The organism is Arthrobacter sp. ASL1 (assembly GCF_056680475.1).
Map to the genome: position 1 here is coordinate 1,079,402 of NZ_CM155284.1, position 55,638 is coordinate 1,135,039.

The following is a 55,638-nucleotide window of genomic DNA, read 5'->3' on the forward strand; positions in this document are numbered from 1 at the left end:
AACCATGGGATGTCCTGAACGTGGCTGCCATTCTCGCAAACTGCGACATAACGCATGGGCACGAGGGCACCTCCACAGTCGCACTCGTTTCTGAACTTGCCTTTTACGGTTCCGGTCAGTTTCGAGAGGCGGCTGCACCGCTCGCAAAAGCGCCACGCAGGGAACCGCCAATAGAGAAGACTCGGCGTATCGTTGCCCGCGCGACCAGCATGAGTTGGTGCTTGCTTTAGAACACCGCCGCCAAGCTGAGCCACAAGCCGATCACAAGTGATCTCGGATAGGGCTTTTCGTTCCCACCAAGAGGTATCCGGCGCGATTAGCGATTCGCCTCGTATATCGATAATGGCGCCAACTCCGAATGGCGAGACAGTTTCCGACAACCGGAGGTCATGCTTTATTTTCTGCACTGGTTACCTCTCGCAGGGGTTCCTGGACTTCAACAGCGACAACGGGCTCCACCGATCTCATGGAATCACCGACGAGCCAGCCAGAGCCAGACTCTCCGAAGCGCTTTAACAGGCTCGTCTCAGAAGAACCGGTTTTGCGCTCGTACCGAAGGGGCTCGCCAGCGGCCCGCGCCAGACCAGCAGCATGATCCCATTCACGGAAGAGTTCGCCCACTTGTTGATCTACGTCGGCACGTTCCTGCTCGTCCGCTCGGCCAACAAGTTCTAAAAGGCGTCCCACCAATAGATCCAAACGCTTCTTAAAAACCTCGTCCGAGAGGTCAAACCGCGCAGCCGATGCGTCGCCTTGGAGTTGTGGGAAGGAATGACGGACTAGTGAAACGAGGGCCCCGGCCAACGATCTGTCTCGGGATGAGAGCGACCAGGGAGTCACACTAGTTGGTTCGACGTTCCGATATAGCGTTTCGTGGTAGCCGCGAAAAGTCTCAAAATGAGATCGGTCTCTGGCCCTGTTCGATCGGAAGAGTGTTGTTACTATTCCGTTGACCGCACCCCTTCCAACACGACTCGTGGCCTGTATATACTCCGCCGTCGTCCTAGGCTGCCCGACCATGAGCATTAGCGCGAGACGCTGTACGTCTATACCGACCGAGAGCATGTTGGATGACAGAACAGTGTCCACAGCATTGTCCGATTTGTCGATACTCACATTGAGTAAGCGCAAATCGTTCGGCAGTTCTTCAGGCCCTCTCCTGCTCGTCAGTTCCAGAATCGACGATGCCCGTACCTTTCGAAGTTGCATTCCAGCTCTTTCGGCCCGCGTTTCAAGACGACCGTTTATATCGTCCAACAACAATGCGCCTGTTCGTCCCAATTCTCGGAGGCTATTGTGATAGAGAACTAGCGTCCAGTACGGGTCTAAGAGATCTGTGACTTTCTCCAGAGACAGGACCCCGGGGATTTCCAAGAGCGGCGCTGTAGCTGCCACTAGGGCAGTAGCCTGGGATACGCTCTGGGGCATCAAACCCACAAAGAGCCGGCCTTCACCATTTGAGACGGGCTGAGCGAAAAATGTGGTGTCGCCATCTAAACCAGCCGGTGGGTACAGGGCCACGTCCCTTCCGTATAAACCACGGACTTGTTCGTTGGACGCACGGATTGTTGCCGTGGAGGCGACAATCTTGGGCGGAGGCCCCTCCTTGCTCAGGAGAAGTTGAATGACCGCGTCAAATACGGCAACCGTCGTGCCGAGGGGACCCGCGAGGAGATGCAGCTCATCCTGGATGATTAAAGTCGGTTGCCTAAACGCGGTTCCAACACCCAGCAACCGGCTGGAGCGTTCGTTGAACTGGAGTCGGGCGAACTTGTCAACTGTAGCCAGAAGGAATGTCGGCGGGTCATCGTAAAGCGCTTCATCGACTACGGACATCGGCAGCTCTCGAGACGCAAACTCGCACTCGCTGTTTACGCAGGAAAAAACTACGTCATTGCCAGTCAGCCGCGGACCGTAGGCCTGGCGTGTGAGGTCCTTCTCCTCAGGAACGAGCTCCGTCAAACACCAAGGACATTCTGTTATCTGGAATTCGTTAGCTTCCCTTGGGTTGCGTGCTTTATAAAGACGTTCAAGCGAATGTTTGGCATCTTCACGCGTGCCCGGCGTGGCATCGTTCCCAACCCACAGGCCGATTGAGAAACGCGCCATTCCGCGCGCGCGGGAGTCCTTCGTACGCAAGAGCTCCATAGCACAGATGAGCGAGGCTGCACGTTGGAACTGCTGGGATGTCAGCAATCGAAGGGTGTAACGCGTGATCACGGCGGTGCCACCGCCCGCTTGACCGTGTCGTAATCGCCGTAGAAAGATCACTATGGCAGCTAGCCCAAGATAGGCTTCGGTTTTGCCTCCGCCCGTAGGAAACCAGATAAGATCGACAATTTCACGTTCGGGGTCTCCTTCGTCAACTGAAGAACCTAGTGCAATCAGGAGAAAACCAAGCTGGAATGGACGCCATGATGGGACAGGATCGACATTTCCTCGATTCATCGCAGCTCGGCGCATCTGGAGCCGCATAGCCGACATACTCAAGGCGAACGCTATCCTAAGTTTCGCGCTCTCCTTGTCTGCAAGCAAACAAACTCCACGCCTCATACGCGTTGCTGCAATTTCGGCACGGTCTGCAATGCTGCGCGCATCATTGCCAAGCCCTTCAGCCATGAAAGCTTGTTCGTCCGTCCACCCCGAAAAAGTATCGACGAACTCTCCGAGCACCGATGTCACTCCATGAGGATCTTCCACAATCGTTCCGAGGAAGTTTAAGTCCAACGCTTGGGCCGCGGCCAGCGAGAACTCGGCCCCTCCAACCTGTTGGATTGCTGGCACCACAAAGTGCGGCACAGGATCCAAGTAAACGCGCGTGCATCCGGCAGCCTCATCGGCGTCCCAACCGGCTGACATGCCGTGGCCGACGGCGAATACTTTACGATCTCGGTAACGGAGCCTCAGCTCTCGGGACTCCGGATCGACCTCGATCGAGCTAGAGGCATCATATTCAAGGAATTGGCTGCCCTCCGGCGGGCGTGCTGATAGATCTACTTGAAAAAGCATCAACGGTATATCTTCTCGATCGTCGCCCGTCGAAGTGGCAAGAATGCGTACATGCACGGTAACAAGCCATGCCGCACCGTAGGGCCGCCATCTCGATCCGACTTCGACTGGAAGGACACCCAACTCGAATTGGTGCTGCTGTTCGTAGCGTCGGCGAAGAACGATGTCCGGGATATTATGCCCCGTGCGCTCCCACCGTCGAGGTCCGTCGTCTTCTATGGATGAATAGGTCGCTGCTGAAAAGTCACAAACAACCGATTCTTGTTCGACTACGAATGAAATAGCGGCGGAAGAAGGCCTCCATTCTTCCGCCAGAGCAGCCGTCACGTCGCCCTCTTCTACGTCGCCCTCCTCCACATCAGCCGAGACGAATTCTTTGGGATCTCCTTCGCCTGCCACAACACTTCCTACCGGCGCGGCTACATCGTTGCTCGGAAAGAGCATTCCCACGGCATATTGGAGAGACGGCCGATTGAACAAGACCTCAGAGACGCCTTGCTCCGGACCCATATATGACTTACGGATATGTGCGAGAGCTGCTGCCTGCGGGGGCGTGAGCGTCATCCTCGGACTCCTCTGCTGTGCTCCAGCCTCCGGAGCCGCTTCTTATCGGCTGACGTTGCAACAACGTGTAGCGACACGCGCGCACGAGTGACCGCGACGTAATAGGCAGCAATGGCACTGTCATCGAATTCGGTAGGCAATTCGCAGACGATAACGTGCTCAGCTTCGAGCCCCTTCGCGGTACGAGGGCTCAATACGCGGATACCGTCTACGAGTTCGTCAAGTTCACCGGACCTCGAGGTCAGTACGACCCAGATATCCCTTGCCGGGACTCCACTCTCCTTCAATGACTTAGCAAGGTCGATTGCAGGATTAAGAGTCGAGCCGTCCGGAACCCACTTCCACTGGATGCGTTCGCCATTGACTATGCCTGGATCGCCGACGTCGGCGTCCAAGTACTCTTGAACCATGTGCACGATCGCCCGTGTGTTGCGGACATTCAAACTCAGGTCGTATTCAATTGCTTCCCCCTGGACCAACTCGTAGACATCTGGATCAAATCTTCCGTCAACGTGGGCCTGATTATTGGGATCTAAGAACATGCGCCACCTTCCACCAGCGCGACCACCAACTATTAGCCGGTCAAGAAGATCCATGGCATCAGTGAACATTAAATCCTGTGCTTCATCGATCAGAATCACGTCGAATTTGCCTTCGGGGATAAGTTCATCGACAGGGATGATATCGACACGACGTCCTGCAAGTAGCGGCTCAAAAAAACCCCTCAGTCCGGGAGACCGAAAGGTTACTAGTACAGATCTTCCTGCCTCTGCCTCTTGCTTTGCAGCTTCAGCCAAAACGACCGACTTTCCAGTCCCTGCTCCTCCGAGAACGATGATCCGCTGGTTCTTGGCTAGACCGGCAAGAACCCGAGCCTGGTCTGCGGTCGCGACATTCTGTTCATCAATGACTGCGCCGCGTTGTGCATCGATAACCGGAAGACGGGAAAAGGCGCCGAATAGACGTGCTCTCACGTCCTCGATCCTTGCCCTTCGCAGATGACGCTGCGGCGTTTGGGCAGACTCGGCAATAACGTCGAGTGCCTCTACTAGCTTCACGCTCGACATAGAGTCTCTGGCAAGCCAATGCGTAGTTTTCCACTCCGGCGACGATGGCGGTATTTCGATATCCGGCGTTATCGTGATCGCTTCTGTCGCGAACCATCCCAGTCCGTCTTCATGCAATATGTTCCTGAGTGCGAACATGGCGGAACGAGCCTGTTCCATTGGGGACGTAGCGAGACGATGAGAATCGCCGTTGCGGTCGATCGTGTACCAATTTCCCTCGAATTTCTTGACACCCCCACCCTTAACTTCAATAACAATGGTCACGCCCTTCCAAAGCACAATGAAGTCCGCTTCAGCGATCTGCTTATACGGGTGCGATCGGAGCTTGATGGAGTGAAATGCAACTGCATCGGGATGGGGAAGCGTATGCAGCAAACGAGCAACACGACGTTCCGCTGAACTGACAGAGGTAGCCTCAATATCTTGGAGGTCAGGACTCAAGATCACGATTGTTGCTCCTGCCAAAGTTCCTCGTACTCGCGGTACCCGAGCAGGTTGTCAATGTCGGCACTGCCAAAATTATCGGCCATGTCAACAATGAGACATTCCTCCTTGCCGCCGTTGCGCGGCCCCCGAAGCCCCCGACCTGCCATTTGGATGTAGGCGTTAGGACTAAAGGTTGGCCGCGCGATGTACAGAGCTGTAACACCCGGAGCATCAAATCCTTGAGTCAACAAGTCGCAATTTGTCAGCACCTGGACCTCACCGCTTTTGAAAGAATCGATCAAGTCTCGACGCTCTTGCCTACCGGTTTGACCGCTTACGGAAGCCGCATCTATTCCCCGGAATCGGAGAGTGGCAGCTAGAACTTGTGCTGATAGCACGTTGGGAGTGAAGACTAAGACCGACTTTCCCCTCACTCTGTCTAGGCCGCGGATGCTTTCCACCAGGTTGTGCATCCGATTGTGGTCCGCAGCAACTTTGTCGAGGACGGTCCCACTGATGCGTTTAAGGCGCATGGCTTCGTCGGTCTCGGCAGCACTGAGACTGACCTTGCCCCCACCTAACACCTCATGCTTGACACGGGCCAAAACGCCGATTTTGACCAATTCTCCATATACGTCTTGATCCTCCCTAAAGGCTTGGAGTGAGTTATTTCCGAAGCGCGCCGCGAGCGCTTTTGTCGATTCTCGCGACGTGCCCTTGAACGGTGTTGCTGACAGCCCCACGAGCGGTCGCTCCCAAGCGCGCCCGCTGACTCCCAACCAGCTCAATATTCGTGTGTACCGTGACGAGATTCCGGCGACGTGGCCTTCGTCCACAAACACCGCTGAAGGCCTGCTGAGCCACTCATAGTCGGTTTGATCGGGTCGTTCGAGAATGGCCTCGAGTTTGGCATCGGTAGCAACGATGATGCTAAATGCCGTGTCCGGTTCATGTACTTCGTTTGTATCCCAAAGTCTCCCGATCGCCATCGGTTGGTCGACTTTCTGGTCAGTGCAAAGGCCTCGCCACACTGAATTAAAAGTTTGGACCGCTTGCTCACACAGTTCTTGCGATTGCGCTATCCAAAGCACCGGGCCGACAAGTCCACCGTCGATAAAAAGCTGCAGTATGGTCTGCGTTGCGACACGTGTCTTCCCCGCTCCTGTTGGAAGTACGACCATTGCTTTCGAGCGGCGGCCGTCGCGCTCCTCAGTCAAGACGTTCCGCAGTTTCAAGCTGATGTCTCGCTGATAGTCGTGGAGGGGGTTTAGTATCGTCGCGCCGGGAACTAGGAACTCAACATCCTGCCTCTCCGACCTCCGGCCAGCGAACTCCGGGCCGAACCCCATCTTCCGGAGCCATGAGATAGTCGCAGCTCCGCCCGCCCATTGGGTAGGGACGTCCGGGAAGCCCTCGCGGCGGAACAAGTCCGCAATCTCCCGAATAGAGTCTTTTCCGTATACAGAGAGGAATAGCTCGGCAACGGATGTTTTGGCGGATACAAGTCCCTGCGCTGCTAGACCGGACCACAGTCCTCTCGGCAGCTTCTCGCGCAAATCGTCTGGACCAAAGTACACCTCTAATCGTTCGACTTCATTTGCGGCCGCGAGAGCCTCCTCACGTAGCAGCTCAAGATGATGCTCAAGTCCAACCTTTAGGACACTCTCGATGTCAGCATGGTTTAGGCCGAGTTCAAAGGCCTCGCTGACAACGCGAAGTGTCGCATGTTCGTCGAGGCTCGTGAGCAAGGAGAGCGAGACACCGTCGCGAAAGGATTGTAATGACTGAGGCTCAACGCCCTCATCAGTAGTGACCCACTTCGCGATCGATTCTGCTCGTGTAATGGTCACACTTGAAAGGTCTTCGCCGACCTGCAGCGTGCGCAGACCCGTGAAGACATCGAGCAATCGCTGCGGTTCGTGAGGCCCATCGATGCGCATGGAGAACGTAAAGCTGTCCTCGAATTTAAGGCAACCCACCATCTTAATTAGGTAGTCAGCCTGTTCCTCGGTTGCAAGTAAGAACGGTCGCTGGTGCTGCGCGAGGTATTCGCGCTGTTCCTCGTCTGTCGCTACATAAACGGTCTTGGTAGGGCGCGCTTCGATTATTCGTCCCACCCTAGCCGGCACCTTCGGTGGCCTAATGTCTGGGTAGGCAACCGGAGCCGCGTTAAGGATAAAATCTACAAGCAATCCGTCGGAGAAGGAGGGCGGCAGCAGGTCTACCTCCAGCGCCTCCTGAAGAACTGATGCTGGCGCCTGGCTTAGCTCGTTAGGCAGTCGGAGAGTATCGACCACGGTGCGAGGCCCCTCGAAGAGCGGCAATAGATCCTTAAATTTCACGAGTGACGGCGCTACCAGCTCCCCCACCCGGCGAAACCCTCGGCTGCTACGCAAAATTCCTGCTTGGTCAACTGCCCAACGCAAGGGCGACTTCACCCTGTGGGTGATTCCAGTGGCTGCGTCTTCGCAATCCCACGGAGCATCCCCGAACTCCAAGAGGCCGCGTGTCCACATCTCACGCATCTGATGGCTTGCACCGCTGTCCTTCAGAAGTAGGAGCACCGAGAAGGGCCCCGGGGAATCGCCACCGCTCGGGTACAACGAGATTCTTTCGATCGGCCTTTCCCCGGGCGTAAGTCGCCCATTGAGCTCCGCCAGGACCCAGTCTCGGTAATCATCGGCCGCGAACTCGTCTTCGATGGAAAAAGCACGTTTTGGCGCATCAACGACGCCCAATTCGTGGGCCAATGCCGGGAGGCAACGTCTACGGTCCAGTTGGAATTGTCTATACGAATCCGGAGCGTCCTCATTGAGGTCAACCACTTGCTGAGGCCAGTGCCACCCGCCCTCACACGTCGGCACCAGAACGGCCGCATTCGAATTCGCACGAACGACTCCGATCGCTTCCTTCAAGGGAACGTCGAGGGCTGCCTCCCAAAACTTATCTTGGAGATCGGTGGCTGAGCCGGATGTGAGTACGCTGAGCCGGGCGGCAAGTACGGCAGCAGGATCGAGGTCGCGGAATCCTACGCTGCGCAGTAACCGTTCAATTTCGGGAATCGCCAAGAATTCCGGGGTAACAAACACACCGCCTTCTACTTCAAGGTCGTCTGCCTGCTCAAGAAATACGAGGTTCCGTTCACTCATGGATCGCACACCGTCAGTCGTCGGAATTACGCGGGCTTTGTCTGCCTCCTCCATATTCCTATTCGCCGAGACGACCTTAAAAGCGTTTCCGGCAGACTTGACGTCTGGGCCTTCCGCCCATTCTCTAAGCCAGGTAAGAACCCCTCGCTTGGGTATTGCTTCGAGAGCACGCTTTAGGTCTCGTGTGTCATCGAACCGAGTCGGTTCGTCACTGACTGCGAAAAGCTGTCGAAGGCGTGCCACACGCTGAGTCGATCCGTAGCACCGCCAGTGCGGCACGTCCCCTGACGTGTTAGGCGATTCGATCCAGGCCCGATGTGCAACGTCCGAGATCCTCCACTCAGTCGTCAGATCGAGCGGACGTAGTTCCGTCGGTTTGCAAAGCGAACCGGACCCGTCGGGGATTAGCCTTCCAGAGACGACTAGCGGTGGTACAAGGGCACAGAGTACTTCGTCTCCAAAGTAAGTGGCTTCGCGTCCGCGCGCCGGTAAGTAATCAAGATGCGCAGCAGGATCCTCCTTAGTGCTGAGGCGTGGTAATACTTCGACAAAAATCTCCGCGAGTGTGGCCAAAATTTCTCGGTTATAGCCGTTCCGTAGGATCGTTGTGCGATCATCGTTGACACTCCACGGTGCATTGAAGAACGCAGTGGCAGAAGTTTTGTCCTGCAAGGGGAAATAACTCCAGAATTGACCGACTCTAGTTCCGGAGTCTCCGCTATCGGCGTTTGCGCTCCGTGGTTTCAGAGGGACGGCCACGCTCACCTTGATTTCGCTCCTGGACACCGCCTCGCCGACCTCGCGCCGAGCCTCAGGACTCGGTCGATGCATTCGTTCGCCTACGAACCACTCTTCCCCGCTGCCGTCTGGCCGCTCGATCTTGTACCGACCGCCACCTAGATCTCGGGATAGATGACTCGTAGTGAAGCCATTCTGGCCAAGCACAGTTAATCTAACCTCGCGGACCGCGCTAACAAAAAGTAGAAACTCTGACGAAAAGTTTTCCATCTCGCGGTGCAGATGGTCCGCGTTGCTTAAGTTGGGCAGCCGGACGATCGTAGTCGCCCATTCGGAAAGCTCACGGGCAATTGGATCGCTCGAGATGACACTCGACGCGTTCAACAAAGTAGCCGTGCGGAGTATGGGCATTCGCGGTACCGCGGCGCCGATGTTTTGGATTCCGATTCTCGCCTGGGTCGAGTTGAACTCGAACGATACGGATCGACTCAAAACCTGAGGCGAGTCCGTCACGGCTAGTACAGATTTGAAGCCGAGACCGAACCGACCAATCTCATCCCCGCGCTTACCGCTTAGATGTGCATGCGTAATGGCAACTAGACCATTTTGAGTGAATGGACGACCGGAATTTGCGCAGTACAGGGTGCGGCTTCCAGTGTCCAAAACCATCTCGACTCGGCCGACATCCTCAGAGTCGCCGTCTGTAGTCCCGCCCATCGCATCGGCGGCATTCTGAACGAGTTCGAGCAGAGTTCGGTTTGCGTAGCCACCAGTCCTTATCGACTCTTCATGATTCGCGTGCTCAGTTATCAATGTGGGCTTCGCCTGATATGCGGCAATCGCGCTTTGGAATTGCATCTCTATCTCGTGAACGAGCGCGTCGTTTGGCGTCCATTCCGTTGTTTCTTGCGGCAAGTAACATCCCCCCCGGTAGTGACTTACTCCACAGTACCAAGCGGTTCCGACACAAACAGAGGGCAACACCGGATCTGAGCAACGACGGGCTCCTGATGCCGAACGATTTCGATCTTCACTACGGATTTATCTGCGGGTGGGACCTCTTCGACTGACATCATGACGAAGCAACAGCTGAGGATCAGCACGGGGGGCCAAGTCAAGCACGCGCCCGATAAGAACTGGCCTTGCTGCCCGACTCTGGCACCGACCCTATTCGCTCACAGAAAAGAGGACATCGAATCTGAGATAATTCTTCTCTCTCAAGCGACAATGCGATTCGCAGGAATAACCCTCCTCGTAAGCAAATTCCGTTGTTGCCGTGGCTGTCCCAAATGCGCCCCGCAACGCCTATCAATTCAAACGATTCACGCTCGTCGTCCGCTATTCTCACTGCATATCTCCCGACCCATGCGATCGACTCGGCGGTGTACTCGGAATGTATGGAAGTCGCTGACATCGTTGCCAGCAACGGCCGGAACGGCCATAGACGCCAATCAAGGAATGAAGTTGTCGTGCCAACGAGCGCGGAAAACGGATGGCCCGAGAAACTGCACCATCCCCACCCTGCCCTCCTATAGAGTCTGGGTAACGATCGGAATCCAAGGAGTGTGAATGACCGCCCCTACCCAACGGGCAGCGTCCAAGACGGCCACTCAGCAGCGGATCGTGGACGCCGCCTTCACCCTTTTCCGGCAGCACGGCTATGAAGCCACGACGATGTCGCAGATCGCTCGCCAGGCAGAAACCAGCCGCCCCAACCTGTATTTGCACTTCGCTTCGAAGACGCAAATTGTGCTGGACAGGATGAAGTCCATCGAGCCCAGCGCCACGGCAATGTATGACGAACTTGGCGGTCTGAGCACGTTTACCGCGGACAGCATGCTGGAGTGGTTGCGTTCGACGGGTAAGGACATGTGGTCCAGCCACAGCGCAGAATTTGATGCCATCAACCGTGCCACCGCGACCGATGACGAGGTGCTGGATGAGTGGCTCGGGCTGCACCGACGGATCAGCTCCCGTCTAGCAGAGCGTCTCAAGCCGGAACTGGACGGCGATGGTCGCGCGGAGTGGGAGACCTATTTGACCACGTTGCTGGTGGGGCTGGAACGCAATTTCTATTTCATCTACATCAGGGGCCACGCAGAGCGGGAAGAGTTCGCCCTGCGTGGCCTGGCCCGGCAATGGGCCGGTTTTCTAGGCGCCCAAGACTAAGCGCGGGCAGGTCCCGTTGGCCCGGGAAACGCAGATCATCATCGTTTCGCTGGCCTCCTGTTCGGACTGGCTGAGGATCGAGTCCCGGTGATCAACTTCGCCCGAAACCACCTGCGTCTCGCAGGTGCCGCAGGTGCCTTCCTCACACGACGAGATCGTTGGTAGGCCAGCCCGTGCAGCAGCTTCGAGGATGCTCTCGTCCGCGCCAACGGTGACCGTCGTACCACTGGCAGCGAATTCGACCTCGAATGATTGGTCGGGTTTATCGCGGTGGATGGCCTTGGGGGCGAATCGCTCCAGCCGCAAAGCGTCCTTGGGCCAGTGGCCTGTGCTCCTCTCGGCGTTGAGCATCATGGATTCCGGACCGCAGGCATACACCAGGCAGCCCTCCCGGGGCTCGGCGAGCAGTCGCTCGATGTCCAGGTGCCCGACCTCTTCCTTCGGGTAGAGGTGGACCCGATCGCCGTACTGTTGGAGTTCGTCGAGGAACGCCATGCTGGATCGTGATCGTCCCGCGTAGTGCAGCTGCCAGTTCGCACCCTCACGTACGGCCTGCCGGATCATCGCCAGCATCGGCGTGACGCCCACTCCCCCGGCAATCAAGACGTACTCCTGCGCCGCGGAGACGCGGAAGTTGTTGCGTGGCCAAGACACTGTAACTGCCGCACCGGGGTGCAGCGTGCGGTGGATGCCCGCCGACCCGCCACGGCTGTCCTCCTCGAGCAGCACTCCTATCCGGTACACCCGGTCATCGCCCGGGTCCGAGGAGAGCGAGTACTGGCGCACCAATTCCCGACCATCCTCCGTGGCCACATGGACGTCGATGTGCGCCCCGGCCTTCCACCGGGGAAGCTGCCCGGAATCCGAATGGGCCAGGGAAATGGCGGCCACCGTGTCGGAGGCCCGGCAGCGGGCGGTGACCTCCAGGTTGAGCGTGCGCACGGTGCGGGCGCTGTAACGCTGGACGTCGTCGACGTCCCAACTGACCTGCAGGGAGCGCCGGATGGGCAGCAGCGGCATCTCCAAGAAGTCGACCTGCTCGAGGTGGTCGGGACGCAGGGACGGCAGGCGTTCAAAGAGGACCTGCAGACCGGTGGGCCCCTGGACCCTCGCGAGTGGGTTGCCCAGGCAGGTATGGCGGCCCGCAGTGAAGGCCAGGTGATCGGTCGGATTCGGCCGGTGGATGTCGAACTCGAAGGGGTTGGCCACGTGCCCCGGATCCGTGTTCGCCGAGGCGAGCGCCACGAAGATCATGTCGCCCGCCGGGATATCGACTCCGGACAGTGTCACCGGGCGGGTGGTCTTGCGCGAGGTGAATGTGGATGAGGGCCGTCGCCGGACGGTCTCCTCGAACACATTGGCCCACAGTTCGGGTTCGGCCAGCGCTTCGTCGAGGGCCTGCGGGTTCTGCGCCAGGAAGACCACGGCGTTGGTCATGGCCTGGGCGGTGGTGTCGGTTCCAGCCGCGGAGAACTCGGCGACGTGCAGGGCGATCAGCTCGGTGGGCAGGCTGTAGCTGCCGTCCTCTTCCTTGGCCGAGGCCATGACCGAGATCAGATCATCGGCGTCGGACTGCCGACGCTGCTCGATGATCCCACGGAGGACCCGGTTGGATTCAACGAAGCGGTCCCACACCTGCGATTTCGTCGGCTCTTCCATGGGCGCGTGCGCCGAGGAGAGCACCTGGAAGAGATCGTCGCGCAGGCCGCGCAGCAATCCGTCGTACGAGTAGTCCAGATCCAGCAGTGCCATGAGCGTCTGGGTGGTCAGTTCGAGGGAGTACTCCTCCAGCAGGTTCGCCTGGCCCTTGTGCTCGAGCCGATCGATGATCCGGTGGGCACGTGCCTCAATTTCCGGCCGCAGGCGCTCCATGCGGTCCTTCATGAATCCGCGTTGGGCGACGGTCCGGGAGCGGGTGTGATGGGGAGGGTCCATCCCCACGATCATCTTGGCGACCAGCTCCGGCGGGTAGACGTCGTGGTGGCGTTCGGGCACGTCGGCGGCCGAATTCGCTGCCGACGAGTAGGTCTGCCAATCCGAGAGGACCTCCAGGCAGTCCTCCTTGGTGGTGGCCACCCACGCGTGCAATGGGGCGTACCAGAAAACAGGGGTCTCGTCCCGGAATTGAGCCAGGTGGGCAGCGGGATCGCGGTAGTAGTCATCACCCGTGACGTCGAAGCCGTGGGCCACGGGGCACCGTCCGACGGGACGGACGTCGTTATCGGTGGTGGTCATGATGGAACCTTTCGTACGACGGGTCAGCGGTTGGTAACGGCCGAGGCCGCAATGGTGGACAGCTTCTGGAAACGTGCCACGTTGTCTGCTTCGTCCATCACCCCGGACGAGAGGAAACTGAAGCTCACCTCGGACACGGGATCGACCCACAGCAACGACGATCCGGCGCCGTAGGAACCAAAGGTGCGTGGCGAGACAAACGGGCCGAAGAAACGTGCATGCGTGCCGGACCCGGCGAGGGCGAAGCCGAGGCCCATGTTGCCCGGAGGCAGGTCCCAGTTGCGGGCGCTGGCGACCATCCCGTACAGGTCGTTGATCTGTTCGCCGGTCTGGTTGGTGGTGGCGAAGTCCAGCACCGATTCGCCAAAGAGCTGCTCGCCGAAGGCCGTGCGGCCACGGTTGCGCAGGAATTCGGTGAAGGTAAAGACGTCGTCGATGGTCGAGACCGCGCCCACCCACGGCATTTCCGTATCGGGACGGTCGATGACGTCGTTCAGGACCTCGATGTCCTCCGGCTTGAGCCAGGAGTCATTGGCAACGATGACTTCCAGCGGCACACCACGTTCCTTCCACTGTTCGGGCATCCCGAAGCGCGTGGTGTTCATGCCGATCGGTGACAGCACCTTCTCCTGCATCAGGTCGCGGAAGGAGCTGGCACCGTAGGCCCGGCGGGCCATTTCGCCCAGGATGGCGTAGTTGATGGCGGCCGAGTAGTTGAGATTCTCCCCCGGTTCATTGACGACGTCCACGGAGCAGAGCGCTGAGATGACGTCCGCCAACACCCCGAAGCCCTCGGGCCCCAAACCGGGGTTGGGGGTGGCCGGCATGCCGGCACGGTGGGTGAGCAGGTGGGCGACGTTGATGCGTTCCTTGCGAGCCGCGCGGAACGGTTCGGTGCCGAAGAATTCCGGTATGAGGTCAACGACGCGGGTCGACAGCATTAGCTTGCCCTCGGACAGGGCCCGCATGACCAGGACGTTGGTGAAGCCCTTGGACATGGACAGGATGCGGTAGACGTCGTCGTCCTGCGTGGCGCGACCGGCGTGGCGGTCGGATTGCCCGTAGGAGCCCCGCAAAGCGATCTCGCCGCGGCGGGCCACGATCACGCTGGCACCGTAGTACTGGTCCTCGGCGATGTCCTGGCGGATGGTGTCATCGAGGACCTGGAGGAATCGTGGCTCCATTCCCGTGACGGTGTTGATGGTGGTGGAATCATTAATGGTGGGGGAATCGGTACTGGTCATGCGTGTTCACCTCGGGAAGCGGAAGGGCTGGGGATGGGTCTGAAACGTCGGCGGCCGGTCAGGACGTCATGACGGCTCCACCGGAGGGCGAGAAGACCTGTCCGGTGTAGTGCGCCGAGTCGGTGGAGGCGAGGAACGAGATGGTCTTCGCGATCTCCTCCGGTTCTGCGAGCCGCTTGAGGGGCTGCAGGGAGAGCAGTGCCTGGACGTGGTCGTCACCGGACGCCGTGAGCATCCCGGTGTTGATGCCGGCCGGGGCCAGGGCGTTGACGCGCACGTTGTGGGGCGCCAGTTCGGCAGCCAGCGCCTTCGTCATCCCGACCACCGCTGCCTTGGAGGCCGGGTAGTAGGCCGGCATCGGCAGCCCCATGAGTCCGGCGACCGAGGCGAAGTTGATGATCGAGCCGCCGGCGCGCTTGAGCAGCGGTGCCGCGGCGCGGATCATGTAGAAGGTGCCGCTCAGGTTGATAGCCAGCACCCGGTCGAAGTCCTCGTCGGTGACACCGGAGAGGAAATCGGGGTGGTACGCCTCGCCCTTCTTGGCGGCGGCAAGCATGTCGTTGTTGATGCCGTCGACCCAGGCCTGCTTCTCCCGGTTCGGCGTCGCCACCCCGGCGGCATTGACCAGGATGTCGAGCCGCCCCTGCTCCTGCCCGACCCGTTCGAACAGGGCCTGGATCGCCGCCGAGTCGGAGACATCCAGCGCCACGGGGGTGACCGAGTCGTGGCCCGACCAGGCGGCGTCGAGCGCCTCCGGCCGGAGGTCCACTGCATAGACGCGTGCGCCGGCATCGGCCAGGGCCCGCGCCCCCGCGGCCCCCATCCCCGATGCGGCTCCGGTAACGACGGCGACGTGATTGGCGAAATCCATATTTTCCCTCGACAGACATTGAGAACGCTAGTGAGCTGCGTTACAGCCATGGCCTCACTCTGTCATCGCACTAGACAGTTGTCTAGTGAGTTTTTTACGCTCTTTCTCAAAGGCGGCGATGCCAACTGCTCATGACCAACCACCCCTTGTCGCCCGGCCGGGCACCTGCCAAGCTATCTGCACCCACATCGTCGTGGGCCCTGCACTGCGGAAGGAACATGCCATGGAAGGTTACGCAGTCGAGGTCAGCGGGGACGATGTCACCCAGGCCATCCACGCCGCCCGTGAACGACTCTCGGCATCACACACGATGAACTCCGTTTTGGAGGACCAGGATGCGGACGAGCCGCAGATCCGCGAGAGCGTCGCTCGGGCCGTCGAACGTTTCGGCGGCTTCGCTCCCGAGTCCACCGGCAGGGTGATCGCCGGCTATGCCGCCGAGCTGACGGCAGTGGGTGCCATCAGCCGTGCTGCCACCGGCGAAGCACCGATGGAGGCCGCCGATCTGGATGCCCTCGGCGAGCTGCTCCACCGCATCTTCAACGGACTGTTCGACAAGTAGCCATGCCACCCGTGGCCAACGACCCCGATCAGGACACCCTTGCCGTCCGTTTCCTGCGCTACGAACGGATCCAGAAGGTCTGCACCTACATCGGCGGTGGAATTGGCGGCGTGCTGGTTGTTGTCGGGTTGAACGGCACCTCCATCGCCCATGCCCCGCAGTGGCTGCATGCGGTGCTGATCACCGCCGTCGTGCTCTCCGCAGTGTTCCTGGGCCGCGCCTACATCGGCTACCTCTCCGCGCAGTTCCACCTCGCCCGGGAGCAGAAGACCGGCGACCTACCCGACGACCGCGGCGTCGCCGACCTGGACGGGTGCGCCTATCCCACCGGCGCGTACCGCAGCTACTGCATCGCCATCGCCCTGTTGGCCGTCGCGGGGGTCGGCTTGCTCGCCGCGGTCTGGTGGCCCTAGCGCATCCGATGACCCGTCGAGGCTGCGCCGGGTGGTCGGGCCACATACGGTAGGACGGTGACGCCCACACCCTCGAATGCCGCCGCCGTAACCGGCCCCACCCGGACCAACCGCCGCGCCCGCCTGGCGGTGTCCCTGCTGTTCCTGACCAACGGCGCCCTCTTCGCCAACATCCTTCCCCGCTATCCGGGCATCAAAGAGGATCTCGGCCTGTCCAACGCGGCGTTTGGGGCCGCCGTCGCAGCATTTCCCCTGGGAGCGCTCATCGCCGGGCTGGCCGCCGCGTCGCTGATCCGTCGCTTCCATTCCTCCCGGGTCGCCGTCGCCGGCACGATCCTCACCGGCACCGGTGTCCTGCTGGCCGGCCTGGCCCCGAGCTGGGCGATGCTGGCCGGCGCGCTCTTCCTGGGTGGTGCCATGGATGCGATCACCGACGTCGCCCAGAACTCCCACGGCCTGCGCGTCCAGCGCGCCTACGGCCGCTCGATCCTGAACTCGTTCCACGCCGTCTGGAGCGTCGGCGCCATGATCGGTGGCCTGCTCGGCGGTGCGGCCGCCGGACTCGACATCCCGCGCGGCATCCACCTGGCGATCTCCCTGGCCGTGTTCAGCGCCGTCGCCCTCATCGCCCTGCCCCTGCTCCTGCCCGGCGCCGAACCGCGCCGGAGCACCACCATCGACCCCGATGACGCCACAGCAGACGAGGCCGTCCCATCGCCTGCGCGCCTCTCACGGCTGCGACTTGCCGGAATCCTCACGGCGCTGGTGCTCGTCGCGATCGGCGGCACGCTGGTGGAGGACGCCGGTAGCTCCTGGGCGGCAATCTATCTCCAGGGATCCCTTGGGGCCATCGCGCCGGTGGCCGCCCTGGGCTTCGTCGCCCTGGTCGGCTGCCAGTTCATCGGCCGCATGATCGGCGACCGGCTGGTGGACCGGTTCGGCCAGCGTACCGTCGCCCGGACCGGTGGCGTCCTGATCGCCCTCGCCTTTGGGCTGGCTCTCGCCTTCCCCAGCGTGCCGAGCACTATCATCGGCTTCGGGCTCGCGGGATTCGGCACCGCCACCCTCGTCCCCGCCGCGATGCACGCCGCCGACGAATTGCCCGGCCTCCGTCCCGGCACTGGCCTGACTGTCCTGGGCTGGCTGATGCGCCTGGGCTTCCTGTTCTCCCCGCCGATCGTCGGGGCCATTGCCGACCGCACGTCGCTGGCCACCGGACTGCTCGTCGTACCGTTGGCCGGATTGCTGGTCCTGGCCTGTTCGGGTGTGCTGCCAAAGCAGAGTGCGGTGGACAGGCCCTCGACGCGGAGTTGATCCACGCCGGGAACGAAAACCATCCACGGGGCCGATTCCACCGATGGCCCGGGTGTGACGGTCGGCTTGCCACCGGGCCACCGACGGATCACGTCGACCGGGTTTCACCCGCCCGATCGAGATAGGCGGCGGTGATGTCCCCCGACAAGGCATACCCGACGCTATCGGCAAGTGCCTGCACGGAGTCCCTGTCGTAGTCCAGCAGCTGGTCGGGCAATTCGGCCACGATCAGCTCCACCTGCAAAGCGATATCGCGCCGTTGTCCCTCATCACGGGCCGCAGTGGCGCAGTCGCGCAGCAGTTGCAAAAGTGCCTTGAGCACAAGAGGTTCTCCCCGCCCATAGCGCCGGATAGGTCCGCATACCAGGTCCAGGAAATAGCGCAGGTCACGGCCCGGCACCATGACTTGGGGCTCCCCGTCGGGTCCGAAGAAGATCCGGGAGCCGATGTCCTTTCCCTGGAGTCGGATGAGAAGATCCGTGCAGTGGTTGACGGAGTTCGAGGCCGTCACCGGGTCGTTGATGGCCGGGGAGGTCGCCTTGACGGCGATGTCCGTCAGCCGGCGCAGGCCCAAGGCCGCGTCTTGGTCGCTGGTCCTTTCGAAGCCGATGTCCAAGGTCCGGCAAACCAGGGCGTCCAGGTCCGCGGTGGCCGACTCGTCGCGGCTGCCGCCAAAGACCTCCGCCACCGGTGCGCCCCGTGCTATGTTGTCGCCCGGCTGGCAGAAGAGCTGCAGGACGACCCCTTCGTGATCTGCCAACTTCATCAGCCCGTAAATATCGACGCCACGCACGAAGCCACCACGCACGGCTTTTACGGTCCGTCCATCCGTTCGGCGCACCGATTCCGGGCCCTCCGGGGGTCGGATCTGGCCGTGGGGGTGGCTCTCCCGTTCAATGACGGCCACCGCTTCGCGATGAGTGGCGGCCATCATGCTTTCCACGCGGAGGGATTTGACGATGTGCCCCACGAACAACAACAGCGCGCATGCCGACGCGAAGCCCATGACCATCACGAGGAAAACCAGGGCAACCGGCATCGGCCGCGAGTCTGCGATGGCGCGCAACGCCATGAGGGCTGCGGCAAAGGTCGAGACGAGGAGCCCCAGTACTCCCTGGATCAACCTGTCCCGGGCGAATTCCCGCAACAACCGAGGTGAATACTGTTGCGAGGCCAACTGCAATGCGACGACGGTGAGCGAGGAGGTGATGGTCGCGGCCGTCATGATCGATGTCGCCACCACCTGCAGCATCGTGGACGCTCCGTCGTGGCTTCCCGGCCAGAGCCAGCCGACCCACGCGCTGTGCGGATCGGGCCGGTACTGCATCAGCAGCAGGGAGATCACGATCGTTCCGAGGACATAGACGACCGGCCAAAACCATGTTGTCGTCAAGGGCCCCTCGGATGGACGCCAGAACAGTTTCCTCATGCCGGCGCGCCGGACTCCACTCATGGCGTCAGTACCGCCTTCAGCACGCAGAACGCGTTGCCCTCCGGGTCCTGCAAGACCACCCAGCCCTCATCGCGGCTCTGTCCGATGTCCAGGTCCGTGGCGCCCAGTTCCCGGAGGCGCTGGATTTCATTCTCCTGGGTCGAAGCCATGGCGTTGAGGTCGAAGTGCAGCCGCCCCCGTTGCGGAGTGGGCTCAGCACGTGCGCTCAAAATGATCGTGGGCTGCGGCCCACCGAATCCGCCGGACGGTCCGATCTCCAGGGACCCGTCCTCCTCCTGGTCCAGGACGACGTAGTCCAGTGCAGCGCACCAGAACCGCGCCAGCTGCTCCGGGGACCGGCTTTCCAGGACAATTTCACTCAGTCGAAGTGCCATGCCCCATGGTAGGCACACCGCCTCCGGCCCGTCTGTGGCCGATCACCGGGACGTGGCGCGGGTCCCAAAATGTGGAGGCGCAGGTGAACCGTTGGTAAATTGAAGCGGAAGATTTCGTGTACCGCGCCGGACGGACGGTACCACCGGACCAGCCACGAACGGGGGATAGCGCCATCGGCCAACGCGGACACGCGCAGGAAGATCCTGCCCTGCAGGGTGACCTCGTGGTGCCCCGGACCGGGCGCCGTTGGTCCCTGCGCAACCTGTCCACGCTCGCCGGCGCACTGGTCCTCTGGCAAGGGCTCGTCCTGTTGCTGGTGGTCCCCGTCGTGCGGTTCCTGTTCCGCGGCGCGCTGGAAGCCCTCGGAACGCCGAACCTGACCGACCAGAGCTTCTCCCTGCTGCTGCAGCACCCGACGTCGTTCCTCTGGCTTCTGGCCATGGGGCTGGTGTCCACGGGGGTGCTGTGCCTGCAGTACACCTCGGTCATCGCCCTCGCCCACGCCCTGGACACCGGTTCGCCGCATCCGGGTCCCACGACGGGGCGCCGGGCCCTGCGTTCCACCGGCCGGGCCATGGGATGGCAGGCGCCGGTGACCGGTCTGTACCTGCTGCTGCTCCTGCCCATCAGCGGCCTGGGCGAGCTCTCTCCACTGACGCATCAGATCGGCATCGCCCCCTTCGTCACGGCCGAGTACCTGAAGAAGCCGCTGAGCATCGCCATCTACCTGGGCATGACCAGCGCACTGTTCTACCTGAACCTGCGGTTGATCGCGACGTTGCCGGCCGTGGTGATGCAACGTCTGAGCCCGCTGCGCGCCATGGCCGCCAGCTGGAAAACGACGAGCGGTCGTCGCCTGCACCTTCCGCTCCTGTTGGTCTCCCCCGCCGCCGCCGTGCTCCTGGCCTACCAGGTACCGGGCCGTGCCATGGCCGCGCTGGCCGAGCTGCCCGGCGTTCTCTTGCAGAGCGACTCGCGTCTGGTCGCCGTGGTGGGTCAGGGTTTCAGCCAGGCCCTGACCTTCGTGCTCCTGGTCGGCGCCACCGTCGCGATCATCCATGTCCTCCTGCCCCGCCAACCGCATCGCGGCGAAACCGTTCCCGGAGGGCCTCAGCGGCCGCATACTGCCGCCGGGACCGGCGCCCGCGACGGACGACGCCTGGCATTCCGTCTCGGGGCCGGCGCCACGGCACTGGTCATGGCGGTCATGGGTGCGCCATCGGTGGCGGCCGCCCCGGTGCAGACCGCCGACCCGCTGGTGATCGCCCATCGGGGCTATGTCTGGGGCGGGGTGGAGAACACGATCAGTGCCCTGGATGCGGCCGCCGCCCAACACCCCGATGTGGTCGAGGTCGACGTCCAGCAGACGAAGGACGGGCATTTCATCGCCAGCCACGACACGAACCTGCTGGTGCTCTCGGGCCACAACGTGAACACCTATGACCTGACGCTGGCGCAGGCCGAGAAGATCACCGTCAGCTCCCGCGGCTTCTCCGACACGATCCCCTCGATGGTGGACTACGTCCGCCATGCCAGGAAACTGGGCATCAAGCTCCTCATCGAGCCCAAGGTCCACGGCCACGAGACCCCCGACTTCATGGACCGGTTCATCGCCGAGCTCCAGAGTGTGGGCCCGCTGGAGGACAACATCTACCACTCCCTGGATGCCGACCTGGTGGAGGCGTTGAAGGCCCGGCGCCCCGATCTGTCCGTCGGGTACACGATCGCGATGACCGCCGGTGGTGCCCCCGACGTCAACTGCGATTTCCTGGTGGTCGAGCAGGCCTCATACTCCCCCCGCCTGCTGGAGGAGGCCCGCGCGCAGGGGAAGCCGGTCTACGTCTGGACTGTCAACCGCGAGGACCGCATCCGCAAATACATGTACGACGGCGTCGCGGGCGTCGTGACCGATCATCCGGACCTGGCCCGATCCGCGCGCGCCCAGGTGGAGAACAGCCACCTCGGTGCCCTGCGGTTGCGCGATGCATTGAGGCAGCTGGCCCACGTGGTGCCGCCGTCGGACGTGGATCCTGCCCGCTTGTCCTAGCGCGGCTCCCACCGAACACGCGGCTCGCCTACGCTGAACGGGTGGTCAACTACACCTTCAGGCAATTGCAGTACTTCGTCGCCGTCGCCGACAACGGCTCCTTCTCCGGCGCTGCCGCCGCCTGCCACATCTCCCAGGCCGCCATGTCCCAGGCCATGGGCGAGCTCGAACGCGTCGTCGGCTCCCAATTGCTGGTGCGCCACCGGGCGCGCGGGGTGGTGCTCACCGCCGTGGGCATCCAATTCCTGGGCGATGCCCGGCAGCTGGTCCACCACGCCGAAGAAGTCCAGGACCGGATCGGGGAACGCAACAGCACGCTGTCCGGCCCGTTGGTCATCGGCTGTTACACCAGCCTCTCGCCCTTCTGGCTGCCCGTGGTCTGCGAGCAGTTCACCTTGCCCCATCCGGGGCTGGACGTCACCATCATCGAGGGCGACGGCGGCGACCTGCAGGAGCGCATGCTCGCCGGCTATCTGGATGCCGTCATCACCCACACCCGCCACCTGCTCCCCCGCGTCCAATCAACCACGCTGATGCGCGGCCGACCCTACGTGCTCCTGGCAGCCGACCATCCCCTGGCCCGCTTCCCCAGCGTGAAGCTCGCCGACCTGGCCGACGAGGACTTCGTGTCCCTGGACATCCCCACCGTCCGCGACAACCAGCTGGTCAACCTGCGCATGTCTGGTCTGGATCCGAAGATCGCCTGGAGCTCCACCAGCATCGAGACCGTGCGCGGGATGGTGGCCCGGGGGCTGGGCTACACGGTCCTGGTCCAGCGTCCGCCGACCAACCTGAGCTACGACGGCCTCCCCTTGGCCGTCGTGGAGATCGACGGCCCCGTGGGCACCAGCGACATCTGCGTCGCCTACACGGCCTCGGAGCGGCCGAGCCTGCGCCTGAAGGCGTTCGTCGATTTCTGCCAACGGATCGGCGCCGAACGTGACGCAGAGGTGGGCATCGAATAGCTCGATGCCCACCCCTGCGTGGCTGGAAGATCTCCGGTTGGCCTACATCTCCGCTGCCGTGAGGTCCGCGTCCTTGCCTTCCTTCACCGTGCGCATCGCCAAAGCCGCGACCAGGAATGCGGCAGCCCACACGGCCCCGGCGATCCACAGCGACCCGCCGCCGAGGACCACCAGACCGGCCACGATCATCGGCGTGAAGCCGGCACCCAAGGTGGAGGAGGCCTGGTAGACCAGCGAGGCGCCGGTGTAGCGCATCCGGGTCGGGAACAACTCGGCCGTGAAGGCGCCGAAGGGACCGAAGATGAAGGCCTGGATCAGGCCGTTGGCCACGAACAGTCCAATGGCGAAGAGCCAGAGCTGCCCCAGTTGCAGCATGAACATGATGGGCAGTGCGAACACTGCACCGGCGATGATGCCGATCATCATGACCGGACGGCGTCCAATGCGGTCGGAGAAGCGCGCGGCGAAGAAGACACCGATGATCGTCAGCGTGGCGCCGATGGCCTTGATGTTCAGCACCGACGTGCGGTCCATCCCGACGGAGTCGACGACGTAGGAGATCGCCCAGACCGTCATGAGTCCCTGCACGGTGTATGAGCTCATGCCCACCAGCGTGCCGCTGATGACGGACTTCGGGTACTTGGTCAGCACCTCCATGATCGGCAACCGCTTTTCTTCCGCCTTGTCTTCCAGCGCCAGGAAGAGCGGGGACTCTGCGACCTTGAGCCGGATCACGAGCCCGACGGCGACCAGGGCGATGCTGGCGATGAAGGGGATCCTCCACCCCCAGGTCAGGAACTGGTCATTGGGGAGGATGGAGACCGCCGATACGGCGAGGGTGGCCAGCACCGCTCCCGCAGGCCCGCCCATGTTCGCGAAGCTGGCGGCGAATCCGCGGCGTTCTTTGGGCGCATGCTCCAAGGCCATGAGCATGGCACCGCCCCATTCCCCGCCGACCGCCAGGCCCTGCGCGACACGCAGCACGATCAGGGCGATGGGGGCAATCATGCCGACCTGTGCCGTCGTGGGCAGCAGGCCGATCAGCATCGAGGCCGCGCCCATGATCGTCATGGAGGTGATCAGCACGCCCTTGCGCCCCAGCTTGTCGCCGAAGTGCCCCAACACGATGGCGCCCACCGGGCGGGCGAGGTAGCCGACGGCCAGGGTCGCGAAGGACGCGAAGATGGCCACCGTCGGCGTCAGGCCCACGAAGAAGACCTTGTTGAAGACCAGCGACGCGGCGGTCGCGTAGAGGATGAAGTCGTAGAACTCGATGGCGCTGCCCATGAAGGAAGAGGCCAGGATCCGCCGCATTTGCGGGGTGTTCAGGGAAGGGACGAGAAGTGGTTCGTTCACTGCCGGGTTATCGGTGGTGGTTTTCATCGGGTGGCTGCCATTTCAAGGGGAAGGCGTGCAAAGGAAATCGTATCGAGGTCCTCCGGGACCAGGAAGGTTCCGGAGAAGCCGTCGGCGTGGGACAGCCAGACGGAGAGTGGGGTGGTTCCCGGCACCAGGTGGTGCAGGGCCAGGCTGCGGGCGCCCGCACGTTCGGCCAGTTCGATGGCCTGGTCCGGGGAGGTATGGGATCGCCGGTGGTGGTCCATGGACGCCTGCGCCGCCTCGGTTCCGACCGATCCGTACATCTGCTGGACCCAGTCGAAGTCGATGGCCTCATGCAGCAGCAGGTCGGTTCCCTGGGCCAGCGTGACGAGGTTCTCGCAGGGCGCGGTGTCGCCGGAGATGGTCACCGATCCCTCGACCGTGTCGAAGCGGAACGCGAACGCTGGCGCGATCGGCGGGTGCTCAACCAGGGTGGCGGTGACGGTGACCAACTCGTCGCGGTAGATCTCGAACGGGACGAAGGCCTCCGGCGTCGGGTTCTCATTCGGGTGGTAGCCGGTTCCTGCGGGGATCTCGATGTCCGAGGCCGCGAAGTGGTCCAGCGGCGAGGGGCGGAGGGCATCGATGACGCGGTCGTTCAGGTCGGTGGCGTAGGCCTGCATCAGGTGGTCGAACATGACGGCCGTTCCCGGTGTCGGGTTCGCGGGATAAAGCGGTCGTGGCGCGGTTGCCGCCCGGGGCGAGGCGGGCGGCAGGGCGCCGCGGTCGCCGGGCCCGATGATCTGGATGGGGGCCTGGCCCGGTTTCAGCGTGAACAAGCCGAAGATGGCCAGCGACGCCAGGTCGATGGTGTGGTCGGAGTGCAGGTGGGTCAGGAATATACCGCGGAGGTCACCGGTGGTGAAGCCGGCCTTCATGAGCTGGTTGCCGACACCGCTGCCGGCATCGACCAGGTAGACGGCCTCCCCGACGACGACGGCGGTGGCGATTCCCGAGCGGCGGCCGGCGTTCTCCCCGGTCCACCAGCGGGGGCCGCCGGCGGTGCCCAGGGTGATGACGCGGGGGTTCAGGGATGTGTTGTGCACGGGGTTACTCCTTCAGGCCAAGCTGTGATGGTGCTCACTGGAAAGCATGATCCCGATCTGCACATACGTAAAACTGTTTTTTGCATGGATATTCATAGGTTTTCCCTCAATCGGAATCGACGTGGATCGGCCGCTGGTCCGCGGGAAGTGAACGACCCGCGATGCATGATTCCGGCTCGCTGCCCGGCGGGCCCACAGCACCGCGGAGGGGAAATCTGCTGCTACGTTGTATCCATGCATTTCAGGGCCCGCTGGAAGCGGCGCGTGCGCCGCGTCGCCTCCCCCCTCCGCACCCGGATCGCCGGGGTGGCCCGGCGGCTCGGCATCCGGCGGCCGGCGCGCGGCGCCATTCGCCGCCATCGGCCGAATACCCCGGCGCTCTTGATCGTCGCGGGGTTCTTCTCTGCCGTGGTGGTCGGAACCGGGCTCCTGATGCTTCCGATGTCGAAGGCGGGCCCGGGCGGGGCCGATTGGCTCGATGCATTGTTCACCGCCACGTCCTCCGTCTGCGTCACGGGTCTGATCACCGTGGACACGCCCACCTACTGGTCCGGGTTTGGCCAAGTGGTCATCCTCTGCCTGATCCAGATCGGAGGGTTCGGTGTCATGTCGTTCGGCGCCCTCCTGGGCATCCTGTTGGCGGGACGCCTGGGGCTCAGGGCCAAGCTCCAGGCCTCCGCGGAAACCAAGTCAACGGGTGTGGGAAACGTGGGACGTGTACTGGTCGGTGTCCTGAAAATCGGGCTCATCACCGAAGCAGCCACTGCACTCCTGTTGGCCCTGCGCTTCTTTTTCGGTTATGGATATGGCCCGGGGCGCGCGATTTGGGAAGGGGTTTTCCATGCCGTCTCCGCCTTCAACAACGCAGGATTCGCGCTCTACACCGACAACTTGATGGGTTTCGTGGGCGATCCGTGGATCTGCCTTCCCATCGCCGCCGCCGTGATCACTGGCGGCCTCGGATTCCCTGTCCTCTTCGAATTGCGCCGGCACTACCAGCGGCCGGCCCATTGGAGCATGCACACCAAGCTCGTGCTCTGGTCATCGGCCATCCTCCTGGCAGCCGGCACCATATTCCTCACCCTGGTGGAGTGGACGAACCGCGCCACGATCGGCGACTTGCCGGCCGGCCAACGCATTCTGGCCAGCTTCTTCCAATCAGTCGTCGCCCGGACCGCCGGCTTCAATAGCGTTGACATCGGCCAGCTGCATCCGGTGTCCTGGATGGGCCTGGACATCCTGATGTTCATCGGCGGTGGTCCGGCAGGCACAGCCGGTGGCCTGAAGGTCACCACTTTTGCCGTCCTGTTCTTCATCCTCTGGACCGAGGTGCGCGGCGGTACGGCGGTCAACATCTTTGGAAAACGACTCTCACGAGCCGTACACCGCCAGGCCATCACGGTCGTCTTGCTGGCCTTGGCGTTGGTCGTCGGCTCGACCATGGCACTGATGTTTATCTCCGACTTCGGGCAGGAACGCCTCCTGTTTGAGGTCGTCTCGGCGTTCGCAACCGTTGGCATGTCGACGGGAATCACCGCAGGGCTTCCTCCCGCCGGCCAGCTCATTCTCGTCTTCCTCATGTTCATTGGCCGCCTGGGCCCGGTCACACTGGCCTCCGCACTGGCGCTGCGCAGCCGCGCACCGCTCTACGAATACCCCAAGGAAAGGCCCCTCATTGGCTAAGTCCACACGCCCCGAACGCATGCCCCAAACGCCCAAGGGCGCCAGAACCGTCGGTGTCATGGGCCTGGGCCGCTTTGGCGGCTCCTTGGCACTCGAACTCGAGGCCCAGCGCACGCAGGTCCTGGGCATCGACCTCGACGAGGACACTGTCCAATCCTTTAACGGGCTCCTCACCCATGTCGTCCGCGCCGATGCCACCCGCGAGGAGACGCTCAGGGAGCTCGGCATCGACGAGATGGACGTCGTCGTCGTCGGGGTTGGCAATGACATCGAAGCGAGCATCCTCATCGCGTCCCGCCTCGTGAAGTTTGGCCATGCCGAGATCTGGGCCAAGGCGATCTCCGAACCCCATGCGGAGATCCTGGGGCAATTGGGCATCGTTCACGTGATCCGCCCCGAGCATGATATGGGCCGGCGGACGGCCCACCTCGTGCGTGGGGGGATGCTGGACTACCTCGAAATCGAGGACGACTTCGTGATGGTGCGCACCCGTCCACCGGAGGCCGCCCAGGACCGGCCGTTGGCGGTCCTGCGGCTACGCGACAAATTCGGCATCACCGTCGTTGCGGTCCGGCAGCCGGAAGGGAAGTGGCAGCACACGACAGCCCAGACGGTCCTCTATGCCGAAGACGAGATCATCGTGCAAGGCTACAAGGCCGCAACCGAGGCCTTCTGCCACCCCCAGTGAACACACCCGCCGAGGACGTCCCCCGCATGACACCGTTCCGCCCGCTGCTGCGTGCCCTCATGGGTGGTCGCCAGTTCGGCGAGCTGCCACTGCGTCGACGCATCTTACTCAGCCATCTGCCCCTGACCCTGGCCACCGCCCTCATGGTGCTGGTAGACCTGCTCTTTGCCGACGCCCAGGTCGGCAGGGACCCGTGGTTTCAGATCGGCCTGGTCCTGATCGCGTTCCTGACCATTGCCGCCGCGGTGATCCCCTGGCAGCGTTTGAAACCCGGCAGTTACTGGGTGCTCCCGCTGCTCGACCTGGTCGGGATCCTCTTCCTGGCCGCCGGGGCGTACCCGATCCTGACCGGATTGCCGATGCTGGCCATCATCCCGGTGTTCTGGATGGCGTGGTCCGCCCTCCACCCACGGGCCACCCTCATCGTCGGATTCTGCTCCACGTTGCTCATTTGCTGGGTGCAGTACTGGCACAACGGGCTGGAACTGAACCTCTCCACCTTCGGCCGCCCCCTGGTCATGCCCGTGATCGTGGTGGCCCTGGGCGTGACCGCGAACATCGCGGTGGCGAGCATGATGGCTGCCGACCGGCGCGTCGCCGACGCCTTGGATGCCTCGCACACCCAGAGAGACCTCCTCAATGCCGTGCTCAACGCCGCGAACGTCGGCGTCGTGGCCGTGGACCGCGACGGCCACGACATCCTGATGAACGACACCCAGCGACGCCACCACCTCATGGGAGCCCCCGATGGGAACGACGACCCCCAGGAAGCCGATCTCCTACTATCCGGTGCCGGGCGACGTGGTGAACGCCAGGCCAATCCGCTGCCCGAACACGAACGACCGGTATACCGCGCCATACGCCGGGAGGAATTCACCGACGAGCTGATCTGGATCGGATCCGACGGCCACGCCGGCGCGTTTGCCGTATCAGCGCGCCGACTCACGGATCCGGAGGGTGGATTCGCCGGGTCCGTCATCGTCTTCCTGGACGTCACGGAACGCATCGAGGCCAACCAGGCCCAGGACCGCTTCCTGTCCAACGTGAGCCATGAGCTCAGGACCCCGCTGACGTCGGTCCTCGGCTATCTCGAGGTGGTCCAGGATCTGCCCGGCGTGCCGACCCCGGCCCTGCGCTCCATCGCGGTGGCGGAACGCAATGCGCAGCGTCTACTGCATCTGGTGAACGACCTGCTCACGGCCGCTTCGAACACCATGGAACTGCGCCTCGACGATGCCGACCTGATGGACATCGTGGGCGCCTCGGTGGCATCGCAGGGACAGGCAGCCCGGGCTGCCGGCCTGGACTTGCGGGCGGACGGCCCCGACGTTCTGCCGCTACGGGCGGACCCGCAACGCCTGGGCCAGGTGATCGACAACCTCGTTTCGAACGCCGTGAAGTACACGCCTGCTGGCGGCCACATCACGGTGGAGATCGAAAACACCGGCGACTCCGCCGTGGTTGCGGTGTCGGACACCGGCGAGGGCATGACCCCCGAGGAGGTCGAGCAGTTGTTCACCCGCTTCTATCGCTCCCGGAGCGCCCGCCGTTCCGGCATCCCGGGAACCGGGCTGGGTCTGGCAATCGCCCGCGATCTGGTGGAGGCACACGGCGGTTCACTCTCCGTGGAAAGCACGCCCGGCGTGGGGAGCACCTTCACGGCGCGTTTGCCCATGGCCCGCAAAGACGACTAGGTAACCACCCGTTTGCCGACGCGGAGCCCGGCGCAGTGCATGATCATCGGTTCGGCCCATCGGGAGGCTTTGCGATGGCTGGCCACCGCCGAGGCTTTCACTTCCTTCATCCGCCAGGCCGCCGCCAAACCCGCCGTCCGCATAAGTGATAAGAGTCCTCCCGAGGCCCGATACAGCGCCACGGCTGCGGCAACCGAGGCAACGCACGGTGACGAAAGCAGGCCGCCGAAGACCGACGGCGGCGCAGCCTGGACCGGCGTTCGTGCACTACGGGCGACGTTCCCGCTGAGTTCGCAGCTCCACCTGGCTCCTGGAACCACAGCCGGCGCGGGGCCCGATGATGTCGGATGTTATCGCGGCCCTGGTCTTCCTCCTCGGCTCGCTCGCTGAGTGCGATGTAAACCATGTTCCCCGCCGATACCTCCAGGATTCTCAGAGGCACCACTGGCATACAAAAAAGCGGCTACTGCCACATCCCGGTATTCCCGGGCGTGGCAGCAGCCGCTTCGCTCTTACGTATAGGGTGCCTAGACGCGGCGCTTGATGCCCCGCAGGATCCACATCACCGCGCCAATGATCAGCAAGGCGATGCCGATCCACAAAAGGAACATCGCTGCCTTCACGGCGACGCCCAGGATGAGCAGAATAACTCCAACAATGATTAACGTCAGTACGAGTCCCATGTCCTTGACACTAATCCCTTCACAGGTGGGCGTCGACCATTTGCGTACATGGTTGATACGCGCCCGTCTATCGGGTCTGCCTGGCCAAGGGTATGGTGATCTACATCACAGTCGGTTTCATTTCCTGCTGAGGAGTCACCATGTCGAACGGGATCTTCCGCACCAAATCCATCGAACAAACACTCCAAGACACCGAGGAACCGGAGCACCAGCTCAAGAAGAACCTCGGGGCCCTGGATCTCATCGTGTTTGGCGTCGGCGTCTGCATCGGTGCCGGCATCTTCGTGCTCACCGGGCAGGCCGCGGCCTCGAACGCCGGACCCGCCATCTCCATCTCGTTCCTGATCGCCGGGCTGGGTTGTGCCCTGGCCGCCCTCTGCTATGCCGAACTGGCCTCGACCGTCCCGGCGGCCGGCAGCGCCTACACCTACACGTTCGCCACCATGGGCGAACTGCTGGCATGGATCATCGGCTGGGACCTGATCCTGGAATTCACCGTGGGGGCCGCGGCCCTGGCCACCTCCTTCAGCCAGTACCTCGGCGTCGTGCTCTCCGGCACCCCCTTCGAGATCCCCGAGGCGATCGCCACCGCGGAGAAGGGCTATCTCAACCTCCCGGCCGGACTGTTGGTGCTCGGGCTGACAATCGTCCTCATCACCGGCATCAAGCTGTCCAGCCGCATCAACCAGGTCGTCACCGCCATCAAGGTGCTGGTGGTGCTGGCCGTCATCGTCGTCGGCATCTTCTTCATCAATCTCGCCAACTGGTCGCCCTTCATCCCGCCAGCCGAAACCCCGCCCGAGGCCAGCGGTGGCGCCCTGCACCTGCCTCTGGTCCAGACCCTGTTCAACCTGGATCCGAGCGTCTACGGCGTCGGGGGCATCTTCGCCGCGGCGGCCATGGTGTTCTTCGCCTTCATCGGGTTCGACGTCGTGGCGACCACGGCCGAGGAAACGCGGAACCCCCAGCGCAACATGCCCATCGGCATCTTCGGTTCGTTGGCCATCGTGACCGTGCTGTACATCGCCGTTTCGCTGGTGATCACCGGCATGCAGAGCTACAAGGACATCGATCCCACCGACGGTGCCCCGTTGGCAACCGCGTTCGACGCCGTGGGGCTGCCGGTCATGGGCAACCTGATTGCCATCGGTGCCTGCATTGGCCTCATCGTGGTCTGCATGATCCTGTTCCTGGGGCAGACGCGCGTCGGCTTCGCCATGGCGCGCGACCACCTGTTGCCCATCGGCCTGGCCAAGACCCACCCGCGCTTCGGCACCCCGTACCGGTTCACCCTCCTGGCCGCCATCCCCATTACGATCCTGGCCACGTTCGTCCCGCTCTCGACCTTGGCGGAGCTGGTGAACATCGGCACCCTCGCCGCGTTCATCTTGGTCTCCATCGGTGTCGTGATCCTGCGCAGGACCCGCCCGGACCTGAAGCGATCGTTCAGGGTTCCGTGGGTCCCGGTCATCCCGATCGCAGCGGTCATCGTGTGCTTCTACCTGATGCTCAACCTGGCGCTCGAAACCTGGATCCGGTTCATCATCTGGCTGGCCATCGGGTTCATCGTCTACTTCGCCTACTCCCGCCAGCACAGCCGGCTGAACACCCGCCAGCCATCCGGGAAGTAGGTGCCCGCGGCGGCGTCCGGGCTGCGTGCTAGCCTCGGGAATGGACCCACGGCTCCACGTAGACAGCGCTCCAGGGGGTCCGACGCACGTTGTTGGACACTTCGAGGGAGCCCATGAACGAGATGCTTGCCGTCCTGACCGACCCGGCGCTGGTCGCGCGGGCCCAGTCCGGCGACCTCGATGCCTTCGAGGAACTCGTCCGCCGGCACCAACGCGGCATCCTGCGCTTTTGCCGCGGCATGCTCGGCAATGGTCCGGATGCAGAGGACGCGGTCCAGGACGTCCTGGTCGCCGCGTGGCGGCGCCTGCCGACACTGCGATCGACCGAGGCCGCCTCGACCTGGCTTTACCGCATCGCCTCGCACCGCTGCATCGACACGATCCGCAAGCGACGCCCCGACGGCGGTGATCCCGCCGAACAGGAAGCGCTGCGCAGCGACAGCGAAGCAAGCCGGGTTCCTGACGTCGGCCCGGCCGGCGAGGCCGAGACACGCTTGGCCCTGGCCTCCCTGACACGGCATCTGGCGGCCCTGCCCGTTGCCCAACGCGAAGCCTGGACCCTGCGTGAGGTCCACGGGCTGGGATACCAGGAGATCGCAGACATCACCGGCGCAACGCTGGCCACGACCCGCGGCCGCATCGCCCGAGCACGAACCGCGCTCTCCGAAAGGATGGACCCGTGGAAATGAACACCGGACCACACTCCGGCGCCGTGCCGGCCTGCGACCGCTCCGAGGAGGACGTCTGGGATCGGCTCGACCTGCCCCCGGACGCGCACGAGCGCTCGTGCCCGCAATGCCAGGAACAACGACGCCGCCTCCAACCCCTCTTGCTGGCCACCCGGAAACTGCGCGAGGACCCGCCGGAGATCGCGGCGGAGGACGCCACACTCGAGCGGATCCGCCGCTCGGCCATGGAGGGCATCCGGGCCGAGATCCGTCGAGGCCGGCGCATCCGCGTCAGGCTCACCCCCCGGGGGCCGCTGGAGATCAGCGTCTACGTCCTCAACGACGTCATCCGCCGGGCCGCCGACACCGTCCGGGGCATCGAGCTCCGCAAGCACGGTGCCGCCGCGGCGGTGGACGCGGACGGCCATCCCGCCGTCATCTGCCAGATCGGGGTGCATCTGGAAGTCGGGATGCGGGCAACGGAGGTCGCCGAGCGGCTCCGCCAAGCAGTCGCCGACCGCCTCGACGCAGAACTCGGCATCACCGCCACAACAGTGGACGTCACCGTGGAGGACATCATCGATGAGTAGCCCAAGCCCCATCCACGCCACGGCCGCGGCCCGCGCCGACGCCGTCGATCAAGTACTGCGCCTGGCCGGGGTCACCGCCGTGTTCCCGCCCACGCTGGCCGTCGTGCGTGCCCTGGCCACGCGCACGCAGGAACCACACGAGGCCCTGCGGCTCTCGGGCGGAGCCGGGCCCGCCGAGGCACGGTTGGACATCGCCGTGGCCGCCGGACACCGCGCCACCGAGGTCAGTGCCGCTGTCCAGGACCTGGTGCATCGGGTACTGACCTCTCACGGAATCGAACTGTCCTCGGTGACCGTCACCGTGCTGGAGCACGGGGCACCCGACGTCGACGCCGACGGCGGCCCGGCACACCACCCAGCGGGTTAGGAAAAGTTTTTTCACTTCGACCGTGACGAATGCCCGACCCGCACCGTCTGTACTGGTGTAAGACGCAACCAGACGTCAGACGAAACGGAGAACATCATGGCCGAGAACACCAGCACCGGGCTTCCCCAGACCGCCGGGGAGTCCCGCGTCGCGGCGGCAAGCCAGGTGGAGCGCATGCCCGCAGGCCCCCTGCACACCGAGCACGGTTCCACCACTATCGCCGATACGGTGGTCCAGAAGCTCTCGGGTGTCGCCGCCCGCGAGGTCCCCGGCGTCTACGCCATGGGCAATGCGGCTCGTCGCGCTTTCTCCAACCTGACCGAGCGCATCCCCGGGTCCCAGACCAACGTCGCCGGTGGCGTGAGCGTCGAGACCGGTGAACGCCAGGCCGCCATCGACGTGAACATCGTCGTCGAATACGGCGTCTCCATCGCCGAGGTCGCGGAGGAGATCCGCCGCAGCATCATCCAGGCCGTCGAACACGGGACGTCGCTGGAGGTCATCGAGGTCAACGTGAACGTCACCGACGTGCACCTGCCCGAGGACGACGACGATGACGCGGCTTCCGAGCGCTCCGAACGTCTGGCGTAGACCATGAACAGCGCACGTTTTTGCGTACTCGTCGGGCTGGTCCTGGGTACGGTGTGGGCCTTCGGCGGGTTCTGGCGCATGCTGCTGGTGGCCGTCGTGGCCGTCGTCGCGTTCGGTGTGGGCCGTGTCGTGGAAGGACGCGTCGACCTGCAGGACTGGGCGGGCCGCATCCAAGGCCGGCGCTGACATGCGCGCCATCCACCCGGGTGCCCCCGACGGCCCCTCCCGGGGCGTCCTTGACGCCCCCCAAAATCGCGGCCGGCTGACCATCAGCGAACGGGCGGTCAGCCGGCTCGCAGCCAAGTCCGCTGCCTCGCATCCCGCAGTCGGCGCCCGCACCCGCGGCGTCCTGGGGGTCGGGTCCAGCCAGGACTTCAGCGCGCTGCCCCCGGTCACGGCCACCGTGGCCGGGAGCACCGCCTCGGTGTCCGTGAAGATCGGACTCCGGTTTCCCAGCGACATCCGCCATTCCACCGACGAGGTCCGCCAGGGCATCGTCGATGACCTGCAGCGTTACGCCGGCGTGACCGCGGCCCCCGTGGACATCCAGGTGGATTGGCTCGAGGCCGCCCCACCGGAGAGGAGGGTCCGATGACCAGGACATCCCTGCGACCACGCCCCGCACGCGTGGTTCCGGCATCGATCGCCGCAGTGGTCCTCATCCTCGTCGGTGCCGCCGTGGCCGTCCTGGCGATCCTGCGCCTGCAAGACGGGCAATGGCCGGCCGCGGCGACCTTCCTGGCCGACGCCGGGGAACGCGAATGGGGCGCACGCTCTGTAGCCGCTGCCGGCGCCGTCGTGGCAGTGCTCGGCCTGGTCATGGTGCTGTGTGGGATCCTTCCGGGCCGCCCCACCAGCCGCAGCACCCCGGTCCGCACGGCCGATGGAGTCGTCGGCACGGCGGAGGCGGTCGTCACCCGCCGCGGCGCCCAGCATCTGGTGGAGAACCGGGTGCGCGCCCTGGACGGCGTCGGTTCCTGCACCGCCCGGCTGCGGGGCACCTCGATGTCGGTGCGCGTCCGCACGCCGTTGCGCGAGCACGGCGATCTCGCCATCGCCGTGCACACCGTGTCCGACGACATCCTGGCCGCCAACCTGGAGGGTCGGATCCCGAAAACCACAGTCAGAATGGTGAGTTCCTCATGAGGACCTACCCCACCGCGTTGAACCGCACCCTGCTGATCGTGCTCGGCATCGTGCTGCTGGCCGTCGGACTGTGGACCGTCTGGCCCTGGCTGCAGGCCACCGCCGGCACGAGCGCACCAGCGGGGGCCTCCGGTTTGCTGGCCGATCCGGGGGCCCCAGTGGCACCCGGTGCCGCCGGTGTGCTGGAGCAGCCGTGGCTGCCCGCCGCCATGATCGCCGTCGGGGTGATCGTGCTGCTGCTTGGCCTGGCCTGGCTGGGCCGGCAGATCCCCCGTTCCCAACGGGCGGAAACGCTGCGCTTCACGGCCGACCCGGGTGCCGGGACCACCACGTTGGATCCGAAGGTCCTCGAATCGGCGGCAGCACAGGCCGCCGCGGCCCTGCCCGAGGTGGCGGCGGCCAAGGCCGTGCTGCGCGGCAGCGCGGAGGCGCCCGATTTGATGCTGCATGTGCACACCGAACCGTCCACCCACCTGCCCGATCTGACGGCGACGCTGACCGCTGGAGTAGCGGCCGACGTCGTGCAGTGCCTGGGGCGCCAGCTGGACCACCTGGCCATCGAATACTCGGTGGCCCGAACCAGCTGACTCCTCCGACAACGTGCGGGCCAATCCATGAGGGAAGGAAACCACCATGCGAAACCGGATCATCGCCGCAGTGGCCATCGCGGTCACCGGTTGGATCAAGGGACGGCTGGGCCGCCGACGCGGCGCGGCCAAACCACCGCGTGGCTAGCCGGACCGGGCCGTCCACGCACCACCAGACCGCAACACCCAACCAACAATAAGGAGAACACCATGGGACTCGGAGACAAGATCGGCAACAAGGCCCAGGAAGCCACCGGCAAGGCCAAGGAGGCCTCCGGCGACGCCACCAACAACGAGGAACTGCGGGCAGAGGGCAAGGCCGACCAGGCCGGTGCCAAGGCCAAGCAGGCCGGTGAGCACGCCAAGGACGCCTTCGGCAAATAGCCGGCCTCCCGGGCATTTGCAGGTGGGAGTCCCGCCGTCGTGATCACGACGGCGGGCTTTCCCTTGCGCCCCTTCGCCGTGTGGGGAAAATGGAGGGGGACAGCACGTCGCCGATACGTTCTGGGAGGAACACATGGAACGGCCCATGACACCCAATCCGGCTCCCCACCCGTCCAGCGAGGAGAACTCGTTCCAGCCAGCCGATGCCGATGAGGAAGCCATCCTCGATGAGGATCCATCGGAAGACGCAGTGGAAGCACCGGCCCTGCACTCCGACCTGGAGGGCTTGGAGGCCGATGAGGCCGACGTCTTCGAGCAATCGCAGTCGGTACCCGACGATGAGGACGAACGCGAGCCGGATTAGGCCCTGGATGGGACCCCCCGCTTGGCGAGCGGTCCCCGGCGGTATCAGCCCTGGACCAACACGTTGGCTGCGGTATCCATATGGGTGCGGATGACGTTCCCCACCAGTTCAGCATCGGCGGATTCGATGGCGTCGACGATGTCGGCGTGGCGCCCGGCATCCATGTTCTTCATGCCGCGGTCCTTGCCGGCCCACATGATCGACATGCGGATACTGCCCTCCAGCTGTTCCCAGGCCAGCAGCAAGGACTCGTTGCCACTGAGCCGGCACATCGCCCGGTGGAATTCCAAGTCCGCCTCAATTCCCTCTTCGAGCCCGAGCTTGGCTGTCGCTTCCATGACCGAAAGGCAGGAGCGCAGTGACTCCAGTGCCTCGCTGCGATCCTCGACCCGGCACAGGGTCTGCGCAGCCAGCACTTCCAGCGCAGCCCGGACGGCGAAGATGTCACGGATTTCCACGGTGTCGAGACTGCGGACCGCCAGGCGCCCGCGCGCCCCAATGGCCACTAGGCCCTCCTGTTGGAGTTGACGCAGGGCTTCGCGCAACGTGCCGCGGCTGATCTGGAGCATTTCCGAGAGCTCGGTCTCGACCAGGTGCTTGCCGGGCGGGAGTTCACCGGTCGTGATGGCCTTGCGCAGCGCAGACAGCGCCTGTTGCCGCAGACTCGTCTTCTGCAGACCGCCCAGTGACATCATTTCCGTTGTCATTGCCGCCCAGCTCCCTTTGTCATTCGTCGACCGTTAACCTTCACCAATTGGCTCCCAGCATACGCGTGCCCGGGTCCAGCCATGCGGGACCCGGGGACGCCGCAACCTAGAGTTCGGCGAGGACCTTGGCGACCACGGCCCTGATGGACAGCCCATAACGATCGTGGAGCGTGGGCAGGGCTCCGGCATCGAGAAATTCGTCGGGCAGGGCCACCGGGACAATCCGCTTCCCCAGCCCGGCGCGCACGACGGCTGACGCCACGGTCTCGAAGAGCCCACCGATGACCGTATGGTTCTCGAGCGTGAGCACCAGGCGGTCGCCGGCGATCTCGCGCAGCACGGTTTCCTCGTCGAACGGTTTGATGGTCGGGGCGTGGACGACGGCCACGTCAACGTGGTGCTTGGCCAGTTCCTTGGCGGCCTCCAGGGCGCGCATGGTCATCAGGCCGCTGGAAACCAGCACGACGTCTGCTCCCCCGCGCAGTACCTTCGCCTTGCCCAGCTCGAAGGTGTAGTCGTACTCGTCCAGGACCGTGGGGACCTTGCCGCGCAGCAGGCGCAGGTACGTCGGCCCCTCGCTGTCAGCCAATTGCGGTACGACTTGTTCGATGTCCACCGAATCACAGGGGTCCACGATGGTCAGGTTCGGCATGCCCCGGAAGATTGCCATGTCCTCGGTCGCTTGGTGGCTGGGACCGTAACCGGTCGTGAGGCCCGGGAGCCCGCCGACGACGTTGACGTTCAGGTTTGGCTCGGCGCTGTCCAGGCAGAGAAAGTCATAGGCACGGCGGGCCGCGAACACCGAGTAGGTGGAGGCGAACGGGACCAACCCGGTCTGCGCCATGCCGGCGGCGGCCCCGAGCAGGAGCTGCTCGGCCATCCCCATCTGGAAGAAACGATCGGGGTGGGCTTGGGCAAACACATGCATGTCCGTGTACTTGCCCAGATCCGCCGTCAATCCAACGATGGCGGGATTCTGCTCGGCTGCCCGTGCCAGCGCATGGCCGAACGGCGCGAGCGTGGTCTTCTGGCCCTCTTCGGCGATGGAGGCGATCATGGCCGAGGTCTTCAGGCGCTTCGCGGTCGGTGTGGTGGTCATCGGTTCAGTCCTTCGCTTCCGGCGGTGAGTTCTTCTCGGCAGAGCTGCCATTCGTGTTCCTCGATGCGCATGAAGTGAGCCTTCTCCCGGGTTTCCAGCATCGGCACTCCGCGGCCGATGCGCGTGTCGCACAAAATGACGGCGGGACGGTTGAGTCGTCGTTGTGGATCGGCCGCGGCGTCGAAGGCCTCCACCAGCGCGCCGGCGTCGTTGCCGTCGACACGTTGCGTGAACCAACCGGAGGCGGCCCACTTGTCGGCCACCGGTTCGGTGCGCAGGACGGTGTCGGTCTTGCCGTCGGCCTGCAAGGCGTTGATGTCGACCAGGACGGTCAGGTTGTCGAGTCCGTGGTGGTGCGCGCCCATGGCGGCTTCCCACGTCGAGCCCTCGTCGAGCTCGCCGTCGGACATGAAGTTGATGACCTTCGCGGTCGAGCCCTGGTGGCGCAGGCCAAGCGCCGTGCCGACGGCGACGGGCAGCCCGTGCCCGAGGGATCCACCGGAGATTTCCATGCCCGGGGTGTAGGTGGACATACCGGACATCGGCAGCCGGGAATCGTCCGATCCGTAGGTCTCCAGTTCGGCGACGGGAATGGTGCCGGCCTCGGCCAGGGCGGCATAGTGGCCGATCGCGTAGTGGCCCGTGGAGAGCAGGAACCGGTCCCGGGCGGCCCAATCGGGCTCTTCGGCGCGAAAGTTCAACTGGTCTGCGTAGACGACGGCGAACATCTCGGCGGCGCCCAGGGCCTGGCCGACGTAGCCCTGCCCCTGGACCTCTCCCATGTCCAGAACGTGGTGGCGCATCCGGTACGCGAATTCCCGGACATGACGTGTCCGCTCGGCCCGGGAGGGCGCCGGGATCGTGGTCGTTGTTGCGGAAAGCGTGTTCATCATGGTCCTCTACTTCGTCAGGGCTGTGGGGCTGGGGCACGGTGCCGGTGTTGAGGCTTCCGCCTCGGCGGCGAGCCGCCGTTCGGCCGGGCCCCAGGTTTCGCGGGTCACCAGTGCCGCCCAGAGGCCAATGGCCGCATAGAAGCTGAACAGCAGGGCCGGGCCCATCCATCCAAGCCATATGAACAGCAGCGTGGTGATGAAGGGCGTGAAACCGGAGACCATGGCTGAAATCTGGTAGGCCAGCGATGCACCTGACGAACGAGTCCGGGCCTGGAACAGTTCGGGGAACCAGGAACCCTGCGCGCCGGCGAGCGAGTTCTGGCACACCGCGTAGGCCAGGACAATGGTGACGACGATGAAGAAGAACATCCCGGTGTTGACCATCATGAACATCGGGATCCCGAAGACGACGGCGAACGCCGTGGAGAAGATGTAGAGCGACCTCCGACCGACCTTGTCGGTCAAGGCGCCCCAATACATCGTGGCGAAGATGCCGATGGCCGAGGCGATGCAGAGCGCGATGAGGGTCTCCGACTTTTCCGCCAGCCCGTTGGTGTGGAGATAGGAAATCATGTAGGTGATGGATACGGCATACCCGGCCGTCTCCGCGATGCGCAGGCCAATGCCACGCACGATGTTGCGCCAATCCTGACGGATCACCTCGGCAATGGGGTTCTTGGCGATCTCGCCGGAGGACTTCACGTCCTCGAAGACAGGCGACTCCGGGACCTTGGACCGGATGATCAGGCCCACGGCGACCAGCAGGATGCTGGCCAGGAAAGGTAAGCGCCACGCCCAGGACCCGGGCAGGTGGACGCTGTACAGGAAGACGATGTTGGCCAGCAGCAGCCCCACGGGGAAGCCGGCCTGCACGATGCCCGTGAACTTGCCCTTGCGGCGCCAGGGCGCGTGTTCGTAACTCATCAGGATGGCACCGCCCCACTCGGCCCCGAAGGCAAGGCCCTGGACGATGCGCACGAAGACCAGGAGGGCAGGTGCCATGAGACCGACCTGGGCGTAGGTCGGCAGCAGGCCGATGACGAAGGTCGCCAGGCCCATCAGGACCAGCGAGCCGACCAGGACGGGTTTGCGGCCCATCCGGTCGCCCAGGTAGCCACCCAGGATTCCGCCCAGTGGCCGGGCCGCGAATCCGACCCCAAGTGTGGCGAAAGAGGCCAGGGTGCCGGTCACCGGGTCGACCCCGGGGAAGAAGGCATGGCCGAAGTACAGTGCGGCCGCGGTACCGAAACCGATGAAGTCATAGGTTTCGATCACGGCTCCCACACTGGAGCCCACGGCGACGCGTCGGGCATCCTTCGTGCCGTGTACGGGGCCGCGCATCTCGAGGCGTTGAGCGCTCATGGTGTCCTTCCAATCTCCTGCCGGGCGACTTCGACGTCGCGGCAGTGTTGACAGTCAACAGGTTATGCCCATCAGTGTGAGCCGCGCCACCCGTCACTGTCAACAGTCAACCGTGAAGAAATTTAAATTGGTTGACTGTTGACAGTCAACGCTCGTAAGGTGGTCATCATCACAGATCCGTCCTCCGGAGGAACACACATGAACTCGACCCAGCGCACCGCCGTCGTCACCGGCGCCACATCCGACAAGGGCATCGGCAAGGCCGTCGCCAACCGCTATGCCCGCGACGGCTGGGGTGTCGTCGTCCTGGACCTGGACGCCAGCCTGGCCCGGCAGGTCGCCGACGACATTTCCCGCGAACATGGCGTCCCGGCCCTGGGCCACGCGGTGGACGTCGCCGATGACGAGTCCGTCGACGCCGCCCTCGCAGCAGTTCGCGGCGCCGTCTCCGCCGGAGACCTGCCGGTCGTCGGTGCCGTGGCGAACATTGCCGGCATCACCTCACCCGTCCCGTTCCTCGAGACCACGCGCGAGCTCTGGGACCGGATCATGGCCGTCAACGCGACGGGCACCTATCTGGTCACCAAGGCCTTCCTGCCGGACATGATGGACAACGGATGGGGTCGCATTGTGACCATGTCCTCGGTGTCTGCCCAGCGCGGCGGCGGGGTCTTCGGAAAAGTCCCCTACTCCTCGGCCAAGGCCGCCATCCTGGGCTTCACCAAGGCCTTGGCCCGGGAGCTGGAAGACAGCGGCGTGACCATCAACGCGGTCGCTCCCGGCGCCGTCGACACCAACATCCGGGTCGGCTCCACCCCGGAGAGCGAGACGGCCATCACGAGCGGCATCCCGTTGGGGCGTACCGCCTCAACGGAGGAGATCGCCGCCGTCATTTCCTTCCTCTCCAGCGAGGACGCCTCCTACCTCACCGGTGGCACCATCGACATCAACGGTGGCAGCCACCTGCACTAACCCCGGTGGTAAAGCGGCAACTCCACCCGCAGGCTCGTCCCGTCCCCACCCGTGGCCAGCACGCCGATCGTCCCGCCGGCACGCACCACCATCTCGCGGGCAAGGGAGAGGCCGATGCCCGTACTGCGCGGGGTGCCCGTCTGGCCGGCGGCCCCGTGCGCGTGGCGGTCGAAGATCCGGTGCGGTTCGATCCCGGAGATCCCGCTTCCGGTGTCGGTGACCGTCAGGTGGACCGTGCTCCCGTGGCGCGCCGTGGTCACCGTGACCGTGCCGCCGGAGGGAGTGTACTTCGTGGCGTTTTCGATGAGCCCGGTCAGGATGCGCCGAACGGAAACCTCCGCCAGGGGCACGGGCAGCAACCCCTCCGAGCCGACATGGCGCAGCTCGACGCCGCGCGGTCCGGCGAGCACGCCGAGCTCGCGCACGGTCTCCGCCGCGAGTTCGCCCAGGTCCGTCGGCCCGTGGGCTTCTTGCCCGGTTCCGCCGTCGACGGTGGAGAGCAGGTCATCGATCACCCGCGCCAGCTGGGTGGCGTCGCGGCGCAGGGTGTCCAGTTCCGCGGAGAACTCATGCCCGGCGCCTGCCCGGCGCTGGAGCAGTTGCAGCCGGGCGTCGAGCACGGTCAACGGAGTGCGCAGTTCATGGCTGACATCCTGGGCGAAGCGGCGTTGGACCTCCAGCGTGGCGCCCAGGGGCCTGACCGCGCGGCGGGCGCTGATCACCCCGACGACTCCGGAGAGCACGATGCCGGCGGCTCCACCGAGGACCAGCAGCTGGAGCAGGTCGACCACTTCCAGGGAGATGCGCACCTGGGGTTCGCCGTCGCTGCCCGGGGACGTCCCGGCGTGCAACGCGATGTAGACGCCGCCGATGGCCAGTACCACGAGCACGACGGCCGCGGTCACGGCGGCCAGTTGCAGGCCCACCCTCAGGGCGGCGTGGCGCAGGGCACTGGCTTCCCAGGCGCCCTGGCCGCCGGTGGTGGTCCTGCTCATTCGAGGCCTCCGAGGTGGTAGCCGGTGCCGTGCACCGTGCGGATGATCGATCGCGCGGTCTTCTTGCGCAGGTGGTGGACGTAGGTGTCGACGATGCCGGGCCCGTCATCTGCGGTGAACACCAATTCCAGGAGTTCGGCCCGGGTGAAGACCCGCTGCGGCTCGGCGGCCAGGATCGCCAGCAGCCGGGTTTCCGTCGGTGAGAGCTCGACGCGGTTCCCGTAGGGCGAGGTCAGCAACCGGGACCGCTCGGCGAGCTCCCATGAGCCGACCGCCAGTTGGGTTGCCCGCCCACCGGGCGCCTCCGCCTTCCCGGTGCGGGTCAGGGCGCGCAGCCGGGCGGTGAGCTCGTCGATGTCGAAGGGTTTGACCAGATAGTCGTTGGCCCCGGCGTCGAGGCCCTCCACCTTGTCGGCGACGGCCCCGAGGGCGGTGAGGATGAGGATCGGCGTGTCGATGCCCTGGCCGCGCAGGGCGGAAATCAGCCGGATGCCGTCAATGCCCGGCAGGCCGCGGTCGATGACCATCGCGTCCCAGTCACCGGCCAGCCCCCGCTGCAATCCGCTCGGCCCATCCACCGCGAGTTCAGCGGTGAATCCGTCGGCCAGCAGGTCGACGAGCAGAGGCCCCAACGCGGGGTCGTCCTCGACCAGCAACAGGCGCGGGGCGTGGACGGGGCTCATGGAACCCCATTGTTCCAGAGCCGCGCCCCGGCGTATCAGGAACCGACGGCCGACCGCCTACGGTGGCGCAGGAACGTGATGACCGGCGGCAGCACCGAGACGATGACCACCGCCACCATCCACAGATCGACGTGGTTGGCCACCACGGGCAGTCCACCGAGCCAGACGCCCAACAGGACCACCCCGACGGACCAGAGGATGCCGCCGGAAACATTCCAGGCCAGGAACTTGCGGTACCGGTAGTGTGCGGCGCCGGCTGCCAGCGGGGTGAACGTGCGCACGATCGGCACGAACCGTGCCAATACCAGTGCCGCTCCCCCGTGCCGGGCGAAGAACCCCTCGGTCTGTTCGAGGTAGCGGGTCTTGAGGATCCGGGCGTCCGGGGCGAACCAGCGCCGTCCGACCTTGTTGCCGATCAGGTAGCCGACGCTGTCGCCGCCGATCGCCGCCACAGCGGCCACGGCGATGAGGACCGGCAGCGGCAGGCCGAGTTGGTGGTGGACCATGCCGACGGCGAAGAGCAGCGAATCGCCGGGCAGGAACGGGAACAGGCAGCCGGACTCGATGAACACGATGACGAACACGACGGCCGCCACCCAGGGTCCGGCGCCGACCAGCAGCGTTGAGGGATCAAACATGGCGACCTCCCGTCGACGTGCCCCAGGTTGCGCCGAGGTGCGGGAACCGGGCCTCCAGCCACGGGTCGATCCACCCGCGCCACAGCCACGTCCACACTAGGGCCCCGGCGACGGCGACCAGCAGCGAGCCGAGCACGTCGCTGGGGTAGTGCACGCCCAGGTACAGCCGCGAGGCGGCGACCACCAGGGTGAAGACGCCACCGATGGCCCCGACGAGCAGCCGGGTCCTGCGGGTGCGGGCGATGACCAGCACCGCCGCCAGCACGAGCGCGGCCGCCAGTTCGGTGTGGCCGCTGGGGAAGCTGTCGGTCCCCAACTCGGGCACCAGCGCGTGGGTCGCGGTCAACGGCGGACGTGCCCGGTCGACCAGGCCCTTGCCCACTGCCGCCGGCAGCCAGGCCGCGCACACGGTGCTCCCGAACGCCAGGGCCGTCGGCAGGCCACGGCGGGACCACAGCAGCAGACAGGCGGCCGCCAGGATCACCACCCCGCCGAGCGGCTGCAGGACCGTGTTGATCCACAGGGCCATGGCGGAGAAGACGCCGATCCGGTCGTGGCTGAGCGCGATGTCCCACCCGAGTTCGGGGCTGAAGCGGCCCGCGCCCTTGGCCCACAGGCCCAGGAGCAGCGCCAGGGCATAGAGCACGACGGCGGCCACGGGCCACCAGCGTAAGGTCGCGACGGTGACGGGGCCGGGCGGGGAGGCGGTGGACGTGTTGCTGGCATGGTCGGCCATGGTTCTCCGATTCGTCAAGGGTGGTCGGGAACCAGTGTGCGCCGGGCGCTGTCAGAAACCTTTAAGAATCGTCCACGCCGCGGGCGGGCGGCACCGCTGACCGGTCCACGCGGTCGCCCCGGAAGACGACGCCTTCCTCGCGCAGCAGTGCCGGCGCGGTTCCGCCGTGGCAGGTCGCCGGCGTCCCGTCGGCGTAGACCACCCGCCACCAGGGCACGTCGTCGTCCAGGGCGGCGACCAGGCGTCCGGCCTGACGGGGCCCGACACCGACAATCGACGCGATGTCACCGTAGGCCATCACCTGCCCGGCGGGGATGGCAGCCACCACCGCACGGACCTCGTTCAACCTCTCCACGGCGATGCCTCCTGCTCCGGAAGGTGGTTCAGTCCCCGTCCCCATCATCGGGCATCTCCGTGTAGCACAGCCAGCCGGCCTCGGTGCCGTAGACCGCCGCGCCGGTGCCCACGGCGCGCAGCAGGCCGGGTTCGGGCCGCGTACGCGCGGCAGCGAAAGGGCCGGTTCCGGCTGCCACTGTGGTGATCGTGGGCGGGACCTGGATCTTTCGGGTGGCGTCCATGCCGGCCTCCTGGGTATTCGTTACCACCCATCATCCGCCGATCGATATCCGGTGGCCAGAGCAGCTATCCGCCCTCCATGCCGGCTGGTGCAGTCGAGGAGATCTACGAGTGTGGGTGCATGGTGCACCCACACGACGTAGAATGGGATCATGGCAAAAGTCATCCACATCCGAGATGTTCCCGATGCAGTCCACGCCGCATTGACCGACGCCGCCCGGGCGCAAGGAGTCTCGCTCACGCGGTACGTGCAACGCGAGCTGACGCAGCTTGCCGAGCGCGACCACCTGGTGCGGCACAACGTCGAGGTCATCCGCCGCACGCAAGAGCAAGTCGGGGGAACCCTTGACCGGGAAGCCATCCTGAAGGAACTGCACGGCGGCCGCGCAGAATGAGGGTCGTGGACGCCGGGGTGGTGGTGGAACTGCTCTGCGGCAACCTGGACCCCGAGCGGCTCGGCGCTGAAGAACTGGCGGCGCCCCACTTGCTCGACAGCGAGGTCCTGAATCTGTTGCGGAGATTGGTCCGCCGCGGAGCGTTGAGTCAGGAACAGGGGCGAGCTGCCCTGGACGGCTTCGGGCAGCTGGCGTTGACCCGGTATCCCGCCGATTGGTTGAGGGATCGCCTGTGGGAACTCCGCGAGAACCTCACCGCGTACGACGCCACCTACGTCGCGCTCGCGGAGTTGGCGGGTGCCACGGAATTGTTGACCACGGATCACCGGCTCGCCCATGCCGCGGGAGTCTCGTGCCCGGTGATGGTTCTGGCCTAGCTCGCACGGCGTCGGGAATCCATCATCGGTCCGCCAGGCCGACGCTGTAGATCATGACGTCGTCCGGCCCGGGGCTGCCGCGGCCATCGGTGTTGTTCGTCAGGAACCACAGGTCCCCGCCCCTGGGCCACGCAACGGCAACACCGCATATGCGAGGTCGCCCGAGGGTGAGCTGCACGAGGGCGAGAAGGGACGAAGGCTTGCCGGTCTTCTGCACTCACGGGCGTCGAATCGTAATGACCGAACGACTCCACAGACTGGCTATTTCCGATCAGCTAGAAGGACCGGCGGCTCGGCCCTCGTCGTGGACTTGCCTTCGATCGCGGAGGAAGTAACCACTTGCCGATACGACGCGGCGCGGATTTCGGCTCGCTGCTCAATCGTCACCGGCTTGCGTGCGGACTGCCCACCCGCAGAGCGACCGCGAATACTCTGTGCTTTCATGGCCTTCCTCCCATCTGATTGCCACTTCTACGCCGCCAGCAGGGCCATCAACGGAAGTGGTCAGGCGTGCGGATCTCGACCATCCAGCAACGCCCCACCAGGTGTATCCGAGGAATTCGAAGCTACGGGTGATGCTAATTCGCGCCCAGGCCGACGCTGTAGATCATGTCGTCGTCCGGCCCGGGGCTGCCGCGGCCGTCGGTGTTGTTGGTCAGGAACCACAGGTCACCCTCCGGGGCGATCACCGCATCGCGCAGCCGGCCGAACTCCCCCACGTAGTGCTCGGCGGAGGTGGAGGTGTCGGCGAGCGGGACGGTGCGCAGGGACGCCCCGCGCAGGTTGGCCAGGAAGATCGTCCCATCGGCCAGCGCCATGCCGCTGGGACTGGCCTCGCCGGGTTCCCATTGCTGGACCGGGTCGGTGAAGCCTTCGCGGGAGGCGATTCCCTCGACCACCGGCCACCCGTAGTTGGCACCGGCGGTGATGACGTTGAGCTCATCCCAGGTGTTCTGCCCGAATTCGGACGCATACATCGTCCCGTCCTCCGCCCAGGCGAGCCCCTGCGGGTTGCGGTGCCCGTAGCTGTAGACGTACGAGTCGGCCAACGGGTTGTCCTGCGGGACCTTGCCGTCCGGGGTCAGGCGCAGGATCTTGCCAGCCAGGCTGTCGCGGTCCTGCGCGTGCGAGCGCTCGCCGGCATCACCGGCGGTCGCGTAGAGCATGCCGTCGGGACCGAAGGCGAGCCGTCCGCCGTTGTGGTTCGTCCCGGCCGGGATGCCATCCAGCAAGGTGGCGGCCTTCCCGAGGGACAGCGACCCGGGCTTCCCGGCCAGCTCGAAGCGCTGGATGCGGTTGCCGTCCTCCCCCGTCGAGTACGCGTAGAGGCGACGCTTGCCGTCCAACGCCAACCCCAGCAGCCCGCCCTCGCCGCCGTGCTCCACCCCGGGGACGACACCGATTTCCCGGGTTCCGCCGTCGGCCGTGAGTTCGAGGATGCGTCCGCTGTCGCGCTCGCTGACCAGCGCCGTCGTGCCCCGGAAGACGATCGACCAGGGTGCGTCCAGCCCCTCGACCACCACCTTCGGTTCCCCGCGCAGTGGTTCATGCGTGCGGCCCTTCGCCTGCCCCGGGGAGGACGACGGCGGGGCGCTGGCGGGGGCGGGCGCCGGCTTCGTCCCGGTGGAGTCATTTTCCCCGGAAGCGCAGGCGGACAGTACGACGGCAGCGACCAGCCCGACCGCGGCAAGCCCCCTCCGTCGCGTGGGCTGCATCGATGCACTCCTGGCTGGCAGGTTCATGACCACGGCTGGGCGCGGCCCGGTTGGACGGGACCGCCACTGCCAGCCCCAGCGGCGGCAGTCCCTTCGTCCAGTATGGGCCGGGATCGGTGAAAGTACACAGGTAGGTCCGAGTTGGTTCCGTCGCAGGCCATGCGCCCCATGTCGTCAGGCTCGGTGCTCGTGCCCCTCGTGCAGGTGGGCACGCTGGCCATCGCGGTCCAGGATGACCAGCAGTTCCACGGGGCCGTCGCCGGCGCTGATAAGGTGCGGGACCATGGTGGAGAATTCGGCGGCCTCACCCTCGTTGACCACCAGCAACCGCTCGCCCAGGTGCAGGTGCGCCGTGCCGGACAGGACGGTGAACCACTCGCGCCCCGGGTGCACCCCCTGGCTGGCCGGCCCCCCGGGTCGGTCGGCCGTGATGCGCATCTTCGCCACGCTCACCCCGGGGGTGGCGCCGTCGCGGGAGAGCAACCAAGTCGTCAGGCCCGGCGTGTGTTCGGGTTCCGGACGGATCACCACGTCCGAATCGTCGGCCGATTCCACGAGCTGGTCCAGCGTCGTGTCCAGGGCGCGGGCGATCGTCACCAGCTGGTCCACCGCGATCCTGCGTTGCCCGGTTTCGATCCGGCTCAACGTCGAGGGGCTGAGATGGCAGCGGGCGGCCAGTGCATCCAACGACCATCCCCGGGCCTGGCGCAATCCGCGGATCCGCAGGCGGATAATGGTGTCCAACTCGAGTCCTTGCGTCATAGGCAAAATGGTATGCGTTAGTGGCACGTTCGGCCTAACCTTGGATCATGACACCAGACGGAACGGGACACCGAGACCACGGCCACCACCATGGCCACGCAGGACACCAGGGAAACGACCACCCCCACCAGGGCCACGACCAGGACGAGGACCTCGCCGGGCTGTTGGACCTGGACGCGGAGATCCTCAAGGACTACCTGGTGACGCTGACCGGCTGGGTCGCGGAGAACGCCCCCGAGGACACCGGGACCATCATCGATGTCGGCGCCGGCACCGGGACCGGAAGCCTCGCCCTGGCCCGACGATTCCCCACCGCCACGGTCCACGCCGTCGACCAGTCCCCCACCATGCTCGAGCGCATCGCGGCCACGGCGAGCGCCCACGACCTCGACGCCCGCATCCGCCCGGTCCACGCCAACCTGGACGAATCGTGGCCGGATGTGCCCGCCGCCGACCTGGTCTGGGCCGCGTCGTCGCTGCACGAGTTCGCCGATCCGGACCGGACCCTGCGCGAGATCCGCGACGCACTGGCCCCGGGCGCCCTACTGGCCATCGTCGAAATGGACTCGCTCCCCCGCTACCTGCCCGAGGACCTCGGGATCGGACAGCCCGGGCTGGAGGACCGCTGCCACGAGGTCATCGCCGCCCAGGGCTGGAACCACCACCCGGACTGGGCAGGACCGCTGCACGATGCCGGGTACGACGTCGTCTCCCAACGCCAGTTCGACACCGCCCGGGACCCGGCCCCGGAAGGCACCGGTGACTACGCGGCCGCCTACCTGTCACGGATCCGCACGTTCCTCAAGGACCACCTCGACGCCGAGGATCTGGCCACGCTGGACCGCCTCCTGGACCCGCAGGACGAAGCCGGGCTGAGGCACCGCAACGACCTGAAGCTCACTGGCACCCGCACCGCCTGGTTGGCGCGGAGGAACTAAGGCGTCGACGAAAGGCCCTCCTCGATGCGCCAACCGGCGGCCACACCACAGCAGACCGTTTGCGGCGCGGCACCCTCGTTGGCATGCTGGACGGATGTCCCTGACCTGTGAAGAACTCGTCGCCGAGGCGGCGGCTGTCGACGTCTCCGGATGGGATTTTTCCTGGCTGAACGGTCGCGCGACCGAGGAACGTCCACCCTGGGCTTATGCGCGGATGCTCGCCGGGCGCATGGCAGGCGTCGACTCCTCCCTGGACCTGCAGACCGGCGGTGGGGAGGTACTCTCCCTCGCCACCGATATCCCCCGGCGGGCCTTCGCGACGGAGTCGTACGGGCCCAATGTCGAGAAGGCGACGGCGTTGCTGGGTCCGCGGGGCTTCACGGTCGTCGCCGACACCGGAGTACCGCCGCTGCCCTTTCCCGATGGTTCCTTCGACCTGGTCACCAGCCGGCACCCGGCGATCGTCCACTGGCACGAGATCGCCCGTGTCCTGGCCCCCGGTGGCACGTATCTTGCCCAGCATGTCGGCCCGGCGAGCGCCTTCGAGCTCATCGAGTACTTTGTCGGACCGCAGCCCCGGGGGCGGCTGGCACGCGATCCCGACCGCGAGGCATCCGAGGCTGTCGCTGCGGGCCTGGAGATCGCCGACCTCAGGACCGCACGTTTGCGGATGGAGATCCACGACGTCGGGTCAGTCGTCTACCTGCTGCGCAAGGTCATCTGGTGGGTTCCCGGTTTCACCGTGGACCGGTACCAGGATCGGCTCCGGGACCTCCACGATGACATCCAGCGCCACGGGCCGTTCATCGCGCATTCCACCCGGCACCTGACCGAGGCCCGAAAACCCGCCTGATCCCGCGCCCTGGCCGATCCCTCACCCGGTGTGGTCGTCCGTGGTGGGCCAGGCGCCGTGCGCCGTGAATTGTTCCGCCCAGTAGTAGGGAACCAGTTCGCCCAGGGGCAGCATCAACCAGCCATCCGGGTCGTTCGTCTCGCCCACGGCGACCTCCACGTCGGGTCCCCATAGTGCCAGCCGCTCCCGGCACACCCCGCAGGGGGCAAGGATGACAACGTCGTCCCCCTGCCTGGCGACGCATGCCGACGCCGTGACGCGTCGGTCGAGGGCATAAGCCTGGCAGATCGCACCGGTTTCGGCGCAGAGGTTCACCGCCGCGTTGAAGTTGTCCAACCCGACGCTGGTGAGTATTGTCCCGTCGTCCAGGCGGAGTGCGGCCGCGACACCGTCTGCGGCGGGCCAGCGCCGGTCCAGTTGGGCGATGGCGGCGTCGATGAGCAGTTGTCCGTTGTCCATGCCGACAGTCTGCCAGTGAACGTGCGAGCGGTGGCTGGTTCAGAACCCGCGGTCGTCCCGCTTCGTGGGCGCGTCCCCAAGGGCTTCCTCAACGGTTTCGCCCGTCGGCCCTGCATCTTCCTCCGGGGAGACGACGGGCTCGCCGATCCAGGTGTCGGCCACCCAGCCCGATGCCGGGTCGCCGTCGACCACGATGACCCCGGTGTTGGTCAGCGGATTGCGCATCACGAAGTCGACGTCCAGGTTGGAGCAGTGGTAGCCGGCCCAGGTACGCAGCATGGCACCGTGGCTGACGATGGCGGCAGCCTCAACACCCTGGGAGGCGATTTCCTCGACGACCGCGTCGAACCGCCCCAGAACATCGGCACCCGTTTCGCCTCCGGGCATGCTGGCCGCCAGGTCGCCGCCGGCGAACGCGCCGAATGCCGTGAAGTAGGAGCGGACCGCGTCCTCGTCGTTGCGCATTTCCAGCCCGCCGGCCGAGATTTCCCGCAGCCCGCCGCGCACGACGACGTCGAGTCCTCGTCGCGTGGCCAACGGGGCTGCGGTCTGTTGGGCGCGCTGCTGGGTCGAAGCGTAGATCGCCTCCAGGGACAACCCCTCCAACGAGTCGACGAGCAGCCTGGCCTGCTCGAGGCCGAGGTCGTTCAGCGGCGCTCCGGGAACCGTGGTGTCGAGGTAGCCCCCGACATTCGACGCCGTCTGCCCGTGCCGTACCAGATACAAGCGCATCGAACCGCTCCCTGCCTCGAATGGAATACGTTGGTCGTAACGCTACCCACGACCGAGGGAACCGACGAATTGAAAGTCCTGACCTACCTGGCCGCCCTATTGGCCGGCCTCGCCTACACGGTCTACCTGTTGGCCTGGGTTCTCTCCGGACTGCCCGCGCTGTCTCCGGCGGCCATCGTCGTGTCGGCCCAGGCACCGACGGCCTTCGCCTGCGCTGCGTGGCTGATGGGTGCCGGACGGATCCTGTCCGGCGCGAACCGCGGGGGCAGCTCTTCCGGTGTCTGGTGGCGTCGGGCCGGGCTGGCGGTCGCCGTCTATTCGACCTCGTTGCCGGCGGCCGCGAGCCATGATGCCATCACCAGGTCCTCTTCGAGGAGGACGTCGTCCGTGCCGGTCGCCATCAGCGGGGCGGGTGGTACCTGAGATTGGCGAATACGGGTGACGGGTCGGGGTGGGGCCGGCCCGGCTCTGTTCCGGCGTAGGCGTCGAGGAAGTACTCGTTAGCGATCAATCGACCCGCCGGGGTCTGGGCGGAGAGGCCGTAGGTTCCGCACAGAAGTACGCACCCGCTGAAGGCGGCTAGCATCGGGCAGGAGTCTGGGGCATACCAGGGGCGCTCTCAGATATCCGCGGGGAAGAAATGTTGTGGCGCATTCACATCGTCGTCGCGCAGTAGAGCCGCAGGAATTCCGCGTTACCCGAGTATGGCCACGGCTTTTCCATAGGACTGGCGCAAGATCGGCGATCGCCCTCCGTCAGCCCGATAGCCTTCAATTGTCGGAGCGAATCACGCGGTCAAGAAGCAGGAACCGCCCAGGGATTCGCACTTCTCGACGCATTCCCTGGCCAGTACCTTCTGGCCCATCTCGCCCGCCGGTTTCAACACCTTGGGCCACACCGAAAGTGAATCCATCATGCGCAAGTCCCACAAGGCCCTTACCGCCGTTGCCGTCGCCGGAATCGTGTTCGCTGGCGGTTCCGCCTTCACCGGAACCGGCCTGACGAGCACGGCCGGCGATACACAGTTCATCGGCGGACAGGTTTCGCAGTCCGTCACCGGCGCCACGCTGGCCGGTGTGGACTACGACTTCACGGACACCACCCAGAAGACCGTCAGCACGATCAACCTGAGCTTCGCGAACACCGAGGACGGCAAGCCGGTGGATGTCAACGCACAGGGTGGCACGGGCGGCACATTCAGCTGCAGCGCTGTCCTCGCCAACGCCTCCACCTGCACATTCACCCCGGCCGCCGGTGAAGCCGGCTACGCCGGCCTGACGGGCTTGGACATCACCGTTGGCACGCTCGACGCCGCGTAGTCCCACCTCCCGCCACTAGTCGTGGTCCGCTGCCCCGGCGGACCACAGCGATGGCGGCCTTCTCCCCAGTAGGCCGCCATCGTCCGGCAACGGCACAGCAAACGTCCTTGCCAGGTGGTGGCCCGGCACATGCCACTGCACCACCACCAACCAACGGAAGGAGCGCCGTGCCGCGACTGTTAAGACGCCTGGCAAGAACCGCGGGCATTCTCGCAGCCCTCGGCATCGCGTTGGCTGCAGTGTTGTTGGCCAGTGGCCAGTTCGCTTTCGTTAGCACCTACGGGGTGAGCATGAACCCCGTCTACTACCAGGGCGACCTTGTCGTCGTCTCGCGCGACACCGAATATTCCCCTGGGGACATTGCCGCCTACCATCTCGCCGGCGGTGACGTTGCCCTGCACCGGATTATTGACGCAGACGCCGATGGTTTTACCTTCAAGGGCGACAACAACGAATCCGTCGACGTCGACCACCCCCAGGCCAGTGAAATCATCGGCAGGGCCGTGCTCCACATCCCGCATGGTGGACGGTTGCTCCAGATAAGCACCTCACCCCCGGTGCTCGGCCTAGCCGCATTCGCCCTGCTGGCCGGTGCCACCCCCGTCCTGACCCGACGCCGGAGACGGCGCGCAGCAAGGAAAGAAGCCATGACACCCAGCAGCTCCACCCAGAGAGCGCGCCACACTCTACGCGGAATGCTCGAAGCCCCACGCGCCGCCTGGACCGGCACCGCAGCCACCCTCGCCGTCGTCGCCGTGGGCCTTGGTGCCTGGGCCTGGAGCGGGCCCGCAGACACACCAACGCTGGCCGGCTCCGACGCTCGCATGGACTTCTCCTACAGCGCCGACGTTCCGCGGACACCCGCCTACGACGACACCACCGTCGCCTCTCCGGATCCAATCTTCCGGCGTGTTACGGACCTCGTCGAGGTGCACTATTCCTATCAGGGTCCCTCCGGCACCATCTCCCCGGTCGCCGAACTTTCCACGCCCGGCGGATGGCACACCTCCGTCCCCCTCGGCGATCCCGTGGACGTCACCGCTGGTACCCACCGCGGAACCGTCAAGCTAGACGTCGCCGCGCTTGAGGCACGGGCAAATCGGGCAGCCAAGGTGACCGGCCTGCCGGCGACGCCCCTCACCATCGAAGTGGTCCCGGCCGTGATGAGCGAAGACGAGGCCTTCAGGCCGGCTCTGGAACTGTCGGTGACCCCCTTGCAGGTCTCCCCAGTAGATCCCGCCGCGCTGTCCGTAACCGCCGGCGAGGCACAAGCCCCCGCCCCACGAGCACTATCATTCGGCAAGTGGCAACTCACGGCTAAAGCCGCGCGGGCCATTTCCCCCGCCCTGCTGGGCCTGGCACTCGCCGCGCTCATCGGCATCGCATGGGCGAGCACCCGCCGTCCCTCCGGCGGCGAAGCGGAAGCCATCCAACGCCGCTGGCCATCCCTGGTCATACCCGTCCACCCCATGCCAATGCCGGTCGGGCGCCCGGTCATCGACGTCATGGACTTCCCCACGCTCGCCAAACTCGCAGAGCGTTACGGCCTGCTGGTCCTGCACTGGACCCGCAGCGACGTTGAGACCTTCATCGTCCAGGACGACAGCACCACCTACCGCTATCGCACAGGTGAGGCCGCAGTCGAAGACGATGCCACGGGCAAACACGCCGATTCGACCGCCAGGCAAGACATCTAGGCACTTCGTTCATCCAACATCGTCTTGCTGGAGCCCGGCAGCGGCCTCGGCATCCAGCATGGAGCTGGCCGGCATGTCCGCGGGGTGCCGTCCAGCAGCGGGCGAAGTAATTCTCATTGGGGCGCGCAGCTCGTGGAACACAAGGTGCCGGTACTTTTCCTGCTTGATATGGACAACACGCGGGCAGTGCCCGAAGTCGGCGGTTGCCTCACCGAGGGCAGTTGCCGAGCACTCTTCCCCGTCATTCTGCGAGCAGCCGCTCTCATCGACGAGCTGGACGTGACGGCGGACCTCTTAGCGGTCCCGCGTGTCGGGGACCGGGCTCTGGAGTAACGGGAAGAGTTTCGCGCTGGCACGCGAGTGGAATCAGTCGACGTCGGCGTTTTCGGTAGTAACCGCAGCCGCGCCGGTACCGGGTTGCGGCGCATCACGCAGGATGTACCACTTGTAGGCCTCGGTCCGGGCCTCCTCGGTCAGCACGGTGAACTCCACCGGTTCGGCACTGGCCTGGCGCACGGCCAACTCCAGGTAATCCCGGAGCACCCACACGTCGACCGGGTCCACCAGCTCGCGCAGCTCCAGGGCGGCGTCGAGTTCGTCGTCGCTGAACTCGAGGTCCTCGCAGACCTGCTCGCGGGACAGCCCCGAGCGCTCGAAGTTGGCGGCAAGCTGCTCGCTGGTGGCCTGGCGTTCAGCTGGTTTCAACGTCATGGTGGCTCCTTCGCTGGTGGCGTTGGGGCTTCCGGCGGGCAGCCCCGACACCGCTGGTGTCCGTCCCCATGCAGCCTACGCCAGACCGTCCAGCGGGACGACCGCTTCCCAGAAAGGGGAAGCTGCCCACCGGCACGAAGACTTGTCCCTGACTCCTACGAGAGCAGGTCAAGCATCTGCAGCCGCGCTTTTATCGCATGGATGACCAGTTCATTGCCACTATCAAAAAACAACACAACGGTTTCCCAGAGGGCGGCCTTGTTGATCAAATCCCAGCCTCAACTGGCGGAATGGAGTCTCATCGTCCAGGTCTTCGATCCACAGCGCCCATATCGCAGGCCTGAATGGCGTCCGCGGCAAGAATCCCGTGTTTCAGCGCCGAAGGATGCACGTTCATGCGGCCGAGGTGGTCAGGGCTTCCCGGATGATTTCAGATCGCGACTTCCCCTCACGTTCAGCCCTGGCATCAATGATGGAGAGCTCTTCAAGCGTGAACCGAACGGCAACCACCTGTGACGGTTCTGCACCCCGTCCCGGTCGACCCCGTCGGCGCTTCTTGAGCGTTTCCACGTCATAGCCGGCTTCGGCCTCCGCGGCCCAGGCATCGATTTGCTCCTCGGTGACGGGTTCTCCGTTGATTGAATCGCACGCGCCCATGGCAATAATGTAATACGAAATAACGTACTCGTCGAGCACTCCCGTCGCAGCCCCTCGATCCATATTGACCGTCTCCTGTGAGCCGTGCCATAGTACTTTCCATGAACCTGTCAGACAGCTGGACTGCAGAACAGCCGCGGATCGAGCGCACGAGTGCCTCCGAGGCGGTCTTCCGCTCCCTGCGTGCGGCCATCGAGTCCGGGGACCTGGCAGTCGGCACCAAGCTCAGCTCGGAAGCCACGCTCGGTGCCCAGTTCGG

Annotated in this window: 57 protein-coding genes and 1 pseudogene (2 of these 58 only partly in view); 29 read left to right on the forward strand and 29 right to left on the reverse strand. The window is 64.9% G+C overall.

What is annotated here, in order from left to right; genetic code table 11:
• From drmB to AC1MEQ_RS05125, 5 genes and pseudogenes are all read right to left on the reverse strand, one after another.
• Window positions 1-407 carry the 5' portion of a DrmB family protein gene (gene drmB / locus AC1MEQ_RS05105; RefSeq protein WP_479794545.1) on the reverse strand. It extends 1,414 nt beyond the left edge of the window, so only the first 407 of its 1,821 coding nucleotides appear in the window; the start codon lies at window positions 405-407; the stop codon falls past the left edge of the window.
• Window positions 388-3,573 (reverse strand): helicase-related protein, encoded by a 3,186-nt coding sequence (locus tag AC1MEQ_RS05110; RefSeq protein WP_479794547.1) that lies wholly within the window; start codon window positions 3,571-3,573, stop codon window positions 388-390. The genes drmB and AC1MEQ_RS05110 overlap by 20 nt, the downstream gene beginning before the upstream one ends.
• On the reverse strand, window positions 3,570-5,081 hold the full coding sequence (locus AC1MEQ_RS05115; RefSeq protein WP_479794549.1) for a nuclease-related domain-containing DEAD/DEAH box helicase: 1,512 nt from the start codon (window positions 5,079-5,081) through the stop codon (window positions 3,570-3,572). Before AC1MEQ_RS05115 ends, AC1MEQ_RS05110 begins: the two co-directional genes overlap by 4 nt.
• 2 nt (window positions 5,082-5,083) lie before the next feature.
• The gene (locus AC1MEQ_RS05120) at window positions 5,084-8,215 is read right to left on the reverse strand and encodes a DEAD/DEAH box helicase (protein WP_479796064.1); all 3,132 of its coding nucleotides are present in this window, start codon (window positions 8,213-8,215) and stop codon (window positions 5,084-5,086) included.
• Between the two features lie 1,290 nt (window positions 8,216-9,505).
• Window positions 9,506-9,811 (reverse strand): annotated as a pseudogene (locus tag AC1MEQ_RS05125) (hypothetical protein); the annotation flags it as partial.
• A gap of 711 nt (window positions 9,812-10,522) precedes the next feature.
• On the opposite strand from AC1MEQ_RS05125, the gene AC1MEQ_RS05130 reads away from it, so the two are divergent.
• The gene (locus AC1MEQ_RS05130; protein ID WP_479794550.1) at window positions 10,523-11,122 is read left to right on the forward strand and encodes a TetR/AcrR family transcriptional regulator; all 600 of its coding nucleotides are present in this window, start codon (window positions 10,523-10,525) and stop codon (window positions 11,120-11,122) included.
• Here AC1MEQ_RS05130 and AC1MEQ_RS05135 read toward each other — a convergent pair.
• Genes AC1MEQ_RS05135 through AC1MEQ_RS05145 form a run of 3 tightly spaced genes read right to left on the reverse strand, consistent with a single transcriptional unit; the run spans window position 11,105 to window position 15,472 of the window.
• Window positions 11,105-13,357 carry a cytochrome P450 gene (locus AC1MEQ_RS05135; RefSeq protein WP_479794552.1) on the reverse strand — a complete coding sequence of 751 codons (2,253 nt, stop codon included), beginning with the start codon at window positions 13,355-13,357 and terminating at the stop codon, window positions 11,105-11,107. The genes AC1MEQ_RS05130 and AC1MEQ_RS05135 overlap by 18 nt on opposite strands.
• 23 nt (window positions 13,358-13,380) lie before the next feature.
• A complete protein-coding gene (locus AC1MEQ_RS05140; RefSeq protein WP_479794554.1) occupies window positions 13,381-14,601 on the reverse strand; it encodes a serine hydrolase domain-containing protein in 1,221 nt (406 codons plus the stop codon).
• A 58-nt stretch (window positions 14,602-14,659) separates the two neighbouring features.
• The gene (locus tag AC1MEQ_RS05145; protein WP_479794556.1) at window positions 14,660-15,472 is read right to left on the reverse strand and encodes an SDR family NAD(P)-dependent oxidoreductase; all 813 of its coding nucleotides are present in this window, start codon (window positions 15,470-15,472) and stop codon (window positions 14,660-14,662) included.
• Window positions 15,473-15,695: 223 nt separating this feature from the next.
• Between AC1MEQ_RS05145 and AC1MEQ_RS05150 the strand changes: the two genes are divergently transcribed.
• From AC1MEQ_RS05150 to AC1MEQ_RS05160, 3 genes are read left to right on the forward strand one after another with little or no spacing between them, the layout of a single operon-like run.
• The gene (locus tag AC1MEQ_RS05150; protein ID WP_479794557.1) at window positions 15,696-16,034 is read left to right on the forward strand and encodes a hypothetical protein; all 339 of its coding nucleotides are present in this window, start codon (window positions 15,696-15,698) and stop codon (window positions 16,032-16,034) included.
• A gap of 11 nt (window positions 16,035-16,045) precedes the next feature.
• Complete coding sequence (locus AC1MEQ_RS05155) at window positions 16,046-16,447, forward strand: hypothetical protein (protein WP_479794558.1); 402 nt, start codon at window positions 16,046-16,048, stop codon at window positions 16,445-16,447.
• 57 nt (window positions 16,448-16,504) lie between these two features.
• Window positions 16,505-17,761 carry an MFS transporter gene (locus tag AC1MEQ_RS05160; RefSeq protein ID WP_479794559.1) on the forward strand — a complete coding sequence of 419 codons (1,257 nt, stop codon included), beginning with the start codon at window positions 16,505-16,507 and terminating at the stop codon, window positions 17,759-17,761.
• An 88-nt stretch (window positions 17,762-17,849) separates the two neighbouring features.
• Here the strand turns inward: AC1MEQ_RS05160 and AC1MEQ_RS05165 are convergent, their stop codons facing one another.
• Entirely contained in the window at window positions 17,850-19,154 is a 1,305-nt protein-coding gene (locus AC1MEQ_RS05165; RefSeq protein WP_479794560.1) for a DUF2254 domain-containing protein, read from the reverse strand.
• Between the two features lie 56 nt (window positions 19,155-19,210).
• Entirely contained in the window at window positions 19,211-19,588 is a 378-nt protein-coding gene (locus AC1MEQ_RS05170; protein ID WP_479794561.1) for a VOC family protein, read from the reverse strand.
• 224 nt (window positions 19,589-19,812) lie between these two features.
• On the opposite strand from AC1MEQ_RS05170, the gene AC1MEQ_RS05175 reads away from it, so the two are divergent.
• Together AC1MEQ_RS05175 and AC1MEQ_RS05180 are read left to right on the forward strand one after the other, a co-directional pair.
• The gene (locus tag AC1MEQ_RS05175) at window positions 19,813-21,636 is read left to right on the forward strand and encodes a glycerophosphodiester phosphodiesterase family protein (protein WP_479794562.1); all 1,824 of its coding nucleotides are present in this window, start codon (window positions 19,813-19,815) and stop codon (window positions 21,634-21,636) included.
• A 41-nt stretch (window positions 21,637-21,677) separates the two neighbouring features.
• Entirely contained in the window at window positions 21,678-22,601 is a 924-nt protein-coding gene (locus tag AC1MEQ_RS05180) for a LysR family transcriptional regulator (protein ID WP_479794564.1), read from the forward strand.
• Window positions 22,602-22,643: 42 nt separating this feature from the next.
• Here AC1MEQ_RS05180 and AC1MEQ_RS05185 read toward each other — a convergent pair whose 3' ends face one another.
• A complete protein-coding gene (locus tag AC1MEQ_RS05185; RefSeq protein WP_479794566.1) occupies window positions 22,644-23,984 on the reverse strand; it encodes an MFS transporter in 1,341 nt (446 codons plus the stop codon).
• A complete protein-coding gene (locus AC1MEQ_RS05190) occupies window positions 23,981-25,027 on the reverse strand; it encodes an MBL fold metallo-hydrolase (protein WP_479794568.1) in 1,047 nt (348 codons plus the stop codon). Before AC1MEQ_RS05190 ends, AC1MEQ_RS05185 begins: the two co-directional genes overlap by 4 nt.
• A gap of 234 nt (window positions 25,028-25,261) precedes the next feature.
• On the opposite strand from AC1MEQ_RS05190, the gene AC1MEQ_RS05195 reads away from it, so the two are divergent.
• From AC1MEQ_RS05195 to AC1MEQ_RS05205, 3 genes are read left to right on the forward strand one after another with little or no spacing between them, the layout of a single operon-like run.
• On the forward strand, window positions 25,262-26,710 hold the full coding sequence (locus AC1MEQ_RS05195) for a TrkH family potassium uptake protein (protein ID WP_479794570.1): 1,449 nt from the start codon (window positions 25,262-25,264) through the stop codon (window positions 26,708-26,710).
• Window positions 26,711-26,729: 19 nt separating this feature from the next.
• The gene (locus tag AC1MEQ_RS05200) at window positions 26,730-27,398 is read left to right on the forward strand and encodes a potassium channel family protein (protein WP_479796066.1); all 669 of its coding nucleotides are present in this window, start codon (window positions 26,730-26,732) and stop codon (window positions 27,396-27,398) included.
• 26 nt (window positions 27,399-27,424) lie between these two features.
• A complete protein-coding gene (locus tag AC1MEQ_RS05205) occupies window positions 27,425-29,092 on the forward strand; it encodes a sensor histidine kinase (RefSeq protein ID WP_479794572.1) in 1,668 nt (555 codons plus the stop codon).
• Window positions 29,093-29,619: 527 nt separating this feature from the next.
• Here AC1MEQ_RS05205 and AC1MEQ_RS05210 read toward each other — a convergent pair.
• Window positions 29,620-29,775 carry a hypothetical protein gene (locus tag AC1MEQ_RS05210; RefSeq protein ID WP_479794574.1) on the reverse strand — a complete coding sequence of 52 codons (156 nt, stop codon included), beginning with the start codon at window positions 29,773-29,775 and terminating at the stop codon, window positions 29,620-29,622.
• A gap of 140 nt (window positions 29,776-29,915) precedes the next feature.
• Here AC1MEQ_RS05210 and AC1MEQ_RS05215 point away from each other — a divergent pair, with 140 nt between their 5' ends.
• The 11 genes from AC1MEQ_RS05215 (at window position 29,916) to AC1MEQ_RS05265 (ending at window position 36,103) form a co-directional block, all read left to right on the forward strand.
• Window positions 29,916-31,406, forward strand: coding sequence for an amino acid permease (locus AC1MEQ_RS05215; protein ID WP_479794576.1), 1,491 nt, complete (start codon window positions 29,916-29,918; stop codon window positions 31,404-31,406).
• Between the two features lie 113 nt (window positions 31,407-31,519).
• Window positions 31,520-32,095 (forward strand): RNA polymerase sigma factor, encoded by a 576-nt coding sequence (locus AC1MEQ_RS05220; RefSeq protein WP_479794578.1) that lies wholly within the window; start codon window positions 31,520-31,522, stop codon window positions 32,093-32,095.
• Complete coding sequence (locus AC1MEQ_RS05225) at window positions 32,086-32,664, forward strand: Asp23/Gls24 family envelope stress response protein (protein ID WP_479794580.1); 579 nt, start codon at window positions 32,086-32,088, stop codon at window positions 32,662-32,664. Before AC1MEQ_RS05220 ends, AC1MEQ_RS05225 begins: the two co-directional genes overlap by 10 nt.
• A complete protein-coding gene (locus AC1MEQ_RS05230) occupies window positions 32,657-33,031 on the forward strand; it encodes a hypothetical protein (RefSeq protein ID WP_479794581.1) in 375 nt (124 codons plus the stop codon). Before AC1MEQ_RS05225 ends, AC1MEQ_RS05230 begins: the two co-directional genes overlap by 8 nt.
• Window positions 33,032-33,127: 96 nt before the next feature.
• Window positions 33,128-33,622, forward strand: a complete 495-nt coding sequence (locus tag AC1MEQ_RS05235; RefSeq protein ID WP_479794583.1) for an Asp23/Gls24 family envelope stress response protein — start codon at window positions 33,128-33,130, stop codon at window positions 33,620-33,622.
• Between the two features lie 3 nt (window positions 33,623-33,625).
• Window positions 33,626-33,808 (forward strand): DUF2273 domain-containing protein, encoded by a 183-nt coding sequence (locus AC1MEQ_RS05240; RefSeq protein WP_479794585.1) that lies wholly within the window; start codon window positions 33,626-33,628, stop codon window positions 33,806-33,808.
• 1 nt (window position 33,809) lies between these two features.
• Window positions 33,810-34,217, forward strand: coding sequence for an Asp23/Gls24 family envelope stress response protein (locus AC1MEQ_RS05245; RefSeq protein WP_479794587.1), 408 nt, complete (start codon window positions 33,810-33,812; stop codon window positions 34,215-34,217).
• Window positions 34,214-34,768, forward strand: a complete 555-nt coding sequence (locus AC1MEQ_RS05250; protein WP_479794589.1) for a DUF6286 domain-containing protein — start codon at window positions 34,214-34,216, stop codon at window positions 34,766-34,768. Before AC1MEQ_RS05245 ends, AC1MEQ_RS05250 begins: the two co-directional genes overlap by 4 nt.
• Window positions 34,765-35,355 carry an alkaline shock response membrane anchor protein AmaP gene (amaP, locus tag AC1MEQ_RS05255; protein WP_479794590.1) on the forward strand — a complete coding sequence of 197 codons (591 nt, stop codon included), beginning with the start codon at window positions 34,765-34,767 and terminating at the stop codon, window positions 35,353-35,355. The genes AC1MEQ_RS05250 and amaP overlap by 4 nt, the downstream gene beginning before the upstream one ends.
• Window positions 35,356-35,565: 210 nt before the next feature.
• Complete coding sequence (locus tag AC1MEQ_RS05260; RefSeq protein ID WP_479794592.1) at window positions 35,566-35,739, forward strand: CsbD family protein; 174 nt, start codon at window positions 35,566-35,568, stop codon at window positions 35,737-35,739.
• A 145-nt stretch (window positions 35,740-35,884) separates the two neighbouring features.
• Complete coding sequence (locus tag AC1MEQ_RS05265; protein ID WP_479794594.1) at window positions 35,885-36,103, forward strand: hypothetical protein; 219 nt, start codon at window positions 35,885-35,887, stop codon at window positions 36,101-36,103.
• Between the two features lie 44 nt (window positions 36,104-36,147).
• Here the strand turns inward: AC1MEQ_RS05265 and AC1MEQ_RS05270 are convergent, their stop codons facing one another.
• The 4 genes from AC1MEQ_RS05270 to AC1MEQ_RS05285 all read right to left on the reverse strand — a co-directional run bounded on the left by AC1MEQ_RS05270 (window position 36,148) and on the right by AC1MEQ_RS05285 (window position 40,164).
• Window positions 36,148-36,810, reverse strand: coding sequence for a GntR family transcriptional regulator (locus AC1MEQ_RS05270; RefSeq protein WP_479794596.1), 663 nt, complete (start codon window positions 36,808-36,810; stop codon window positions 36,148-36,150).
• Window positions 36,811-36,916: 106 nt separating this feature from the next.
• On the reverse strand, window positions 36,917-37,909 hold the full coding sequence (locus AC1MEQ_RS05275) for a transketolase family protein (protein ID WP_479794598.1): 993 nt from the start codon (window positions 37,907-37,909) through the stop codon (window positions 36,917-36,919).
• A complete protein-coding gene (locus AC1MEQ_RS05280; protein WP_479796068.1) occupies window positions 37,906-38,799 on the reverse strand; it encodes a transketolase in 894 nt (297 codons plus the stop codon). The genes AC1MEQ_RS05275 and AC1MEQ_RS05280 overlap by 4 nt, the downstream gene beginning before the upstream one ends.
• A gap of 9 nt (window positions 38,800-38,808) precedes the next feature.
• Window positions 38,809-40,164 (reverse strand): MFS transporter, encoded by a 1,356-nt coding sequence (locus AC1MEQ_RS05285; protein ID WP_479794600.1) that lies wholly within the window; start codon window positions 40,162-40,164, stop codon window positions 38,809-38,811.
• A gap of 198 nt (window positions 40,165-40,362) precedes the next feature.
• On the opposite strand from AC1MEQ_RS05285, the gene AC1MEQ_RS05290 reads away from it, so the two are divergent.
• A complete protein-coding gene (locus AC1MEQ_RS05290) occupies window positions 40,363-41,136 on the forward strand; it encodes an SDR family NAD(P)-dependent oxidoreductase (protein ID WP_479794602.1) in 774 nt (257 codons plus the stop codon).
• Here AC1MEQ_RS05290 and AC1MEQ_RS05295 read toward each other — a convergent pair.
• The 6 genes from AC1MEQ_RS05295 to AC1MEQ_RS05320 all read right to left on the reverse strand — a co-directional run bounded on the left by AC1MEQ_RS05295 (window position 41,133) and on the right by AC1MEQ_RS05320 (window position 44,766).
• Window positions 41,133-42,131 (reverse strand): sensor histidine kinase, encoded by a 999-nt coding sequence (locus AC1MEQ_RS05295; protein WP_479794604.1) that lies wholly within the window; start codon window positions 42,129-42,131, stop codon window positions 41,133-41,135. The two genes, AC1MEQ_RS05290 and AC1MEQ_RS05295, sit on opposite strands and share 4 nt — an antisense overlap.
• Window positions 42,128-42,814, reverse strand: coding sequence for a response regulator transcription factor (locus tag AC1MEQ_RS05300; protein ID WP_479794606.1), 687 nt, complete (start codon window positions 42,812-42,814; stop codon window positions 42,128-42,130). Before AC1MEQ_RS05300 ends, AC1MEQ_RS05295 begins: the two co-directional genes overlap by 4 nt.
• 35 nt (window positions 42,815-42,849) lie before the next feature.
• Window positions 42,850-43,452: a VTT domain-containing protein gene (locus AC1MEQ_RS05305; RefSeq protein ID WP_479794608.1), complete on the reverse strand. Its 603-nt coding sequence runs from the start codon at window positions 43,450-43,452 to the stop codon at window positions 42,850-42,852.
• A complete protein-coding gene (locus AC1MEQ_RS05310; RefSeq protein ID WP_479794610.1) occupies window positions 43,445-44,188 on the reverse strand; it encodes a phosphatase PAP2 family protein in 744 nt (247 codons plus the stop codon). Before AC1MEQ_RS05310 ends, AC1MEQ_RS05305 begins: the two co-directional genes overlap by 8 nt.
• Window positions 44,189-44,249: 61 nt before the next feature.
• Window positions 44,250-44,543: an MGMT family protein gene (locus AC1MEQ_RS05315; protein ID WP_479794612.1), complete on the reverse strand. Its 294-nt coding sequence runs from the start codon at window positions 44,541-44,543 to the stop codon at window positions 44,250-44,252.
• 28 nt (window positions 44,544-44,571) lie between these two features.
• Window positions 44,572-44,766 (reverse strand): hypothetical protein, encoded by a 195-nt coding sequence (locus AC1MEQ_RS05320; RefSeq protein ID WP_479794614.1) that lies wholly within the window; start codon window positions 44,764-44,766, stop codon window positions 44,572-44,574.
• A 150-nt stretch (window positions 44,767-44,916) separates the two neighbouring features.
• On the opposite strand from AC1MEQ_RS05320, the gene AC1MEQ_RS05325 reads away from it, so the two are divergent.
• Both AC1MEQ_RS05325 and AC1MEQ_RS05330 read left to right on the forward strand, forming a co-directional pair.
• The gene (locus AC1MEQ_RS05325; protein ID WP_479794616.1) at window positions 44,917-45,159 is read left to right on the forward strand and encodes a hypothetical protein; all 243 of its coding nucleotides are present in this window, start codon (window positions 44,917-44,919) and stop codon (window positions 45,157-45,159) included.
• Window positions 45,156-45,536, forward strand: coding sequence for a type II toxin-antitoxin system VapC family toxin (locus AC1MEQ_RS05330; RefSeq protein WP_479794618.1), 381 nt, complete (start codon window positions 45,156-45,158; stop codon window positions 45,534-45,536). The genes AC1MEQ_RS05325 and AC1MEQ_RS05330 overlap by 4 nt, the downstream gene beginning before the upstream one ends.
• Window positions 45,537-46,114: 578 nt before the next feature.
• Here AC1MEQ_RS05330 and AC1MEQ_RS05335 read toward each other — a convergent pair.
• Window positions 46,115-47,251, reverse strand: coding sequence for a PQQ-dependent sugar dehydrogenase (locus AC1MEQ_RS05335; RefSeq protein WP_479794620.1), 1,137 nt, complete (start codon window positions 47,249-47,251; stop codon window positions 46,115-46,117).
• A gap of 174 nt (window positions 47,252-47,425) precedes the next feature.
• Window positions 47,426-48,013, reverse strand: a complete 588-nt coding sequence (locus tag AC1MEQ_RS05340) for a helix-turn-helix domain-containing protein (RefSeq protein WP_479794622.1) — start codon at window positions 48,011-48,013, stop codon at window positions 47,426-47,428.
• Window positions 48,014-48,060: 47 nt separating this feature from the next.
• On the opposite strand from AC1MEQ_RS05340, the gene AC1MEQ_RS05345 reads away from it, so the two are divergent.
• The gene (locus tag AC1MEQ_RS05345; RefSeq protein WP_479794624.1) at window positions 48,061-48,951 is read left to right on the forward strand and encodes a class I SAM-dependent methyltransferase; all 891 of its coding nucleotides are present in this window, start codon (window positions 48,061-48,063) and stop codon (window positions 48,949-48,951) included.
• 94 nt (window positions 48,952-49,045) lie between these two features.
• The gene (locus AC1MEQ_RS05350) at window positions 49,046-49,804 is read left to right on the forward strand and encodes a class I SAM-dependent methyltransferase (protein WP_479794626.1); all 759 of its coding nucleotides are present in this window, start codon (window positions 49,046-49,048) and stop codon (window positions 49,802-49,804) included.
• 21 nt (window positions 49,805-49,825) lie between these two features.
• Here the strand turns inward: AC1MEQ_RS05350 and AC1MEQ_RS05355 are convergent, their stop codons facing one another.
• Window positions 49,826-50,263, reverse strand: coding sequence for a cytidine deaminase (locus AC1MEQ_RS05355; RefSeq protein ID WP_479794628.1), 438 nt, complete (start codon window positions 50,261-50,263; stop codon window positions 49,826-49,828).
• Between the two features lie 39 nt (window positions 50,264-50,302).
• Entirely contained in the window at window positions 50,303-50,995 is a 693-nt protein-coding gene (locus AC1MEQ_RS05360) for a histidine phosphatase family protein (protein ID WP_479794630.1), read from the reverse strand.
• A gap of 30 nt (window positions 50,996-51,025) precedes the next feature.
• Between AC1MEQ_RS05360 and AC1MEQ_RS05365 the strand changes: the two genes are divergently transcribed.
• From AC1MEQ_RS05365 to AC1MEQ_RS05375, 3 genes are all read left to right on the forward strand, one after another.
• Entirely contained in the window at window positions 51,026-51,418 is a 393-nt protein-coding gene (locus tag AC1MEQ_RS05365; RefSeq protein WP_479794632.1) for a hypothetical protein, read from the forward strand.
• A 491-nt stretch (window positions 51,419-51,909) separates the two neighbouring features.
• Window positions 51,910-52,314: a hypothetical protein gene (locus tag AC1MEQ_RS05370; RefSeq protein ID WP_479794634.1), complete on the forward strand. Its 405-nt coding sequence runs from the start codon at window positions 51,910-51,912 to the stop codon at window positions 52,312-52,314.
• 50 nt (window positions 52,315-52,364) lie between these two features.
• On the forward strand, window positions 52,365-54,011 hold the full coding sequence (locus tag AC1MEQ_RS05375; RefSeq protein WP_479794635.1) for a S24/S26 family peptidase: 1,647 nt from the start codon (window positions 52,365-52,367) through the stop codon (window positions 54,009-54,011).
• A 366-nt stretch (window positions 54,012-54,377) separates the two neighbouring features.
• On the opposite strand, the gene AC1MEQ_RS05380 is transcribed toward AC1MEQ_RS05375, so the two are convergent.
• Both AC1MEQ_RS05380 and AC1MEQ_RS05385 read right to left on the reverse strand, forming a co-directional pair.
• On the reverse strand, window positions 54,378-54,722 hold the full coding sequence (locus tag AC1MEQ_RS05380; protein ID WP_479794637.1) for a DUF2316 family protein: 345 nt from the start codon (window positions 54,720-54,722) through the stop codon (window positions 54,378-54,380).
• Window positions 54,723-55,115: 393 nt separating this feature from the next.
• Window positions 55,116-55,418 (reverse strand): ribbon-helix-helix domain-containing protein, encoded by a 303-nt coding sequence (locus AC1MEQ_RS05385; RefSeq protein ID WP_479794639.1) that lies wholly within the window; start codon window positions 55,416-55,418, stop codon window positions 55,116-55,118.
• Window positions 55,419-55,480: 62 nt separating this feature from the next.
• Between AC1MEQ_RS05385 and AC1MEQ_RS05390 the strand changes: the two genes are divergently transcribed.
• Window positions 55,481-55,638, forward strand: partial view of a FadR/GntR family transcriptional regulator gene (locus AC1MEQ_RS05390; protein ID WP_479794641.1) — the beginning only. It continues 550 nt past the right edge of the window; the window shows 158 of its 708 coding nt (coding positions 1-158); it begins with the start codon at window positions 55,481-55,483; its stop codon lies beyond the right edge, outside the window.

Coding starts and splice junctions, on each gene's coding strand:
- AC1MEQ_RS05370 (WP_479794634.1), top strand. CDS start 51,910: ATGCGCAAGTCCCACAAGGCCCTTACCGCCGTTGCCGTCGCCGGAATC.
- AC1MEQ_RS05245 (WP_479794587.1), top strand. CDS start 33,810: ATGCGCGCCATCCACCCGGGTGCCCCCGACGGCCCCTCCCGGGGCGTC.
- AC1MEQ_RS05305 (WP_479794608.1), bottom strand. CDS start 43,452: ATGTTTGATCCCTCAACGCTGCTGGTCGGCGCCGGACCCTGGGTGGCG.
- AC1MEQ_RS05285 (WP_479794600.1), bottom strand. CDS start 40,164: ATGAGCGCTCAACGCCTCGAGATGCGCGGCCCCGTACACGGCACGAAG.
- AC1MEQ_RS05300 (WP_479794606.1), bottom strand. CDS start 42,814: ATGAGCCCCGTCCACGCCCCGCGCCTGTTGCTGGTCGAGGACGACCCC.
- AC1MEQ_RS05205 (WP_479794572.1), top strand. CDS start 27,425: ATGACACCGTTCCGCCCGCTGCTGCGTGCCCTCATGGGTGGTCGCCAG.
- AC1MEQ_RS05290 (WP_479794602.1), top strand. CDS start 40,363: ATGAACTCGACCCAGCGCACCGCCGTCGTCACCGGCGCCACATCCGAC.
- AC1MEQ_RS05110 (WP_479794547.1), bottom strand. CDS start 3,573: ATGACGCTCACGCCCCCGCAGGCAGCAGCTCTCGCACATATCCGTAAG.
- AC1MEQ_RS05280 (WP_479796068.1), bottom strand. CDS start 38,799: ATGAACACGCTTTCCGCAACAACGACCACGATCCCGGCGCCCTCCCGG.
- AC1MEQ_RS05185 (WP_479794566.1), bottom strand. CDS start 23,984: ATGAAAACCACCACCGATAACCCGGCAGTGAACGAACCACTTCTCGTC.
- AC1MEQ_RS05220 (WP_479794578.1), top strand. CDS start 31,520: ATGAACGAGATGCTTGCCGTCCTGACCGACCCGGCGCTGGTCGCGCGG.
- AC1MEQ_RS05375 (WP_479794635.1), top strand. CDS start 52,365: ATGGCGGCCTTCTCCCCAGTAGGCCGCCATCGTCCGGCAACGGCACAG.
- AC1MEQ_RS05340 (WP_479794622.1), bottom strand. CDS start 48,013: ATGACGCAAGGACTCGAGTTGGACACCATTATCCGCCTGCGGATCCGC.
- AC1MEQ_RS05355 (WP_479794628.1), bottom strand. CDS start 50,263: ATGGACAACGGACAACTGCTCATCGACGCCGCCATCGCCCAACTGGAC.
- AC1MEQ_RS05275 (WP_479794598.1), bottom strand. CDS start 37,909: ATGACCACCACACCGACCGCGAAGCGCCTGAAGACCTCGGCCATGATC.
- AC1MEQ_RS05295 (WP_479794604.1), bottom strand. CDS start 42,131: ATGAGCAGGACCACCACCGGCGGCCAGGGCGCCTGGGAAGCCAGTGCC.
- AC1MEQ_RS05135 (WP_479794552.1), bottom strand. CDS start 13,357: ATGACCACCACCGATAACGACGTCCGTCCCGTCGGACGGTGCCCCGTG.
- AC1MEQ_RS05170 (WP_479794561.1), bottom strand. CDS start 19,588: ATGGCACTTCGACTGAGTGAAATTGTCCTGGAAAGCCGGTCCCCGGAG.
- AC1MEQ_RS05230 (WP_479794581.1), top strand. CDS start 32,657: ATGAGTAGCCCAAGCCCCATCCACGCCACGGCCGCGGCCCGCGCCGAC.
- amaP (WP_479794590.1), top strand. CDS start 34,765: ATGAGGACCTACCCCACCGCGTTGAACCGCACCCTGCTGATCGTGCTC.
- AC1MEQ_RS05325 (WP_479794616.1), top strand. CDS start 44,917: ATGGCAAAAGTCATCCACATCCGAGATGTTCCCGATGCAGTCCACGCC.
- AC1MEQ_RS05140 (WP_479794554.1), bottom strand. CDS start 14,601: ATGACCAGTACCGATTCCCCCACCATTAATGATTCCACCACCATCAAC.
- AC1MEQ_RS05335 (WP_479794620.1), bottom strand. CDS start 47,251: ATGCAGCCCACGCGACGGAGGGGGCTTGCCGCGGTCGGGCTGGTCGCT.
- AC1MEQ_RS05235 (WP_479794583.1), top strand. CDS start 33,128: ATGGCCGAGAACACCAGCACCGGGCTTCCCCAGACCGCCGGGGAGTCC.
- AC1MEQ_RS05350 (WP_479794626.1), top strand. CDS start 49,046: ATGTCCCTGACCTGTGAAGAACTCGTCGCCGAGGCGGCGGCTGTCGAC.
- AC1MEQ_RS05120 (WP_479796064.1), bottom strand. CDS start 8,215: ATGAGTGAACGGAACCTCGTATTTCTTGAGCAGGCAGACGACCTTGAA.
- AC1MEQ_RS05330 (WP_479794618.1), top strand. CDS start 45,156: ATGAGGGTCGTGGACGCCGGGGTGGTGGTGGAACTGCTCTGCGGCAAC.
- AC1MEQ_RS05130 (WP_479794550.1), top strand. CDS start 10,523: ATGACCGCCCCTACCCAACGGGCAGCGTCCAAGACGGCCACTCAGCAG.
- AC1MEQ_RS05210 (WP_479794574.1), bottom strand. CDS start 29,775: ATGGGACTCGTACTGACGTTAATCATTGTTGGAGTTATTCTGCTCATC.
- AC1MEQ_RS05260 (WP_479794592.1), top strand. CDS start 35,566: ATGGGACTCGGAGACAAGATCGGCAACAAGGCCCAGGAAGCCACCGGC.
- AC1MEQ_RS05270 (WP_479794596.1), bottom strand. CDS start 36,810: ATGACAACGGAAATGATGTCACTGGGCGGTCTGCAGAAGACGAGTCTG.
- AC1MEQ_RS05240 (WP_479794585.1), top strand. CDS start 33,626: ATGAACAGCGCACGTTTTTGCGTACTCGTCGGGCTGGTCCTGGGTACG.
- AC1MEQ_RS05310 (WP_479794610.1), bottom strand. CDS start 44,188: ATGGCCGACCATGCCAGCAACACGTCCACCGCCTCCCCGCCCGGCCCC.
- AC1MEQ_RS05250 (WP_479794589.1), top strand. CDS start 34,214: ATGACCAGGACATCCCTGCGACCACGCCCCGCACGCGTGGTTCCGGCA.
- AC1MEQ_RS05320 (WP_479794614.1), bottom strand. CDS start 44,766: ATGGACGCCACCCGAAAGATCCAGGTCCCGCCCACGATCACCACAGTG.
- AC1MEQ_RS05195 (WP_479794570.1), top strand. CDS start 25,262: ATGCATTTCAGGGCCCGCTGGAAGCGGCGCGTGCGCCGCGTCGCCTCC.
- AC1MEQ_RS05265 (WP_479794594.1), top strand. CDS start 35,885: ATGACACCCAATCCGGCTCCCCACCCGTCCAGCGAGGAGAACTCGTTC.
- AC1MEQ_RS05215 (WP_479794576.1), top strand. CDS start 29,916: ATGTCGAACGGGATCTTCCGCACCAAATCCATCGAACAAACACTCCAA.
- AC1MEQ_RS05360 (WP_479794630.1), bottom strand. CDS start 50,995: ATGCGCTTGTATCTGGTACGGCACGGGCAGACGGCGTCGAATGTCGGG.
- AC1MEQ_RS05380 (WP_479794637.1), bottom strand. CDS start 54,722: ATGACGTTGAAACCAGCTGAACGCCAGGCCACCAGCGAGCAGCTTGCC.
- AC1MEQ_RS05345 (WP_479794624.1), top strand. CDS start 48,061: ATGACACCAGACGGAACGGGACACCGAGACCACGGCCACCACCATGGC.
- AC1MEQ_RS05200 (WP_479796066.1), top strand. CDS start 26,730: ATGCCCCAAACGCCCAAGGGCGCCAGAACCGTCGGTGTCATGGGCCTG.
- AC1MEQ_RS05145 (WP_479794556.1), bottom strand. CDS start 15,472: ATGGATTTCGCCAATCACGTCGCCGTCGTTACCGGAGCCGCATCGGGG.
- AC1MEQ_RS05150 (WP_479794557.1), top strand. CDS start 15,696: ATGGAAGGTTACGCAGTCGAGGTCAGCGGGGACGATGTCACCCAGGCC.